This window comes from Aeromicrobium sp., assembly GCF_047606445.1.
Classification (GTDB): Bacteria; Actinomycetota; Actinomycetes; order Propionibacteriales; family Nocardioidaceae; genus Aeromicrobium.
The window spans coordinates 1-57,107 of record NZ_JASGEK010000062.1 but is presented as its reverse complement, the minus strand read 5'-3'; the positions used below and the strand labels follow the sequence as shown (position 1 = coordinate 57,107).

Here is a 57,107-nt window from a genome sequence, read left to right as displayed (position 1 = left end):
CAACATGCTCATGGCGAGCCGCCTCATCTACGGCATGGCCCGGCAGAACGTGCTGCCGAAGCAGCTCGGCCACGTGCTGCCGGGGCGGCAGACCCCGGCCGTCGCCATCGGCTTCACCACGCTGCTGGCGCTGGGGCTCATCCTCTACGTGACCGCCGACCCCGAGAGCAACGTCGTCGGCAACCTGTCGAACGTCACCGCGTTCCTGCTGCTGTGCGTGTTCGCGATCGTCAACGTCGCCTGCGTGGTGCTGCGCAACCAACGTCGCGACGACGGCCAGGTGTTCTTCACCTCGCCCGGCCAGCTGCCGCTGGTCGCGGCGGCGCTGTGCGTGTTCCTCGCCGGACCGTGGGTCGACCGCAGCGGCGAGGTCTACACGATCGCCGGCGGCCTCATGCTGATCGGCGTGGTCCTGTGGGTGGTGACCATCGCCGTCAACAAGGCCACCGGCCAGGGCACGCCGGACTTCGACGAGGTCGAGGACCTGCGCCCCTGACTGCTCCGCCTCACAAGGGAGCCCCCGCCGACCATGCGGTCGGCGGGGGCTCCCTCGCCTTAGAGAAACGCTGATTCATGGCCGCTGTGGCTCCCCAAGACGCGACTCCCTTCGAGGCTCTCCTCGTTCCTCGTCACACCTCAGGGAGCGACAATGGCCATGGAACAGCGGTCCCCTTAGTCGTGGTTCAGGCGTCGGGCAGACCCACTCGACGCCTGAGATCGACCGCCTCAGCTGAACCGACGGGAGCGAGCCAGACAAAGCAGTGCGGCTTCCATACCCCCTTCTCGTACTCCACACCTCGAACCATCTGTCGATGCTGCTCCCCGAAGAGCGCCATCTCGTAGTGCGGGATGTTCGTCGCGAGGAAGCCCTTGCCTGCCTCGACGACAGTCCCGTCGTCACGCTGCTCGCCGCCGATCAACCAGCGACCGCTCACCGTGTTCTGCGGGTTCTTCAGATCACGCTCCTCCAACGTGCCGTCAGCCCGGAACGCGACCGAGAAGGCGAAACCGTGGTCCGTGACCTTCACGAAGTCCCGACCAGCGAAATCCTCACGTGTCAACGCGCGGAGGGCCTTGTGATAACTGTTCAGAACCTCATCCCACTCCCGTCCACCCTGCCCGCCGGGGACCGAGAAGTGGCTCGGGTTGTTCCAGAAAACCGAACCTCGACCGCTCAATCAGACTCGTCGGTCACGAGCGGCTCGCCCTCGGGGGTCAGGCCGGCGCGGACGCGACGGCCGGAGACCACGAGGCTGACGACAGCGGTGATCGACAGGACGCCGATGATGACGCCGAGGCTGAGCTCGATGGGGATCTCCGGCACCTTCACATGCTCGCCGCCGTTGACGAACGGCAGCTCGTTCTCATGCAGCGCGTGCAGCACCAGCTTGACGCCGATGAAGGCCAGCAGCACCGCGAGGCCCTGCGACAGGTAGATGAGGCGCTTGAGCAGGTCGCCCAGCAGGAAGTACAGCTGACGCAGGCCCATCAGCGCGAAGACGTTCGCCGTGAAGACCAGGTACGGCTCCTTGGTCAGACCGTAGATCGCCGGGATCGAGTCGAGCGCGAACAGCAGATCGGTGGTGCCGAGCGCGATGACGACCAACAGCATCGGCGTGATGGCCTTCTTGCCGTTCTCCTTGACGACCAGCTTGAGGCCGTCCCACTTCTCCGAAACGGTGAAACGCTTGCGGGCGAAGCGCACGACCGCGTTCTCCGCGTCGTCGTCGTGGTCGTCGTCGGTGACCAGGTTGATCGCGGTGTAGATCAAGAAGGCGCCGAAGAGGTAGAAGACCCAGGAGAACTGGTTGATGGCGACCGCGCCGAGCGCGATGAAAATGCCGCGGAAGACGATGGCGATGACGATGCCGACGAGCAGCGCCTCCTGCTGGTACTTCCTCGGCACGTTGAAGCTGGCCATGATGATGAGGAAGATGAACAGGTTGTCGACCGACAGGCTGTACTCGGTGAGCCAGCCGGCGAAGAACTGCAGTCCGAAGTCGCCGCCCTCGGCGGCGACGTCGTGGTGGGTCATGACCCAGACGCCGAAGGCGACGGCCATCGACACGTAGACGCCCAGGTAGACCGAGCACTCCTTGATCGAGGGCTCGTGCGGCCTGCGGGCGACGATCACGATGTCGAAGATCAACACCGCCATCGTGACGCCGATGGTGATCGCCCATTCGAGGGTGGAGACGTTCATCGAGACGCCTCCGGCTGCGGCGCCGCCGCCAGCGGCCAGGGTGTGAAGCACTGTTCCTCCGGTTCGTGGTGGGTGGACGTACCGGAGGTCTCTTCCGCCCGCGATGCGGACCCGCAGCACCGGACGATGAGGTCGTGATGACGACGCTGCGGCGACAGGAATACTCCCCTCCGCAGACCAGTCTAAGCCTCGGCGGCGAGCATCCCGCGCAGCTCCTTCTTCAGCTCGGCGATCTCGTCGCGCAGCCGGGCGGCCACCTCGAACTGCAAGTCGGCCGCGGCGGCCCGCATCTGCTCGCTCAGCGACTCGATCAGCGCGGCGAGGTCGGCCGACGGCATGTCGGACAGATCCGCGCGCTGGGGGTACCTCCCGCTTGCGGGGGACTCCCCCAGCGGCACCGCCGCCCCCTTGCGCCGGTGATCGCCGGTGGCCGCCAGCAGACTGTCGGTGTCGGCGTCCTCGCGGGCGAGCATGTCGGTGATGTCGCCGATCTTCTTGCGCAGCGGCTGCGGGTCGATGCCGTGCTCGCGGTTGTAGGCGGTCTGCCGTTCCCGCCGCCGGTTGGTCTCGTCGATGGCCTGCGCCATGGAGTCGGTGACGCGGTCGGCGTACATGATGACCTGGCCCGACACGTTGCGCGCCGCGCGGCCGATGGTTTGGATGAGCGACCGCGTGGAGCGTAGGAAGCCCTCTTTGTCGGCGTCGAGGATGGCGACGAGGCTCACCTCGGGCAGGTCGAGGCCCTCGCGCAGCAGGTTGATGCCGACCAGCACGTCGTACTCGCCGAGGCGCAGCTCGCGCAGCAGCTCGACGCGGCGGAGCGTGTCGATCTCGCTGTGCAGGTAGCGCGTGCGGATGCCCGCCTCGATCAGGTAGTCGGTGAGGTCCTCGGACATCTTCTTGGTGAGCGTGGTGACCAGCACCCGCTCGGAGCGCTCGACCCGCTCGCGGATCTGGCCGATGAGGTCGTCGATCTGGCCCTTGGTGGGCTTGACGATGATCTCCGGGTCGACCAGGCCGGTGGGCCGGATGATCTGCTCGACCACCTCGCCGCCGGTCTGGTTCATCTCGTAGTCGCCGGGCGTGGCCGAGAGGTAGACCGTCTGGTCGGTGCGCTCCAAGAACTCGCCCCAGGTGAGCGGCCGGTTGTCCATGGCGCTCGGCAGCCGGAAGCCGTGCTCGACGAGCGTGCGCTTGCGGGACATGTCGCCCTCGTACATCGCGCCGATCTGCGGCACGGTGACGTGCGACTCGTCGAGCACGAGCACGAAGTCCTCGGGGAAGTAGTCGAGCAGACAGTTGCCGGGACTGCCCGGCGCGCGGGCGTCCATGTGCCGCGAGTAGTTCTCGACGCCGCTGCAGCTGCCGACCTGCTGCATCATCTCCAAGTCGTAGGTGGTGCGCATGCGCAGCCGTTGGGCCTCCAGCAGCTTGCCCTCGGCCTCCAACTCGGCCAGCCGCTCGTCGAGCTCGGCCTGGATGGAGACTATGGCGCGCCGCATCGTGTCCGAGCCGACCGCGTAGTGCGTGGCCGCGCCGACATAGAGCTGCTGGTCCTCGCTCAGCACCTCGCCGGTGAGCGGATGCAACGTCATCAGTCGTTCGATCTCGTCGCCGAAGAACTCCACCCGGACGGCGTGCTCCTGGTAGACGGGGAAGATGTCGACGGTGTCGCCCTTGACCCGGAAGGTGCCGCGGGTGGACGTGACGTCGTTGCGCGTGTACTGCGCCTGGATCAGCGTCTGGAGCAACTGGTCGCGCGGCATCTCCTCGCCGACGGTGAAGCCGATCATGCGCTCGAGGTACTCCTGCGCCGATCCGAGGCCGTAGATGCACGAGACGGTGGCGACCACGATGACGTCGCGGCGGGTGAGCAGCGACCAGGTGGCCGAGTGCCGCAGCCGTTCGACCTCCTCGTTGACGGAGGAGTCCTTCTCGATGTAGGTGTCGGTCTGCGGGACGTACGCCTCGGGCTGGTAGTAGTCGTAGTAGGAGACGAAGTACTCAACGGCGTTGTCGGGGAAGAACTCGCGCAGCTCGTTGGCGAACTGCGCCGCGAGCGTCTTGTTGGGCAGCATCACGAGCATCGGCCGCTGCAGCCGCTCGGCCAGCCAGGCGACCGTGGCGGTCTTGCCCGTGCCGGTGGCGCCCATGAGCACCGAGTGCCGCTCTCCGGCCTCGATGCGTCGCTCCAAGGCGTCGATCGCGGCCGGCTGGTCCCCGGCCGGCTCGAACTCGGAGACGACGCGGAACGGGGCCACCTGACGGCTGAGCTCGGAGAGTGGTCTCATGCTCGCGAGACTACGCGCCGCTCTTGTCAGACCTGCGGCCTATGCTTCCAGCATGCCTGAGACATTCATCGACCTCTTCGCCGGCGCAGGCGGACTGTCATGGGGTCTACAGCAATCGGGCATGGATTGCCTTCTGGCCTCAGACCATTGGTCCGACGCCGTGACCACGTACCGTCACAATCTCCCCGGCCACCCCGTCCTCGAGAAGGACGTCCGCGATCTCAGCGTCCGTGAAATCGAGAAACACCTGACGCGACAGCCGGACTGGATCGTCGGCGGCCCCCCGTGCCAGGGATACAGCACCGTGGGGAAACGGGACCGACACGACCCGCGCAACGTGCTCTTCTTGGAGTTCCGGCGCATCGTGGCGGGGATTCAACCCGAAGGGTTCGTCATCGAGAATGTCCTCGGCATGAAAGACATGAGCTTCGAACAAGAAGTCTGCGATAGTTTCCGTCAAATAGGCTACACCGTTCGCTTCATGGTGCTCACCGCCGCCGAGCATGGAGTCCCTCAGCTGCGCCGACGCGTCGTGTTCGTCGGACATAAGACACGCGGACTCTTCCAAGGACCCCTTGTCACCCACGATTCGGAATCTTTCGTCACAGTCGACGAAGCCATCGGCGACCTGCCCCCGCTCGGCCCCGGGGAAAGCGCTGTCAACTATTCCGCCGCCCCTTCCACCGTCTACCAAAAAGAGATGCGGAGGGACAGTCGGCTTCTTCAAGGACATCAGGTCAGCAAACATCCCTCCCACCTCGTGGAGGCCATCTCTCACGTGCCAGACGGCGGGAACCGGAGTTCGATTCCCGAGCACCTCCAGCCTCGCGGCGGTTTCCACAACTCGTACAGCCGCCTGGCATCGTGGCTTCCGGCCGTAACCATCACCCAGAATCTCGGTAAGCCGTCTGGAACTCGCTGTATCCACCCCTTCCAAGATCGCGGCCTCACCACCCGCGAAGGCGCCCGTCTGCAGTCCTTCCCCGACCGCTTCCACTTTCTAGGCGGGATCACCAGCCAACGCCTGCAAGTGGGAAATGCCGTACCCCCGCTTCTCGCCCAAGCGCTCGGCGAGTCCCTGCAGAACACGCGGCGATGGTTCTGATGTCGCCATCAGCAAAGCACACCCCTCGAGGCTCCGACCGTCCTTTAGCGGCAGTAGCGCTCGACCTTGGGTTCAGACAGAGCTTCGCCGAACGCGATGCCAGTGATTCGACGACCGTCAGGGATGCACTCGATTGGCTGAATAACCAAAGGCCCCAACAACAGAATCACTGGCCTGCCCTGTCACTGGCATTCGTCGCACAGATTGAATCATTACTTGAATCAATTCAAATCGACCGCGTCGAGAAGCTCTTATCGTCCTATCCTCCGCAGAAGCCAGAGCCAAGCAAGGCCGTCAACACTCTCAACTTGGAGACCCCCGACGGCGACTTCATACGACTTCGACCGTTCTACAATAAGGCTTTTCACGTCATCCGCAATGTCATGCTGCGCGACCATCCCAGCAACCCCGGGCACGCGACTCAGTCGTGGCCGGCCTACTCCGCGCTCATCGAGATGATCGCGGCGATGCGGCCTAAGGAACGTCGACTTTTCGCAGAGCTAGTCTGGGAGAGCGGCGTCCTCGACAAGCCGACCCGTGAGATCGCCTTAGTTCAAGAACGCATCACTCGACCCTTCGAGAAAGCCCTCATGAATATGCCGACCGCTGTCAAGGGCGTTCGAGGCGGTGCGATCCTTCAAGGCTTGACCTACGGGTACTTACGAGCCGACTCGCCCAATCTGATCCTTGAATCCCATACCGTCAACGCGGGCAGCTCTCGCACCGGAATGCTGGGCGACGTCGACGGGTTCCGAGGACGCGAGCCGGAACTGGCCGTCGAAGTCAAAGATCTGTCGCTTAATATGGACAACGTTGAAAAACAGGTTTCCGATTTCCTTGAAGACATCACGATAGCTCCTAACGTAACACCGCTGGTAGTCTGCGCCTCAATATCAGACGAGGCTCGTGAGTTCATCGAAAAGCATGGAGTGACCGTCCTTACTAGATTTCAGCTGGCCGAACGGGTCGCCGTATGGGATCTGCCCAAACAACATGAGGCACTTCGTGGCGCGGAGTACTACTTCGGCCGAATCCAAAAGGATGACAAACTCGTGGAAATATTCCGCGACTGGCTCGGCGAGCAAGGATTGAGCCACGACTTAGGCGCCGGTCACGCCCGTCCCACCGACCCTGGGCAACGACGATCGACCGTGCAGATCCACTCTGCGGACTAAGGTCGTGTCCATGGACGTCGACGAACGGCGGGCGCAGCGGCGCCGCGAGATCATCGCCGCGACCCGCGTGCTCTTCGACGAGCGGGGCGTCCGCGACGCGCAGATCGAGGACATCGCGCGCGCCGTCGGCATCAACCGGGCGATCATCTACCGGCACTTCACCGGCAAGGAAGAGCTGTTCGCCGTCACCCTCGTCGAATACCTCCGCGAGCTGGAGGCCTGCTTCGCCGAACGGGTCGACGCGGACGCCGACCCCGGCGCGCGGCTCGGCGCCGTCGTGTCGGCCTTCTTCGACTACGGGGTCGACCATCCGGCCTTCGTCGACTGCGCTCAGACGCTGCTGCGCCGTCGCGGCGCCGAGCTGGCCGAGGAGGTGGGCGACGAGGTCATGATCGAACTCGGCACGGCGATCAGCGCCTGCCTCGGCCACCTCGTCGCGGCGCTGGACGACGGCGACGCGAGCGGCGACTTCCAGGTGGACGAGCCCTCCCTCGTGGCGAATCTGCTCTACGCGCAGGGCCTCGGCGCGCTCAACCTGGCCCACCTGCAGTGGTCGGTCCGCGAACACAACACCGGCATGCCCGTCGTCGACGACGTCGCCACCGACACCCTGCGCGCGCTCCTGGTCCGCGGAGCCCTGGCCATGGCGAAGGGGGCCACACCGAAGCCGGTGTGACCCCCTCGTGGCGGAGCTGGATCAGCTCTCCATGATCGCGACGACGCCCTGGCCGCCGGCGGCGCAGATCGAGATCAGGCCGCGCTTGCCCGGGCCCGCCTCGTGCAGCAGCTTGGCGAGGTTCGCCACGATACGGCCGCCGGTCGCGGCGAACGGGTGCGCCGCGGCGAGCGAGGAGCCCTTGACGTTGAGCTTGGAGCGGTCGATCGAGCCGAGCGCGGCGTCGAGGCCGAGCTTGTCGGTGCAGAACTCCTCGGACTCCCACGCGGCGAGCGTCGAGAGCACCTGGCCGGCGAAGGCCTCGTGGATCTCGTAGAAGTCGAAGTCCTGCAGGGTCAGGCCCTGACGCGCCAGCAGACGCGGCACGGCGTAGGCCGGGGCGAGCAGCAGGCCCTCGGCCCCGCTGACGTAGTCGACGGCGGCGGTCTCGTAGTCGACGAAGTACGCCTGGACGTCCCAGCCGCGCCTGGCGGCCTCCTCCTCCGAGGCGAACAGCGCGACGGACGCGCCGTCGGACAGCGGCGTGGAGTTGCCGGCGGTCATCGTGGCCTCGTCACCGAGGTTCTTGCCGAAGACCGGACGCAGCTTGGCCAGCTTCTCGACCGTGGAGTCGGGACGCAGGTGGTTGTCCTTGTCGACGCCGTTGAACGCGGTGACGAGGTCGTCCTGCCAGCCCTCGTCCCACGACTTCGCGAGGTTCTGGTGCGATGCGGCGGCCAGCTCGTCCTGCGCCTCGCGGGTGATGCCCCACTCGTGGGTGGTGATGGCCTGGTGGTCGCCCATCGACAGGCCGGTGCGCGGCTCGGCGTTGCGCGGCTGGTCGGGGGCCAGGTAGGCCGGACGGATCTTGGTCAGCAGCCTGACGAGGCCGGCCTTGTCGCCCTTGGCCGACAGCTGGTTGGCCTCGATGAGGATCTTGCGCAGCTTGTCGTTGACGGCCAGCGGCGCGTCCGAAGTGGTGTCCGTGCCGCCGGCGATGCCGCTCTCGATCTTGCCGAGCGCGATCTTGTTGGCGACCTGGAAGGCGGCCTGGAGGCCGGTGCCGCAGGCCTGCTGGACGTCGGTGGCGGGGGTCTCGGGCGACAGCTTCGAGCCGAGGACGGTCTCGCGGGTCAGGTTGAAGTCGCGGCTGTGCTTGAGCACGGCGCCGGCGACGACCTCGCCGACCGTCTCGCCCTCCAGGCCGAAGCGCTCGACCAGGCCGTCGAGGGCCGCGGTGAGCATGTCCTGGTTCGAGACGTTCGAGTAGACCGTGTTGCTGCGCGCGAAGGGGATGCGGTTGCCGCCGATGACCGCGACGCGGCGGACGACCTGGGCCTCCGGGGTGGACGTCGGGGCGGCCTCCTCGACGGCGGGCTCCTCAGCCGGAGCCGTCTTCGCGGCCGTGGTGGTCTTCTTGGCCGTCGCCTTCTTGGCGGCTGCCTTCTTCGCGGGCGTGGCGTCTGCCATGTCGCATACTCCGTTCGGGATGGTCGATGATGGAACGCGAACGTGACGCGCACCTCGTCGTGCCGGAGTGGACCGGCACTGTCACACGAGGTTACAGTCAGAAGAAACATTCAGATACCACAGGTATTCGAGAGATGGGACACATTCCGTGAGCGATCGCTACCAGGACCTCGCGCACAACCCGATCGGCAAGTTCCTTGTCAAGAACCTCGGGCTGCCGAACCCGCCGTACCTCGAGCGTTACGAGGGCGGCGCCCTCGTCAAGGGCACGGTGCTCACCGGCAGCGCGAAGACCGGCGCGGTCGGCAAGGAGATCACCGCCGCGCTGAAGGCCGCCGGCATCGAGTCGACCGGTGTGCGCGCCGACGGCAAGAAGTACAAAGGCCTCGTCTTCGACGCCACCGGCATCGACTCGGCCGCGGGCCTCGTCGCGCTGCAGGAGTTCTTCACCCCGGTGCTGCGTCAACTCGCCTCCTGCGGCCGTGTCGTCGTCGTCGGCGCGCTGCCCGAAGAGGCCGCGACCGAGGGCGCGCGCCTCGCGCAGCGCGGCCTGGAGGGCTTCACCCGCTCGCTCGCCAAGGAGGTCGGCGGCGGCTCGGCGGTCAACCTCGTCTACGTGGGCAAGGGCGCCGAGAAGGCGCTGGGCTCCACGCTCGGCTTCCTGCTCTCCCCGAAGTCGGCCTACGTCTCCGGCCAGGTCGTCCGCATCGGCTCCTCGGAGTTGAAGAAGGCCGACAAGGTCGCCGACCTCGCCCAGCCGCTCGCCGGCAAGGTCGCCCTCGTCACCGGCGCCTCGCGCGGTCTCGGCGCGGCGGAGATCGAGGCGCTCGCCCGGGACGGCGCGACCGTCATCGGACTCGACGTCCCGCCGCTGGAGGCCGACCTCAAGGCCGTCACCGAGAAGCTGGGCGGCGGCCACATCGTCGGCGACATCACCGCCGAGGACGCGCCGAAGACCATCGCGGACTACATCGAGCAGCACCACGGCGGCGTCGACATCGTCGTGCACAACGCGGGCATCACCCGTGACAAGCGCCTCAAGAACATGAAGCCGGAGAACTGGTCGCTGGTCGTCGACATCAGCGTCGGCGCCCCGCAGCGCATCACCGACCACCTGCTCGAGCGCGGCTTGATCAACAAGGGCGGCCGGGTCGTCGGCATCTCCTCGATCGCCGGCATCGCGGGCAACAACGGCCAGACCAACTACGGCACGGCCAAGGCCGGCGTCATCGGCTGGATCACCTCGCTGTCGGAGCGTGTCGCCAGCCAGGGCATCACCGCCAACGCCATCGCCCCGGGCTTCATCGAGACCGACATGGTCAAGACCATCCCGCTCGGCATCCGCGAGGCCGGCCGCCGCATGAACTCGATGTCGCAGGGCGGTCAGCCGGTCGACGTCGCCGAGGCCATCGCCTGGTACGCCAGCCCCGGCTCGCAGGCCGTCACCGGCAACGTGGTCCGCGTCTGCGGTCAGAGCCTGCTGGGCGCCTGACATGACGACGACCCACACCTTCGCGAAGGCGCCGTCCTCGGCGCCGCTGATGCTGAAGGCGGCGCTGCCGGCCCTCCCCGGGATCGGCGGCCTGCCGGGCGTCAAGCACGTCGGCACGGACGCGCCCGACGTCGTGTTGGAGCGTCCGGGCGTGGCGGTCGACGCCGACCACCTAGCCCGCTACCACGAGGTCTGCGGCTTCGGGCCGAGCGACCGGCTGCCGATCACCTATCCGCACATGGCGGCCTTCGGCCTGCACATGGCGCTGATGACCGACGTGGCGTTCCCCTTCGCCCCGATGGGCCTGGTGCACCTGCGCAACAACATCACGCAGCACAAGCCCCTGACGGCGAAGGACGTCTTCGACGTCGCGGTGCGCGCGACGAACTTGCGCCCGCATCCGAAGGGGCGCCTGATCGACATCCTCACCGACGTCACGGTCGACGGCGAGACGGTGTGGACCGAGAACATGACCCTGTTCGCCCGCGGCAAGGGCGGCGCCCCCGAGGAGACGCCCGCGCCGCTGGAGGGTCTGGAGGCGCCGTCCGGCGTGGTCCGGTGGAAGCTGGCCGGGAACCTGGGCCGCCGCTACGGCGCGGTCTCGGGCGACCGCAACCCGATCCACCTGTACCCCGTCACCGCGAAGGCGTTCGGCTTCCCGAGCAATATCGCCCACGGCATGTGGACCAAGGCCCACGCGCTCGCGGCGATCGCGAACCGCACCCCCGACGCGGCCAGCGTCGACGTCGAGTTCAAGAAGCCGATCCTGCTGCCCGCGACCGTCGTCTTCGGCGCGCGCACCGAGGGCCGCACGACGGAGTTCGGCGTGACCGGCTCGAAGAAGCCGGTGACCCACATGGTCGGACGGGTCGGCCCGCTGGCCTGAGAAGCACAGGTGACCGACCAGTAACCTGAAGCCCTCCTGCGTCGTTGTGATCAGCGACACAGGAGGGCTCTCTTCATGCTTCGTCGCCTGCTCGCGGCCGGTCTCTCGACCGCGCTGATGGTTCTGGTCGGCTCGGTGGCGGTTCCGACGAGCGCGGCCCCTTTGCCGCAGGCTCCGGCCTCCGGCTGGGAGCCGCGCCCCGTGGACTATCCCGGCGTAGCGACCGAGTCCGACCTCGTCATCCCGATGTCGGACGGCGTGGAGCTGCTGGGCGACCTCACCCGGCCGGTCGACGCCGACGGCGACGTGGTCGAGGAGCCGCTGCCGGTCGTCATCACGATCACCGCCTACAACAAGGGTGTGCAAGGCAGCGGCGCGAGCCCGCTCGGCGGCGGGTCGAGCGGCTTCCTCGTCCAGCGCGGCTACGTGCAGCTCCTCGTCGACGCGCGCGGCACCGGCACCTCGGGCGGCACCTGGCAGGTCTTCGGCGAGCGCGAGCAGCTCGACGCCAAGGAGGTCGTCGAGTGGGCGGCCGAGCAGCCCTGGAGCAACGGCTCGGTCGGCATGACCGGCCCGTCGTACATGGGCATCACGCAGTTGTTCGCGGCCGGGCAGAACCCGAAAGGATTGAAGGCGATCTTCCCGCAGGTGCCGAGCGCCGACGTCTACCGCGACGTGGTCGCCTCCGGCGGCCAGCTCGACGTGGGCTTCATGCCGCTGTGGCTGGGCCTGGTGAGCCTGACCGGCGCGATGCCGCCGACCAGCGGCAACGTCTCGCCCGAGGTCGTGCTGCAGAACCTCCTGGAGCACGTGCTCGGCACCACCGGCACGCTCGACCTGCTGCTCAACGCCTTCGCCGGCGGCGAGCGCGCCTACGACGGCCCCTGGTACCAGGAGCGCTCGACGTTGCTGCGGTCCGTGCCGAACATCGACGTGCCCACCTTCCTCGTCGGCGGCCACTACGACCTGTTCCAGCGCGGGACGCCGATGATCTTCCAGCAGCTCCACGAGCAGGGCGTCCCGGTCAAGATGCTGCTCGGCCCCTGGGACCATCTGGAGGGGTCGACCGGACCCGGCGTCCCGGACGCCGGCTACGGCTCCCTCTCAGAGCTGCAGCTGCGCTGGTTCGACCGCTACGTCAAGGAGCTGCCCGACCCGGCGCTCGACAGCGACATCCCCGATTTCACCTACTACGAGCTGGGCTCGGGCGAGTGGAAGGGCCGTGACGCCTACCTCGACGAACAGCGCGCGCAGGTCTACCACCTGTCCGGCACGTCGACGCCGGGCTCGTCGGGCCTGCTGACCGAGGGCGAGGTCGCAGACGGCTCCTCGACGATCATCCCCCTGGCCGCGGCGGGACTGTGCTCGCGCTCGGCGACCCAGTGGACGGCAGGCATCCCCAACTCGTTCCCGATCCCCAACCCCTGCAATGACGACAACACCCTCAACGACCAGTTGGGCGTGGTCTTCGAGACCGAGCCGATGACCGACGACTTGGAGATCCTGGGCCCGATCGCCGCGAAGCTCTACACGTCGAGCACGACCGGCGACGGCCTGCTGTCGGTGCACGTCTCGCTCGTCCATCCCGACGGGACGGTCGAACGGCTGACGGGCGGCTGGCAGACCATCTCGCTCAACGCGACCGACCTGTCGAAATCCCGAACGATCGACGGCGAGATCGTCCAGCCATGGCACCCCTTCACCGAGGAGTCGAAGCGGTCGCTGGACGTAGGCGAGATCGCCCCGATCGACGTCGAGGTGTTCCCGACCGGCGCGGTGATCCCGGAGGGCTCCCGCCTGCGCATGTCGGTGCAGTCCTTCGACCTGCCGCATCTGGCCCCGACGCTGGAGAACCTCCCGGCGTCGGCGGGGGCGGCGATCACGATCCACAACGACGCCGACCATCCGTCACGGCTGGTGCTGTCGGCGCTGTCCGAGGCCGCGGCGATCCCGGTCGTCCCCGAGCAGCCCATCGACGACGGCCTCGCCGAGCAGACCCGCTCCCTCGGCGGCGGCTCGGGCGTCGCGGGAACTCCGACGGCGGGCCTCCCCCGCACCGGACTGCCGGTCCGCCTGGCCACGCTGCTCCTCGGTGTCGCCCTCGTCGCCGGCGGCTCCCTCGCCTTCACCCGTCGTGTCGGCACGACGACCGCCAGCGACCTCGTCCGGGACCGTCTCTCCCCCTGAACCGTTCTTCCCAGATTTGCGCCAAGTTCAACCGTTTCCCACCGCGGATTCGGTTGAACATGGCGCAAATCTGGGAAGAGGGTGAGCCCGAGGATGAAACTGGTGCATGCGTACAACTTTTCACTCGGAACCCATGACCTCAGTCACACTCGCGCGTTGAACCGTTCGTGACGTTCTCTCGACTCCGTAGCGCTGCCGCGACCGCCCTCGTCGTCTCGATGGTGACCTTGGTCCCCTCGTCCCCCGCGGCGGCCGACCCCGTCTCTCGCGACTTCGAGGTCGCGATGTCCGACGGAGTCGAGCTCACCGCCACTCTCACCTCCCCGGACGAGAACTGGGAGCAGCCGCGCCCGACCATCGTGGAGTTCAGCCCCTACGGCAACGACTCGCAGACCTTCGTCCCGGACGAGAACTACAACCGCGTCCTCGTCCAGATCCGCGGCACCGGCGACAGCAAGGGCTCCTTCGACGCCCTCGGCCCCGTCAACCAGGCCGACGTGCCCGAAATGCTCACCTGGATCTGCTCCCAGCCCTGGAACGACGGCAACGTCGGCATCCACGGCTTCTCCGCCAGCGCCATCATCATCTACAACTCGATGTGGCAGGAGTTCCCCGACTGCGTCAAGACGATGACGCTGCGCTCGGGCACCTTCGAACTGTACCGCGACCTCCTGGTGCCCGGCGGCGTGTTCAACTTCGCCCCCGGCGCGGCCGTGCTCGCCATGATCGGCGGGCCGGCGATGCTCCAATGGCCGGACCGTTTCGACGACCCGGCCAGCTGGCCGGACTGGTTCGCCGGCATGTTCACCTCCGGCCTCGAGGTCGGCTTCGCCCACCCGACGCTCGACGAGTTCTGGCAGCAGCGCGGCTTCCGCGGCGACGCGAACGGCCTCCCGATCATGGCCGTCAACGGCATCTTCGACGTGGAGTCGCGCGGGGCCTTCGAGGGGTATCAGGCACTGCGCGACAACGGGTCGCAACTGGTGCTGAAGGGCGGCCACGACGGCCATCCCGCCGGCACCGACGGCGGCCAGGCCGACATGCAGGCCTGGTACGACTATCACCTGCGCGGCGTCGACAACGGCATCACCGACCAGCCGCGTGTCCGCATGCAGATGTCCGACGGCGACCGGGAGTCCTTCATCCAGGACGGCGACTTCGTCTACCGCGAGTTCGAGGATTATCCGGTCCCCGGCACCGTCTGGGAGTCGCTGGCCCTCGACGCCAGCAAGGCCGACGCGGCGGATCCCGTCGCCAACGACGGCAGTCTGACCCTCGGCGAGGCCCGCGAGGCGGGCACGCAGGTCTACGAGCCGTTGGTCACCAACCCGCTCGTCACCGACGTCCCCACGGCCTCCCTGGTGAACAACGGCGGCGCCCACCTGCTCACCGGCAGTCTGCCCGGCATCGCCGACCCGGACGGCCTCGTCGTCATGCCCGGCCTGAGCTACACCACCGCGCCGCTGGCGACCGACGTCCTGGCGGCCGGCCCGCCGACCCTCGAGGTACGCCTCGGCTCGCTCAACGCCGAGACGCCGATCTGGGCGATGATCTCCGACGTCGACACCGACGGCACGGCGCACCCTCTGACCGTCGGGCGGCTGAACTCCTCCTTCCCGGACGTCGTCGAGGAGAAGTCCCTCAAGGACGCCAGCGGCCAGATCGTGCAGCCCTACGGCGACTTCGGCGAGAAGACCCTGTACGCGAGCCCGCCGACATCCCCGCTCCTGTACCAGGTGGAGCTGTGGCCCATCGCCAACCGCTTCGAGGAAGGGCACCGTATCCGGCTCGACATCCTCGGCGCGTCGGCCTTCTCCACGCTCTCGGCCACCGGCGGGCTCCTGCCGAACACGGTCGAGATCGGCGGCGGCAGCGGCTCCCGCCTGCTCTTCCCGGTGCTGCCCGAGAGCGACCTCTCCACGGCGCTCCCCACCGACGACCCGGCCGACGACGGCGACACCGGCACTGACACCGATACCAATACCGACGACACGGACCAGAGCGGGACGTCCGCCGTCCAGACGGGGACGACGGCCGAGGCGGAGGACCAGGCGGGCGACGCGAGCCTGACGCAGTCAGGAGGTCTGCCGCGCGCCGGACTCCCGGTGACGCTCTCCACACTGGTTCTCGGCGTCGCGCTGATCGCCGCAGGCGGCCTCGCCCTCACCCGCCGCCTCACCCCCGCGACGGTCGGCGACCTAGTCCGCGACCGACTGGGCCGCTAACCCACCGGGCGGATCAGGCCCTCCTGAGCGACGGTGGCGACCAAGGCGCCGGAGGCGTCGAAGACGCGGGCGGTGCTGAGGCCGCGGGCGCCCGACGCCGACGGGGTCGTCTGGTCGTAGAGCAGCCACTGGTCGGCCTTGATCGGACGGTGGAACCAGATGACGTGGTCGAGGGAGGCCGCCTGGAGCCGCGGGTCGCCGATGTAGACGTCGTGCGGCACCAGCGAGGCCCCGAGCAGGCTGAAGTCACTGATGTAGGTGAAGGCCGCGTTGTGCACCCGGCGCACCTCCGGCAGCTCGCCCGACGCCCGGAACCACAGACGCTGCACGACCAGCTGCGAGGACGCCTCCTTCTCCTGCTCGGTCCGGTTGTCGCCGACGTAGCGCAGGTCGAAGGACGACCACTCGTCGCGCCACGCCTCGTAGTGCTTCGGGCTGCGGGCCTTGACGATGTCGCCGAGCGGGATCGACTCCTCCGGCGACGGCACCGGCGGCATCGGGTCCTGGTGGTCGTAGCCGTCCTCGGCCACCTGGAACGACGCGGTCATGTAGAAGATGATCTTGCCGTGCTGGCGCGCCGCCACCCGCCGTGTCGTGAAGGAGCCGCCGTCGCGCACGTTCTCCACGTCGTAGACGATCGGGATGCTCGGGTCGCCGCCGAGGATGAAGTAGATGTGCAGCGAGTGGATGTGCCGGTCCTCCGGCACCGTGCGCTGCGCGGCGACGACGGCTTGCGCGGCGACCTGGCCGCCGAAGACGCGCGGCAGCATCGATCGCGCCGGCTGCCCGCCTCGGAAGAGGCCGACCTCCAACTGTTCGAGTTCGAGCAGGTCCAGGACTTCAGTCAATGACGCGGGCACGGGATCATGCTAGCGAGACACCGACTCAGAGGTCGCCGTCCTTGCGCTGACGCGCGAGGAACTCCTCGAACTGGTCGGCCAGCTCGTCGCCGCTCGGCAGCTCCGACTCGTCGGCCAGCAGCGACTGCGCGGCGCCGCGGGTGAAGGCGTCGTACTGCTCCTCCAAGCCGCTGACCAGGTCGTCGCCGTGCTGTTCGGCGATCTGCTCCTCGATGTCAGCCATCGCGGTGGCGTGGCGCTCCCGCAGCTCGCTCAGGTCGAGGTGCAGGCCGAGCCGGTCGGTGACGGCGTCCAGCAGCGCGATGGCCGCGCCCGGGTAGTCGATCTGCGCCAGGTAGTGCGGCACGTGCGCGACGTAGCCGACCGCGTCGTAGCCCCACGAGCCGAGCCGGTACTCCAGCATCGACTGCGCCGACGAGGGCACCGCGACCTCGGCCGACACGACATTGGTGCGGTCGATGAGCTCCGGGGCCGTTCCATGCGTCGTGATGAGCAACGGCCGGGTGTGCGGCACGCCCATCGGGACTCCGCCGAGGCTGACGGTCAGGTCGACGTCGAGGTCGTCGATGACGTCGCGCACCTCGGCGGCGAACCGCTCCCACAGGAAGTCGGGCTCCGGCCCGGCGAGCACGTAGTACGGACGTCCCGAGAGGTCGTGCTCCAGCACCACGTCGAGGCGCGGCGCCTCGTAGTCGAGGTAGTGGTCCTTGACGAAGCGGAGCATGGGACGGCGCGCCCGGTAGTCGAACATCGCGTCGATGTCGAAGGAGTGCACGACCTCGCCGTGCCCGGAGAGCAACTCCTCGGCGGCCAGACGGGGGCCGGAGCCGGCCGAGAGGAAGCCGTCGAGCGCGACGATCAGCACCTCGGAGGCGCTGTCGTCGAAGAAGTCGTCCGCCGAGTCGTCAGATGCGCTGTCGCGCCGTAGTGGCCACCTCATCGTCAACCCTCCCTCACCTGTCGGCATTCCCGGTCAGCCGCGTCCAAGCCTCGCTGGCGTCGGCGGCGACGGCCGCGGGGGTGAGGCCGAGGCGTTCCAGGAGCACGCCGCGCTTGGCGTGCGGCAGGAACTCCTGGGCGACCGCGTGGACTCGCACCGGAGCGGGCAGCCCGGCGTCGCTGACCGCTTGCAGCACCGTCGAGCCGACGCCGCCCTGTCGGCCGTTGTCCTCGACGGTGACGACGAGACGGTGGTCGGCGGCGAGGTCCAACAGGCCCTCGGGCAACGGCTTGACCCAGCGCGGGTCGACGACGGTGCAGGCGAGGCCGTCGGCGGCGAGCAGGTCGGCGGCCCCCAGCGCGGTCCCGGCCATCGATCCGACGCCGACGATGAGCACCTGGGCGTCGTCGTCGCGGCGCAGCACGTCGACGCCGCCGACCTGGTCGACTGCGACGATGTCGTCGGGCACCGGCCCCTTGGCGAAGCGGACGACCGACGGGGCGTCGTCGACGGCGACCGACTCGCGCAGCAGCTCGCGCAGCCGCGCGCCGTCGCGCGGGACGGCGAGGTGCAGACCGGGGACGAGCTGCAGCAGCGAGAGGTCCCACATGCCGTTGTGCGAGGCGCCGTCGTCGCCGGTGACCCCGGCGCGGTCGAGCACGAAGGTCACCCCGCAGCGGTGCAGCGCGACGTCGAGCAGCACTTGGTCGAAGGCGCGGTTGAGGAAGGTCGCGTAGACCGCGACGACCGGGTGGACGCCGCCCATCGCGAGGCCGGCCGCGCAGGTGACGGCGTGCTGCTCGGCGATGCCGACGTCGAAGACGCGGTCGGGGAACTTGTCGGCGAAGGCGTCGAGGCCGACCGGGTAGAGCATGGCGGCGGTGATGCCGACGACGTCGGTCCGTTCGTCGGCGATCCGCACGATCTCGTCGCGGAACACCGACGTCCAGCCGGCCGGCGCGGTGGCGAGCGCGTCGCCGGTCTCCCGGTCGAAGGGGGCCGACTGGTGCATCTGGTCGTTCTCGTTGTCGACGGCGATGTCATAGCCCTGGCCCTTGGTGGTCAGCACGTGCACGAGCACCGGCCCGCCGAACCGCTTGGCCGCCGTCAGCGCCGCCTCGACGGCGGCCTGGTCGTGCCCGTCGACCGGGCCGAGGTATTTCAGACCGAGGTCCTCGAACATGCCCTGCGGGGCGAAGGCGTCTTTGACCCCCTTCTTGACCGCGTGCAGCGCCTCGTAGGTGAGTTCGCCGACCCGATTGGAGCCTTGCAACCGCTCTCTGATGGCGCTCAGCATGGGCTCGTAGCGGGGGCTGGTGCGAATGTCGGTGAGCCGGTTGGCGAGGCCGCCGACGGTCGGCCGGTAGGAACGGCCGTTGTCGTTGACGACCACGACGAGACGGCGGTTCGGGTGCGCGGCGATGTTGTTGAGCGCCTCCCAGGCCATGCCGCCGGTGAGCGCGCCGTCGCCGATGACCGCGACGACGTGCCGGTCGCTGCCCTTCTGCTCGTTGGCTCGGGCCAGGCCGTCGGCGTAGGACAGGCTGGTGGAGGCGTGGGAGTTCTCGACCCAGTCGTGCTCGGACTCCTCGCGCGCCGGGTAGCCCGACAGGCCGCCCTCGGTGCGCAGCGAGTCGAACCGGCCCGCGCGTCCGGTGAGCAGCTTGTGCACGTAGGACTGGTGGCCGGTGTCCCAGATGATCTTGTCCTCGGGCGACTCGAAGACCCGGTGCAGCGCGACGGTCAGCTCCACGACGCCGAGGTTCGGGCCGAGGTGCCCGCCCCGCGCGGCGACGGTGGCGATCAGCCGCTCACGGATCTCGGCGGCCAGCCGACGCAGGGCGTCGGCGTCCAGCGTCCGCAGGTCGGCGGGGCCGGTGATGGTGTCCAGGAGCGCCATCGGGCCAGTCTATCGAGGACCGACGTACCGTCCGCGCACGTGCGTCAGCGCGGCGGCCTCGCCCGGCTCGACGTGCTCGACCACCGCCTCGACGAGCAGCGACCAGCCGACCTGGCGGGTGGGCACGCCGGGCAGCCGGAGACCCAGCCATCCGGCGTTCCGGTCGAGCACCGGACCCCACGCGGTCTCGCGCCAGGCGCCGACGGTGAAGGGGCCGCCCGGGGCGGGGGCGAGGCCGGCGAAAACCTCGGCGAGCTGGTCCTGTCCCCCGGTCAACACCGAGACGGCGAAGGTCTCGGTGCCGCCCGTCAATCGCTCGCCCAGGTCGGAGTCGGGGTCGATCAGACCGACGATCCGCGCGGGGTCCCCGTCGGCGATCAGCATCGAGGAGACCGTCAACCCGACGCGCTCCGGACCCGCGCCGCTCGCCCAGACCGTCACCGGAGCGGGCAGCCTCCCCCGCATCCGCCGCACCAGATCCCGCCCCGGCTCCGGCGTCGCGAAGGGATGGTCAGTGTGGATCGTCATGACCTCAGTGTCCCGTACTCGGGCTTCTCGTCGAAAGCCTCGCCCGTCTCGTCAGTACTCGTTAGTTTGAACCTATGCGCGCCGCCAAATCGACCCCGGAGGTTCCCGATGCTCAGGACCGCCTGACTGAACTGATCGCGCTAGGCCTGGCCCAAGCGGCCACCGACGTCGGCCAATGGAGGCCGAAGCACCAGCCGACGCCTCTTTCCAGACCTGTCGATGAGATTCTCGACGAGGTCCGGGGTGAGGGCGACATCTGAGAGGTCACCCGCGCCACGCTACTTGCTCCCCACTCGACTCGCCGAGAGAACAACCCTCGACCACACCACAGACGCTGAACGATCGCGTCCCCCCTATCTCCTCGGTTTCGACGTCCACGTTCCAGTGGCCGCCTGAAACCTCACCTCTCACAGACCCGTCACGAGCCGCAACGCGGCGTCGACCGCCCGCAGTTCGTCGAACGCCAGATGCCCGACCCGTTCGCCGAGCCGAGCGGGGTCGACAGCGCTCGTCTGCTCGGACAACACCCTGGTCATTCGTCCGTCGATCTTGACCTGTGGCCGGAAAGTCGCAGGTCGCGCGGACGTCGAGGTCGGCGCCACGAGCCAGGTCGACAACAAATCGAAGTCGTCGGACTGCACGACGACCGCGTAGCGGCTTCCCTGTTGCTCATGCCCGCGAGCGTCACGCGGGGCTCGGAGGCGGTACACGTCACCACGCACGCAGATGCTCCATGTCTCGGAGCACCTGAGCCGCCTCGGCTCGATCCTCGGGATCAGCCGCCAACGCCTCGACCTCGGCACGGACTCGCGCCCGCACACGACGTGCCGCCGCCTCGATCAGCGCCTCGCGCACCACCACCGAGACGGGTGTGCCGTCGGAAGTCAGCTCGTCAAGCGCCAATCGCGCGTCATCGTCAGGACGAAAGGTGATCGTTGCCGCCATGAGGCCAACGTCTCACACGATGTAAGACATTTCAAGGAGTATGGAGACGCCGACGCCCCGCTCCCAGTAGGGAACGGGGCGTCGCGTCAGCGCGTTGCTGTCAGAGCAGCGAGCGCAGGACGTACTGCATGATGCCGCCGTTGCGGTAGTAGTTCGCCTCGCCGGGGGTGTCGATGCGGACGACCGCGTCGAACTCGGTGACCGTGCCGTCGACGGCGGTCGCGGTGACCTTGACCGTCTTGGGCGTGGTCCCGGCGTTGAGCTCGGTGACGCCGCTGACCGCGAAGGTCTCCTCGCCGGTCAGACCCAGCGTCTCGGCGTTCTGGCCCGCCGGGAACTGCAGCGGGAGGACGCCCATGCCGATGAGGTTGGAGCGGTGGATGCGCTCGTAGCTCTCGGCGACGACGACCTTGACGCCGAGCAGCGCGGTGCCCTTGGCGGCCCAGTCGCGCGACGAGCCCGAGCCGTACTCCTTGCCCGCCAGGACGACCAGCGGCACGCCCGCGGCCTGGTAGTTCTGCGAGGCCTCGAAGACCGTGGTGACCTCGCCGTCGGCGGTCGTGAAGTCGCGGGTGAAGCCGCCCTCGGTGCCCGGTGCGATCTGGTTGCGCAGGCGGATGTTGGCGAAGGTGCCGCGGATCATGACCTCGTGGTTGCCGCGGCGCGAGCCGAGGGAGTTGAAGTCGCGCGGCTCGACGCCGTTCTCCATCAGGTACTTGCCGGCCGGGCTGTCCTTCTTGATCGCGCCGGCCGGGCTGATGTGGTCGGTGGTGACCGAGTCGCCGAGCTTGAGCAGCACGCGCGCGCCCTCGAAGTCGACGACCGGCGACGGCTCCAACGCCATGCCGTCGAAGTACGGGGCCTTGCGGGCGTAGGTGGACTTCTCGTCCCACTCGAAGGTGTCGCCCTCGGGGGTCGGGAGGTTCTGCCAGCGCTCGTCGCCGGCGAAGACGTCGGCGTACTCGGCGCCGAAGGTCTCGGCGGTGATCGAGCTGGCGATCACGTCCTCGACCTCGGCCGGGCTCGGCCAGATGTCCTTCATGAAGACCGGGTTGCCGTCGGCGTCCTCGCCCAGCGGGTCGTTGAACAGGTCGACGGTCATCGAGCCGGCCAGCGCGTAGGCGATGACCAGCGGCGGCGACGCCAGGTAGTTCATCTTGATGTCGGGGTTGATGCGGCCCTCGAAGTTGCGGTTGCCCGACAGCACCGAGACGACCGCGAGGTCGCCCTCGTTGACGGCCGCGGAGACCTCGGGGATCAACGGGCCGGAGTTGCCGATGCAGGTGGTGCAGCCGTAGCCGACGAGGTTGAAGCCGAGCTTGTCGAGGTACGGCGTCAGGCCCGCGCGCTCGTAGTAGTCGGTGACGACCTTCGAGCCCGGCGCCAGCGTGGTCTTGACCCACGGCTTGCGGGTCAGGCCCTTCTCGACGGCCTTCTTGGCCAGCAGCGCCGCGCCGATCATGACCGACGGGTTGGAGGTGTTGGTGCACGACGTGATCGCCGCGATGGTGACCGCGCCGTTGTCGATCTCGAAGGTCGTGCCGTCCTCCAGCGTGACCGTCTGCGGGTTGGAGCCCTGCGGCGCGTAGGTCGGCAGCTCGCCCGCGAAGGCCTCGGCGGCCTCGGCCAGGACCACGCGGTCCTGCGGGCGCTTCGGGCCGGCGATGGACGGGACGACGGTCGACAGGTCGAGCTCGAGGTACTCGCTGTACCGCGGCTCGTGGTCGGCCTCGTGCCACAGGCCCTGCGCCTTGGCGTAGGCCTCGGTGAGGGCGATCTGCTGCTCGCTGCGGCCGGTGAGGCGCATGTACTTGGTGGTCTCGTCGTCGAACGGGAAGATCGCGACGGTCGAGCCGTACTCGGGGCTCATGTTGCCGATGGTGGCGCGGTTGGCCAGCGGCACCGCGCCGACGCCCGAGCCGTAGAACTCGACGAACTTGCCGACGACGCCGTGCTGGCGCAGCATCTCGGTGATGGTGAGCACCAGGTCGGTGGCGGTGGCGCCCTCGGGCAGCTCGCCGTGCAGCTTGAAGCCGACCACGCGCGGGATGAGCATGGAGATCGGCTGGCCGAGCATGGCCGCCTCGGCCTCGATGCCGCCGACGCCCCAGGCGACGACGCCCAGGCCGTTGGCCATCGTGGTGTGCGAGTCGGTGCCGACGCAGGAGTCGGGGTAGACGACGCCCTCGGCGTTCTCGAACACGACGCGCGCGAGGTGCTCGATATTGACCTGGTGGACGATGCCGGTGCCCGGCGGGACGACCTTGAAGTTGTCGAAGGCTCCCTGGCCCCAGCGCAGGAACTTGTAGCGCTCGCCGTTGCGCTCGTACTCGATCTCGACGTTGCGCTCGAAAGCCTCCGGCGTGCCGAAGACGTCGGCGATGACGGAGTGGTCGATGACCATCTCGGCCGGGGCGAGCGGGTTGATCTTGGACGGGTCGCCGCCGAGCTCGACCATCGCCTCGCGCATCGTGGCGAGGTCGACGACGCAGGGCACGCCGGTGAAGTCCTGCATGATCACGCGGGCGGGCGTGAACTGGATCTCCTTGGAGGGCTCGGCCTGCGGATCCCAGGCGCCGAGCGCGCGGATGTCGTCGGCGGTGATGTCCGCGCCGTCCTCGGTGCGCAGTAGCGCCTCCAGGAGGATCTTGAGGCTGAACGGGAGGGAGGCGACGTCGACTCCGTCGCCGGTGACCGCGTCGAGGCGGTAGTAGTCGTAGCTGGAGTCGCCGACCTGCAGCGAATCCTTGGCCTTGAAGCTGTCGACGGACATGTGGCGCATCTCCTTGGGTGCCGGGGTGCCCCCCATCCTGCCGCGCCGCACGGTGTCGCCGCGCGCTCAGGCTCGCCTAACTGAGACAGGAGGAACGAGCTGTTATCTCTCGATGTCAAGATACATGATGTCAAGACACAGAGTGTCCTCACTCACGTCGGTCACCACAGGCTGGGCATATGTCCGATCAACGGCCAGAGGAAGCTCAGATAGACCACGAAGACCGCCAGGACCCCGAGCACGCCCACCGCGTCGATGACCCACAGCGCCGAACGGTGCCCTCGCGTGGTGGTGTCGTCGGTCTCGACCACCCGGGTGCCGGCCACCAGGTCGGCGAGCCCCCGGTTGGCGGCCATGAGGATGGGGACGGCGATCACCAGCACCGCGACGTAGGAGAAGGCCCCGATATGCCATTCGTCGGGGGTGAAACGACGCAGCACGGTCGGCAGGCCGATCGGGAGCACCGCCAAGGCCAGGTCGAGCAGCGCCACCGTGACGACGCCGCGCCACAGGCCCCGCAGCCAGCCGACCGGCTCGCCCGTCGCCTGGTCGACGACTTTGAGGCCGGTGCGGTGCTTGCCGATGCTGTGGCCGCGCACGCCCTGCCGCAGACCGTTGTTCCACAGCAGGAACGCCTCGCCGGCGACCAGACCGCTCAGGATCAGCCCGTCGGACAGCCCCACCGACCAGAACGTCTCGTCGTCCTCGATCAGCGCCGCCGCCACGACATAGACCAAGGCGCCGCCGGTGAAAGCGGTGCAGAACACCAAGGCGTCGTGGATCAGAGCGTCGCGGCGGCGTTGGCGCACGGTCAGCGGGGCGAGCTCGTCGGCGTCGCCAGCTTCCTCGGCGGAGGGGGTCATGCACCCATCATGTCGTGACTCGGGCGCGATGTCAGCGCATGGCCCGGACAAACCGAGCGGCGGCGCGTCCGTCGCGGACGCGGTCCTCCCAGGTGATGCCGGCTCCCAAGAGCAGCAGACCGGCGAGGCCGAGCAGGATCCAGCGCGGCAGCCCCCACCCGTACGGGGCGATCTCCACGATGGCCAAGATCGCCAGCACCACGCCGCCCAGGGTGAACGGAGCCTGCCACTTCAGCGCCAGACCGACGCCGACGAGGGCTGCGGCCGCGAGTCCGACCAGCAGCGCTCGCAGCGACAACGGGTCGGCGTAGGCCAGGAAAGCGCTGGGAACCGCGCCGAGCACGAGGCCCGGCCCGAGCGCCGCCCAGGTGCGCCAGCGGTCGCTGCGAGCCATCGCCACTCCCCCGGCGGCCAGCAGCGCGGCGGCGAAGGGCAGCGTGTACGCCTCGACGACCGTCGTCGTGGCGTCGGCGAGGAACACGATCCACGCCAGCACCAGGAACACCGGCCCGACATAGCGCGCCCAGGCGCGCCGTTCCACGAGCAGCCCGACCGCGACGAGCGTCGCGCCGACGGCGGCCAGCCAGGCCGACACCCAACTGCCGTCGGCCAGACCGATCCCGACGAGCAGCGCGATCGCCGTTCCGGCCGCGCCGACGACCTCCACCGCCAGACCGGGCGTCCACGAGAGCGGCGGGCCGGCCGCCATGAGTCCGGCGACCGAGAGGATCAGCGAGACCAACACCACGAGGCCGACCGCGGGGCCGGCGTCGAGGCCGATCCCGGGGTGTCCGGCGGCCAAGCCCGTCGCGACCAGCGTCCACACGGCGCTCAGCCCGGCAGGCAGGAAAGCCGCCTCGCGCCACGACGCGGCGACGGCGAGGAAGAGCAAACAGAGGGCGGTCACCAGCGCCATCACGATCATGCCGTCGCGGGTCAGGACGGCGAACACCGGGGCGGAGCCCACGATCAGGTGTCCGACGGGCTCCCAGCCACGACCGCACCAACGGACGGCGGCGACCGCCAGACCGAGGCCGCTGGCCAGCACCGCCAGGGACAGGATCACCACGGGGGTCCCGAGCGCCGACAACGACGCCACGACGGTCGCCGCGGCCACGGTCGCAGCGGTGGCGAGGAACTGTCGGTCGGGGAGCTTCTCGGCCTCCGGCCAGCGGCCGACGAGCGCGACGCTCACCGCGAGGGCGAGGCCGCCGGCGAGGGTGGCCCACCAGGACGGGCCGGCCATGTCGGCCGTGGAGGCGGTCGAGACGAGGAAGGAGGGCTCGCCCGCCCGGGCCGCCGCCTCGCCCATCGAGGCCGCCATCATGGCCAGGCCGGTGAGCCAGCCGACCGCGATGAGGAGGCCGACGACGACCGTAGCGACGAGCGTGCCGACGCCCGCGCCGAACTCCCGGACGCGTGGGGCGATCCGGGCCGCGGCGAGCGTCGGCAGGACGACCGCGATCCACAGGTGCCAGGCCTGTCCGTCCAGCGGTTCGCCCAACGGCAGGGCGATCAGCAAGGTGAAGAGCAGCAGACCCGTCGCAACCGCCGCCTCGCGAGCCGGGCGCCACACCGAGACGCCGGCCGCGATCACCACCAGGACCAGGAGCGGAAGCCCGTGGGCCTCCCCCGCGTACTCGTCGAACGAGGGGTGCGCCACCGCCTCGACGAGCGCCGCGCCGAACGCGGTGAGCGCCGCGAGACCCGTGCCCGCGGCCGAGACCGCCGCCCAGACCTTCTGCTCGACCATGTGCGCGCAGGCCGTGACGGCGGCGAGGAGGAGCCCGACGATCAACGCCGCCCAGAAGACGCGGGCGCCGACGTCGTGCAGGGCGTCGCCGAGCGCTCCGCCGAACCAGATGGCCGAGAAACCCGCCAGCACCTGGGTGGTGACGATCCGGCGGTCCAGCAGCCGGTGGGCGGCGGCTCCGACGGCCACGGTCGTCGCGGTCGTCAACAGCCACCAGACGCCGACGACGAGCCAATCCGGCAGGCCGTCCATGCCCAGCAGCCCCAGTTCGACCGCGGCGAACCAGTCGGCGGTGACGAAGCAGGCGAAGACCAGCCAGACCGCCTCGGCCGAGCCCCGCAGGCGGCGCGAGGTCACCCACGCGCCCAGCGCTCCGACGGCGAGGGTCGCTGCGGCCATGATCGCGACCCGGCCGCCGAGACCGACGACGTTCCAGGCGTAGGACAGGAAGACGACTCCGGCGACGACGAGCAGGATCGCGCCGAGGCCGAGCAGCACCGAGCCGACGGTGAGGCCGCCGCCGGACGTCGCGGCGGCCTCCGGCGGCGCGCTGCGAGGCGGCAGCTGTCCACCGGCCGGCGGGCACGTTGGCAAAGTCGGCGACTGCGGGCGAGCGGCGACGAGCGGCGGGACCGGGGGGGACGACGGCACGGGCGGCGGTGCGACCGGCTTCGGGGGCGGCAGCGCGGGAGCGGGATCAGGAACAAGGTCGGGCGCGGGAGCCGCGGGCTGCGGCGTCGGCTCCTCGCCGCGCACGATCTCCAGCAGCCGGTCGATCTCGGTGAAGTGCTCCCAGACCTCCGGGAGTTGCTCGGCGGCCAAATTCAGGCCACAGCCGAAACAGCGCGGCTGTCCGGTGAGCGAGGCCCGGCAGTTCGGGCAACGGCTGGCGTCGGCGTAACGCATGTCAGTCCCTCTCTCGTTCCGCGGGGGTCGGTCCGTCGAGCACGGCGACGCACTCGACGTGATGGGTCATCGGGAACAGCGCGAAGGCCCGCAGGCCGGCCAGTCGGTAGCCCTCGTCGGCCAGACGTCCGAGGTCGCGGGCCAGCGAGGCCGGGTCGCAGGAGACGTAGACGAGGCGCCGCGCCCCGAGCCCGACGATGGAGGGCAACGCCTTCTTCGCCCCGGCGCGCGGCGGGTCGAGGATCACCACGTCGCGTCGGCCGATCGACGCGGCCACCCGCTCGACCGGCCCCTGCCGAACCGTCGCCTGCGGCAGGTCGGCGAGGTTCTCCCGGGCGAGCGCGGAGGCGGTCTTGTCCCCCTCGACGCTCACCAGGCGGCCGCTCGGGCCGATCCGCTCGGCGGCGAAGGCCGAGAACAGGCCGACGCCTCCGTACAGGTCGGCGACCCGGTCGCCCAGACGCAGCTCGGCGGCGGCCAGCACCGCGTCGACCAGCGTCTCGGCGGCCTTCGGATGCACCTGCCAGAAGCCGTCGACGGCGACCCGGAAGCGACGATGCCGCACCTGCTCGGTCAACCTGCGCGGCCCCTCGACCCGGCGCCGGTCGGCCACGACCGCGCGCTGGCCGGTCGACGAGACGGAGGTCTCGACCCGTTCAGCCTCCCAGGAGCGGTCGGACACGTCGGGCAGCCCCGGATGGGCGAGCTGGCAGTGGTCGATGGGCACGACCTCGTGGGAGCGGTGTCCGCGCAGGCCGAGCCGACCGTCGGCGCCCCGGGCGTACTGCATGCGGGTGCGCCAGCCGAGCTCGGGCGCGACCGCCTCGACCTCGCCGTCCCAGTCGATCCCGGCCAGCCGACGCAACTGCTCGCGCACGACGTCGCCCAGCAGGCGTCGCTGCCCGGCGGGGTCGACGTGCTGGAAGTCGCAGCCGCCGCAACGGCTGGCCCACCGGCACGGCGGCGTCACCCGGTCGGGCGAGGGTTCCAACACCTCCACGGCGTCGGCGCGCAGGAATCTCGCGGTCCGGTCGGTGATCTGCAGGCGGACGCGCTCGCCCGGCAGCGCGTGCCGGACGAAGACGACCTGCCCGTCGATCCGGGCCACGCAGTGACCGCCATGGGCCACCGGCCCGACGTCGACGACCGCGCTGTCCTCAGTCACACGCTGATCGTAGACCCGACGAGGCCGCGACACCGGTCGGTCAGGTCGCGTACGTCGTGTACGACTGCGTCGGCGCGCCGATCGTCGCCAGCTCCCGCAGCGTCGCGTCGTCCGGCTCCCAGGACGCCGCCGCGACGTTGGCCGCGACCTGCTCCGGTCGCGAGACGCCGGCGATGACGCTGGCCACGGCGGGCTGCGCGGCGAGCCCGCCGATCGCGAGGGTCAGCAGGTCGACGCCGTGATCGTCGGCGAAGGCCTGGAGCGCGGCCACCCGGTCCCAGTCGGCCCCGGCGAGCCGGTGCGCCTGACGGTCCTGGGACAGGCGCGAGCCCGCCGGGGCGGCCCGGCCCAGCACGTACTTGCCGGTGAGCAGGCCGTAGGCGAGCGGGAAGTAGGGCAGCACCCCGACGTCGAGCGCCGCACACGCGGGCAGCAGCTCGACCTCGGCGCTCCGGTTGTAGAGGGAGTACTCGTTCTGCGCCGTGACGAAGCCGGGCACGCCCGCGGCCTTCGCCCGCCAGTGGGCGTCGACCACCTCCCAGGCGACCATATTGGAGCAGCCCACCGCGCGCACGAGCCCGGCCTCGACCAGCTCGCCGAGCGCGCCCAGCGTCTCCTCCAGCGGGGTCTCCCGGTCGGGCGTGTGGAACTGGTAGAGGTCGAGGTGGTCGACGCCGAGCCGGCGCAGGCTCGCCTCGGCCGCGCGCCGCACGTAGTCGGCCGACCCGCGGCGTCCGCCGTCGTCGCCGAGCCGTCCGGCCATGTCCATGCCGAACTTCGTGGCGACCACCGCCTCGTCGCGCCGGCCGGCCAGCGCCGCGCCGAGCAGCTCCTCGCTCGCGCCGAAGGAGTAGACGTCGGCGGTGTCGAAGAAGGTCACGCCGTGGTCGAGCGCGGCGTCGACGACCGCCCGGACTCCGTCGGCGTCGACGCGCTCGCCGAAGGCGTTGCACCCGACGCCGACCGTCGAGACGTCGATGCCGCTGTGTCCGAGTCGTCGGGTCGCCATGCCGGGAGATTAGCGGGCGTGGCTATGCTCACCTCGCAACCGGCTCTTGTGTCGGTCGCGTCGTTCTGCCCGATCCGACGGAAGCCCACCGATGACCAAGAGCGCCCCCTTCTGGCGCGCGATCGTGGCCCTGGCGATTCTCGCCGGCACGTTCGCGCTCGCCTACACGCAGTCCGCCCAACTCGGACTCGACTTGCGAGGCGGCACTCAGATCGTCATGGAGACCCAGGACACCGAGCGCGTGAAGGCCGACGCGGAGTCCACCGACCGCGCGCTGGAGGTGCTGCGCGGCCGCGTCGACGCCCTGGGCGTGTCCGAGCCGACCATCACCCGCTCCGGCGAGCGTCGCATCATCGTCGAACTGCCCGGCGTGCAGGACCCCGAGAAGGCCGCCGAGACCATCGGCAGCACCGCGCAGCTCACCTTCCACGACGTGCTGAGCACCGACGTCGCCCCGGAAAGCGCGGACCAGCTGACCGAGGGCCAGCAGCTCCTGCCCGACGAGACCGGCGCGAACCTGCTGCTCGGCCCCACGCTCGTCGACGGCGACGGCCTCTCCGACGCCAACGCGGTGATCGACCAGACGAACCAGTGGAACGTCAACGTCGAGTTCTCCGGCGACGGCCAGTCCGGCTGGCAGCAACTCGTCCAGCAAGCCTGCTCGGGCACCAGCACCGGCCGGATCGCCATCGTCCTCGACCAGGAGGTCATCTCCTCCCCCACCGTCCAGGCCGACCTGTGCACCTCGGGCGGCGGCGGACAGACCAGCATCACCGGCAACTTCGGCGCCGCCGAGGCCCAGGACCTCGCGGCGCTCATCAAGGGCGGCGCGCTGCCGGTCGACGTCGAGATCATCAACCAGAGCACCATCGGCCCGACCCTCGGCAAGGCCGCCATCGACGCCTCCGTCAAGGCCGCGATCATCGGCATCGCGCTCACCGGCCTGTTCATCGTCGTCGTCTACCGCCTGCTCGGCCTCATGGCGACGCTGGCCCTCGCGTCGTACGCGCTCATCTCCTACGGCTTGCTGGTCGGCATCGGCTCGACGCTGACGCTGCCGGGCCTGGCCGGCTTCGTGCTGGCCATCGGCCTGGCCATCGACGCCAACGTGCTGACCTTCGAACGAGCGCGCGAGGAGTATGTGCGGCGTCAAGGCGACGGCCGCGCCCTGCCGGTGTCGGTGAAGACCGGCTTCGAGAAGGCCTGGTCGGCGATCATCGACTCCAACGTCACCACGATCATCGCGGCCGGACTGCTGTTCTTCTTCGCCACCGGCCCGGTCAAGGGCTTCGGCGTCACCCTCGCGATCGGCACCATCGCCTCGATGGTCTCCGCGCTGGTCATCGCCCGCGTGCTGTCGGAGTGGGCGGCCAACCGCCGCTTCGTCCAGAAGCGCCCGAAGCTGAGCGGCGTGAGCTCCAGCGGCGCGGTGCGCCGCTGGCTCGAGGAGCGCCCGCCGAATCTGACCAAGCGCAGCGGCACCTGGCTGCTCGTCACCGTCGTCGTCGCCGCGGTGGCGCTCGGCGGCGTCGTCGTCCGCGGCCTCGAACTGGGCGTGGAGTTCACCGGCGGACGCCTCCTGGAGTACTCGACGGCGAAGACGGTCGACGTCGACGACGCCCGCGAGGCCCTGTCCGACGCGGGCTTCCCGCACGCGGTCGTACAGGAGTCCTCCAGCGACGGCATCGAGGAGAACCTCACGGTGCGCGTCGACAAGGTCACCGACGAGGAGGCCGACGCCATCACCGCGGCGATCAGCGAGATCGGCGGCGAGACGACCGTCGAACGCGACGAGCAGGTCACCGCGAGCCTCGGCAAGGAGTTGCGGAACAAGGCGCTGTGGGCCTTCGCCATCGCCATCGGAGCGCAGATGCTCTATCTGGCGTGGCGCTTCCGCTGGACGTTCGCGCTCGCCGCCCAGATCTCCATGGTCACCGTCGTGCTCGTCGTGCTCGGCGTCTTCGCCTGGTGGGGCAAGCAGATCGACGGCGTGTTCCTCGCCGCCGTCCTGTCGATCATCGGCCTCGAGGTCAACGACACCATCGTGGCGTTCGACCGGATCCGCGAGCATCGCGGGGAGAACCGGAAACGTCCGCTCCGCGAGGTCGTCAACGACGCGATCACCTCGACCCTGCCGCGAACGGTCAACACCGGCCTCGGCGCGATCTTCATCCTGGCCGCGCTCGCCTTCCTCGGCGGCGACTCGCTGACCGACTTCGCCATCGCGCTGCTGCTGGGCCTCAGCCTCGGCATGCTCTCGACGGTCTTCACCGCCTCGGCGCTGGCCATCGTCCTGGAGGAACGCTGGCCGGAGGACGAGGCGAAGAAGCCGAAGGCCTCCGACCCCTACGCCCACATCGACGACGGCCGCTCCCCCAAGTACCGCAAGCCTGACGACAACGGCGCGGTGGTCTGAGCGCTCGGGCGTCAGTGGCCGGCGGCGTGCCAGGTGCGGCCGACGCCGACGGAGACGTCGAGCGGGACAGACAGGTCGGCGGCGGCGGCCATCTGCTCGCGGACCAACGCCTCGACCGCGTCGCACTCCCCCGCCACGACCTCCAACACCAACTCGTCGTGGACCTGCAGCAGCAGGCGTGAGGCGAGGCCCTGGGCGTCGAGCGCGCGCTGGACGCCGAGCATGGCGACCTTGATGAGGTCGGCGGCCGAGCCCTGGATCGGCGCGTTGAGCGCCATGCGCTCGGCGATCTCCCGACGCTGGCGGTTGTCGCTGCCGAGGTCGGGCAGATAGCGGCGGCGGCCCAGCATCGTGGCCGTGTAGCCGGTGCTGCGGGCCTCCTCGACCACGCCGTGCAGATAGTCGCGCACGCCGCCGAAGGTCGCGAAGTAGTCGTCCATCAGCACCTGCGCCTCGGTCGGCGAGATGCCCAGCTGCTGGCCGAGCCCGTACGACGACAGGCCGTAGGCCAGCCCGTAGTTCATCGCCTTGATCCGGGCCCGCAGACCGCCGTCGATCTCCTCCGGCGCGCGCCCGAAGACCCGCGAGGCCATCACCGTGTGGAAGTCCTGGCCGGACTTGAACGCCTCGATCAGGCCCTCGTCCTCCGACAGGTGCGCCATGATGCGCATCTCGATCTGGCTGTAGTCGGCGGTCAGCAGCGTCTCGTAGCCGTCGCCGACGCAGAACACCTCGCGGATGCGGCGGCCCAGCTCGGTGCGGACGGGGATGTTCTGCAGGTTCGGGTCGGCCGAGCTGAGCCGACCCGTCGCCGCGATGGTCTGCGCGAAGGTCGTGTGGATCCGGCCGTCGGGGCTGACGCTCTTCTGCAGCCCCTCGACGGTCTGACGCAGCCGGATGACGTCGCGATGGGTCAACAGGTGCGCCAGGAACGGATGCTCGGACGTGGCGTAGAGGAACTGCAGGGCGTCGGCGTCGGTGGTGTAGCCGGTCTTGGTCTTCTTCGTCTTCGGCAGGTCCAACTGGTTGAACAGGACGTCCTGCAGCTGCTTGGGCGAACTGAGGTTGACCTCCCGGCCGATGGACTCGAAGGCCCGCGCGGCCGCGTCGTTCATGCGCGAGGTGAAGTCGGCGTGCAGCCCGTCCAGATGCTCGCCGTCGATGGCGATGCCGGCCTGCTCCATCGCGAACAGCACGTCGACCAGCGGCAGCTCGACGTCGTGCAGCAGGGACAGCTCCTCACGGCGCTCCAACTCCGCCGACAGGACCTCCCAGAGGTCGAGCACCGCGTGCGCCCGCTGCGCCGCGCCCTCCGATCCCGCCGAGTCGTCGTCGAAGGCCAGCTGGCCGGAGTCCTCGCCGAGCGTGATCTCCCGCTTGAGATGGCGCAGGACGAGGTCGCCGAGGTCGTAGGCGCGCTGGTCGGGGCGCAGCAGGTACGCCGCCAGCGCCGTGTCGGCGACGACGCCGCGCGTGGTCCAGCCCTGCGCGGCGAGGGCGTGCAGCTGCCCCTTGGCGTCGTGCAGCACCTTCGGCCGGTCGGCGTCGGCCAGCCAGGCCGCGAGCGCGGCGTCGTCCTCGGGGCCGAGGGCGTCGGTGGCGATCCACAGCGCCCGGCCCGCGGCCGTCGCGACGGCGACCGTGTCGACGCGCGCGCCCACGGGTCGGGCCACCCCGGTCACGTCCACGCCCGCGAGCGTCCCGGCGGGGGCGTGCTCGTCGAGCCAGGCGGCCACCCCGCCCTCGCCGGGCATGTCGACCTCCACCTCGACCGTCGTCTCGGCCTTCACGCCCTCGTCGCCCCCGCCGAGGTAGTCGAACAGGCGGGTGCGCAGCGCCGCGAACTCCAGGGCGTCGAAGACCCGGTGGATCGCCTCGCGGTTCCACTCGGTGCTGAACGCCAGCTCGGCGACGTCGGCCCCGAGGTCGAGGTCGCGCACGAGCGCGTTGATCCGACGGTTGCGCTGGACGTCCTCCAGATGGTCGCGCAGCGACTGGCCGGTCTTGCCCTTGATCTGGTCGACCTGGTTCACCAGCTCGGCGAGCGAGCCGAAGGTGTTCAGCCACTTCGCGGCGGTCTTCGGGCCGACTCCGGGCACGCCGGGCAGGTTGTCGCTCTGCTCGCCGACCAGCGCGGCGACGTCGGGGTACTGCTCGGGGCGGACCCCGTACTTCTCCTCGACGGCCTCCGGCGTCATGCGGGCGAGGTCGGAGACGCCCTTGCGCGGGTACAGCACCGTGGTGCGGTCGGTGACGAGTTGGAAGGAGTCGCGGTCGCCGGAGCAGATCAGCACCTCCATGCCGGCCTCCTCGGCCTGGCGGCTGAGCGTGCCGATGACGTCGTCGGCCTCGTAGCCGTCCTTCTCGAAGGTGCGCACGCCGAGCGCGTCGAGCACTTCTTGGATGAGCGGCACCTGGCTCTTGAACTCGTCGGGCGATTTGCTGCGGTTGGCCTTGTACTCGCTGTACTCGGCGGTGCGGAAGGTCTGCCGGGAGACGTCGAAGGCGACCGCGACGTGCGTCGGCCGCTCGTCGCGCAGCACGTTGATGAGCATCGAGGTGAAACCGAACACCGCGTTGGTGTGCTGTCCGGTCGTCGTGGCGAAGTTGTCCACGGGGAGGGCGTAAAAGGCGCGGTAGGCCACCGAGTGACCGTCGATCAGCAGCAGTCGGTCCACGGCGACCACCCTACGGCGTCGCCTCCGGCGCGTTCCCGTGACGTGGGGGCGCGGCCAGCGAGGGCGCGGCCACGGAGGTCGCAACCAAACCGTTACCTGATCGTGACGTCAGCCGACCTCCCGGCGACCCACCGCCGCACTAAGCTCGCCCACGGCGTCACTCGGCGCCCGGGTTCTCACGGCCCGACGACGACTCAGGAGATCGGTGTGCACCGGAGACTTTCTGTCGCCTTCGCCTTGGCGTTCTCCCTCCTGCTGACCCTGGCGCCGATGGCCGCGTCCGCGACCACGACGCCCAGCCCCGCGGAGGACTACTCCGACACGGGTTACGCCATCAGCGTCGCGCTGGTCGACAGCGCGAACGCCGCCGACGGCGAACCCGCGCCGGTCGAAGGCGTGACCATCTCGGTCACCGACCAGAGCGGGGCGGAGATCGGCCGCGAGGAGACCGACGAGGACGGCAAGGTCGACATCCCGCTGCCCGGCAAGGGCACCTATGTGGTGCATCTCGACGCCGAGACGCTCCCGAAGGACGCCGAGCTCAGCGGCAGCGCGACCTCCGAGCCGCAGCGCGTGATGCTCAAGACGCCCAAGTCGGTGCAGTTCCAGATCGGCGTCGGGGAGGTGGAGAAGGACTCCTTCGCCTCCCGCTTCCAGACCAGCCTCATCTCGGGCGTGAAGTTCGGGCTCATCATCGCCCTGGCGGCGCTGGGCCTGTCGCTGATCTTCGGCACCACCGGGCTGACGAACTTCTCGCACGGCGAGCTCATCACCTTCGGCGCGATCATGACCTACGTGTTCAACCAGGGCTTCGGGCTCCCGGTGATCCTCGCCGGCGTGCTGGCGGTGGTCGCGGGCGCGGCCTTCGGCTGGGCGCAGGACGCGGCCCTCTGGAGGCCGCTGCGCCGTCGCGGCACGGGCGTCATCGCGATGATGATCGTCTCGATCGGCTTGGGCCTGTTGCTGCGCAACGTCTTCCAATACGCCTTCGGCGACTCGACCCGCTCCTACAGCGAGTACACGACCCAGCAGCGCCAGGACTACGGCTTCATCTCGCTCGCGCCGAAGGAGATCGGCATCATCGTCATCTCCGTCGCGGTCATCGCGCTGGTGTGCGTCGGACTGATGAAGACCCGTCTGGGCAAGGCCACCCGCGCCGTCTCGGACAACCCGGCGCTCTCGGCGTCCTCGGGCCTGCGCGTCGACGGCGTGATCCGGTCGGTCTGGGTGCTCGGCGCCGCGCTCAGCGCGCTCGCCGGCGTGCTGCTCGGCGTCAACAGCCAGGTCAACTTCCTCAGCGGCTACAAGCTGCTGCTCCTGGTCTTCGCCGCGGTCACCCTCGGCGGACTCGGCACGATCTGGGGCGCGCTGCTCGGCTCGCTCGTCATCGGGATCATGACCGAGGTCGGGCCGCTGTTCGGCGTGCCGGGCTCCATCAAGGAGGTCGGCGCCCTCGTCGTGCTCATCGTCGTCCTGCTCGTCCGACCCCAGGGCATCCTCGGCCGCAAGCAGAGGATCGGATAGGGAGCGTCATGAACTTCGGAACCTTGATCGACGCCGCGTTCTCGGCGGCCCTCGGCCCCGAGGCGATCGTCCTCGCCCTCGCGGCCATCGGACTCAACGTGCATTTCGGCTACACCGGCCTGCTGAACTTCGGCCAGGCGGGCTTCATGGCCGTCGGCGCCTTCGGCCTGGCGGTCAGCGTCGTCACGCTCGACCTGCCGTTCTGGGTCGGCATCGCCGTCGCGCTGCTCATGCCGGTGCTGCTGGCGCTGCTGCTCGGCATGCCGACGCTGCGCCTGCGCGCCGACTACCTCGCCATCGCGACGATCGCGACGGCCGAGCTGCTGCGACTCATCTTCGGCGCGGTCGAGACCAAGGACGTCTTCGGCGGCTCCAACGGCCTGACCGGCTACGCCAAGACCTACCAGGACCTCAACCCCTACACCGGCAAACTCGACTTCGGGCTGTTCTCCTTCAGCCGGGGCGACCTCTGGTCGGTGACCGTCGGCTGGTCGCTCGTCGCGATCTGCTGCCTCCTGGTGTGGGCGCTCATGCGCAGCCCCTGGGGCCGCGTGCTGAAAGCGATCCGCGAGGACGAGGACGCCGTGCGCTCGCTCGGCAAGAACGTCTTCGCCTACAAGATGCAGGCGCTGATCCTCGGCGGCGTGTTCGGCGGTCTGGCCGGCGTCTTCCTAGCCCTCAAGCAGGCGTCGGCCGTCCCGTCGGACTACTCGACGAACATCACCTTCTACGCCTACACCGCCCTGTTGATCGGCGGCGCGGCCCGCGTCCTCGGCCCCGTGGTCGGCGCGATGATCTTCTGGTTCCTTTTAGCGGGGTTCGGCTCGTTCTTCAACCAGGCGACCGATCCCGCGACCGCCTTCCTGCCGACCTGGCTGATGGACGAGAACCAGGCCTCCGTCACCCGATTCATCATGGTCGGCGTCGGACTCATGCTGCTGATGATCTTCCGACCCCAGGGGATCTTCGGCGATCGAAGGGAGATCGCGATCGATGCCCGCTGACACCTCCTCCCCCGCCGTCCAGGCGCTCGCGGACGTGCCGTCCGACCCGGGAGCGGCCAAGCCCGACCCCATCGTGGTCGGGAGCAACATCACCCGCCAGTTCGGCGGCCTCAAAGCCGTCGACGTCGAGCACATCGAGATCCAGCGCGGCGTCATCACCGCGCTGATCGGACCGAACGGCGCGGGCAAGACCACGCTGTTCAATCTGCTCACCGGCTTCGACTCCCCCGACGAGGGCGAGTGGTCGTTCAACGACCACTCGCTCCAGGGCGTGCCCGCCTACAAGGTGGCCCGACTCGGCATGGTCCGCACCTTCCAGCTGACGAAGGTGCTCTCCAAGCTGACCGTCATCGAGAACATGCGCATGGCCGCCGTCGGCCAACGCGGCGAACGGTTCTGGTCGGCTCCCTTCAGCAGGCTGTGGAAGGCACAGGAGGACGCGAACACGGTGCGCGCCGACGAGTTGCTGGCCCGGTTCAAACTCGACGCCAAGCGCGAGGACTTCGCCGGGTCGCTGTCCGGCGGCCAACGCAAGCTGTTGGAGATGGCCCGCGCGCTCATGGTCGACCCCGAGCTGATCATGCTCGACGAGCCGATGGCCGGCGTGAACCCGGCGCTCAAGCAGTCGCTGCTCGGCCATGTGAAGTCGCTGCGCGACGAAGGCCGGTCGGTGCTGTTCGTCGAGCACGACATGGACATGGTGCGCGACATCTCCGACTGGGTCATCGTCATGGCCCAGGGGCAGATCGTCGCCGAGGGCCGACCACACGAGATCATGGCCGACCAGCGCGTCATCGACGCCTATCTCGGCGCCCATCACGACACCGACCTCAGCGACCTCGACGAGGACAAGCTCGCACGCGAGGCCGAGTCCGCACTGGAGGAGGAGACCGCCGATGAGTGAGACCACCTCGCCGGAACGCGCGGCGCATCAGGCCGCCTCGCAGGACGCGATTCTGCGGGCCGACGCGGTGATCGGCGGATATCTGCCCGGCGTCGACATCCTCAACGGGGCCGATCTGTACTGCGACCCGGGCGAGCTCGTCGGCATCATCGGCCCGAACGGCGCGGGCAAGTCGACGCTGTTGAAGTCGCTCTTCGGCCTGGTCCAGGTGCGCGAGGGGAGCATCACCCTCCAGGGCGAGGAGATCACCAACCTGCGGGCCGACCAGCTGGTCGCCAAGGGGATCGGCTTCGTCCCGCAGACGAACAACGTCTTCCCCAGCCTGACCATCGAGGAGAACCTCGAGATGGGCTGCTATCTCGACCCGAAGAAGTTCCCCGAGCGCTTCGAGTTCGTCACCGACCTCTTCCCGCGCCTCGGCGAGCGTCGCAAGCAGCGGGCCGGCTCGCTCTCCGGCGGCGAGCGTCAGATGGTGGCGATGGGCCGCGCGCTCATGATGGAGCCGACCGTGCTGCTGCTCGACGAGCCCTCGGCGGGCCTGTCGCCCGTGCTGCAGGACGAGGTGTTCGTGCAGACCCGCAACATCAACCGCGCGGGCGTCTCGGTGGTCATGGTCGAGCAGAACGCCCGTCGCTGCCTGCAGATCTGCGACCGCGGCTACGTGCTCGACCACGGCCGCACGGCCTTCTCCGGCACCGGCAAGGCGCTGGCGAACGACCCCAAGGTCATCGCCCTCTACCTCGGCACCCTGGGCCAGGAGGAGGCGGCCAGCTAGGCGTCTCCCCCGCATCTCATGACGAGGCCCGCCCCCTGATCAGGGGGCGGGCCTCGTCATGTGTCGTGTCCGAGGGGGCTTGACCCCCACATGACAGCGGGGCCCCGGAACCGATTCCAGGTCCGGGGCCCCGCCTGTCCGGATCGACGATCAGATGTCGCCCTCGATGTAGTCCACCGAGGAGATCTTGTTCTTCTCGTCGTACTGGTAGATGCCGATCGACGCGGCGGTCGGGCTGCCGGTCGGACCGAGCTCGATCGGGCCGGAGATGCCGTCATAGTCGATGTCGGAGCCCTCGGCGAGCAGGTTGGCGCACTCGGCGAACGTGGTGCACTTCTCGCCACCCTCGGTGACCGCCGGGATCTGCTTGGCGATCTCGACGCCCGCGTCGCTCTTGGCTGCGAGCGCCGCCAGGGCGGACACGACCACGGCGTCGTAGGACTCGGCCGCGTAGGCGTAGTCCTTGAGATCGTCGTCGACCGTGGCGAGGCAGTCCTTGAACCCCGCGCCCGCCTCGGCGCCGGGGATGGTTCCCTTGGTGCCCTCGAGGGTTCCGTCGGGCAGCTCGGCCGTGTCGCCCTCGCCGTAGTTCGCGGTGTTGCCGTCGACGAAGTACGTGCTCACGTCGGCCGGGCCGACGCCGGACTGGATCAGCTGCGGAATGATCGTGGTGGTCTCCTCGAAGGCCACCAGGACGATCGCGTCGGGCTTGAGCGCAGCGACCTCGCTGACCTGCGAGTCGTAGGACTGCGCCTTCTCGCCGTAGAAGACGGTGCCGGCGACGGTCGAGCCGCCCTCGGTCACGCCCTTGGCGATCTCGGCCGCGAGGGTCTCGCCGTAGGCGTCCTGACGGGCGAGGATGGCGATGTTCTGCTTGCCGTCCTCGAGCAGCAGGTTCGCCATGACCGCGCCTTGCAGGATGTCCGACGGGGCGGTGCGGAAGTACAGGTCCTCGCCGTCGTAGGGGGCGTTGTCGAAGCCGGTCGAAGTGTTGGCGGGCGAGAACTGCACGACGCCGGCCGACAAGATCTTGTCGATGACGGTCATCGAGACGCCTGACGAGGCGGCGCCGACGATGACGTCGGAGCCGGCCTTGATGAGGTTGTCGGTCTCGGCCGGCGCGATGCCGGAGTCGGTGTCGCCCGAGTCGGCCTTCTCACCGACGACGTCCTCGCCGAAGACCCCCCCGGCACGGTTGATGTCGGCGATGGCCAGGTCGACGCCGGCGTACTCCGGCGGCCCGAGGTAGGCCAGGCTGCCGGTGGCCGGCAGCAGCGAGCCGATCGTCAAGACGCCGTCGCCGCCGCCGACGGTGGGCTCGGTCGCCTCGACCTGGGTGTCGTCGACCTCGCAGTTGTCGGGGTTGGGCGTGTCTGCAGCGTCGTCCTTGCTGTCGTCGCTGCCGCCACAGGCCGAGAGCACCAAGGCGCTCGCGGCGACGACGGCGGCGACACGGAACGTGTTCCTGCGCTTCATCAATCCTCCGGTTGTCTCGTGAGTCACGTCGCCGCTCCTATGGGCACGGCGACGCGGATGACCAGAACCTAACGCGTCGGTGTGTCATTCATGTCACGGAAGCCGCAGGATTGCCCGTTGTAGCCAATTTGTAATCTTCGTCACACCATCAGGTCGGCGTCTCGGAGCCCTTGTCGATCACTTGCTCGGCCACCTGGCGCATCGACAGCCGCAGGTCCATCGCCGACTTCTGGATCCATCGGAAGGACTCGGCCTCGCTGATGCCGTAGACGCCCTGCAGCACCGACTTGGCCCGCTCGACGGCCTTGCGGGTCTCGAGGCGCTCTCCCAGGTCCTCGACCTCGGCCTCCAGCGCCGCCATCTCAGCGAACCGACTGCGGGCCATCTCGATGGCGGGCGGCAGGTCGGACTGCTGGAACGGCTTGACCAGGTACGCCATGGCTCCCGCCTCGCGCGCCCGGTCGATCAGCTCGCGCTGGCTGAAGGCGGTCAGCAGCACGACGGGCGCGAGCCGCTGCCCGGCGATCCGCGAGGTCGCCTCGATGCCGTCGAGCTTCGGCATCTTGATGTCCATCAGCACCACGTCGGGAAGATGCTCCTCGACGAGCCGCACCGCCTGCTCTCCGTCGGAGGCCTGCGCGACGACGACGTAACCCTCCTCGGCCAACATCTCGGCCAGGTCGAGGCGGATCAGCGCCTCGTCCTCGGCGATGACCACACGGGTCGCGGGGGTCGAGGGTCTGTCGTCGTGAGGCACGTGAGAAGGTTATCTGGCTCGCTTTCGAGCAGGCCGAGATGGCGGAATGGTAGACGCGATGGTCTCAAAAACCATTGTCCTCACGGGCGTGCGGGTTCGAGTCCCGCTCTCGGCACCACTTCAGCAGCGGCGCGTCACCGTGACCCGAACCGCTGCTGCGCCGCCTGTCGGCTGGTTCCGAGGGCCGCGCCGATCACGGTCCACGAGTCACCCGCCTCTCGCGCGGCCACGGCCGCGCGGAGTTCTGCCTCAGCGTCGTTTCTATTCGTCGTGGGCGCGCTCATATGGATCACCCTCCTATCGGAGGCCGCATCGATGACGCTGTGATCACGGGCTGATTCGCTGCTCTCCACACATCCACGCTCAGGCGATCTGAGGTGAGGTGTCGAGTTCCCCTGACATCTCTTCCCCTCAGCTCGGTGATTCGCGTGGGACACGTCGGCTCCCGCGCGGGGTGAGGGCGAAGACGCCCGCCGCGGCGGCGGCCAGTTCGGGCAGCCCGAGCTTCTCGGCGAAGGCGAAGGCGAAGGCGAAGGCTCCGCCCAACGACTCCTAAGCCTGTTCGGCCACCGCCGGGTCCATCGCCGCCGAGACCGGGGCGTCGGCGAGCGCGTGATGGCAGATGAGCGCCGAGACGATGCCCAGGATCGCCACGCCGAGCGTGCCTCCGAACCCGTACAACGTCTCCTCCAAAGCCCCTGCGTTGCCGGCCTTCTCCTCCGGCGAGCCGGACATGATCATCGCCGAGACGACGGCGAGCGAGCCAGCGCCGACGAGGCCGAGCGCGACCAGCACCACCGCCAGGTCGAGGTGCTCGGCCCTCCGCCCCGGAACGAGCATGCCGACTCCGGCCAGCCCCCGGCGAGCACCGAGCGGACGCCGATCAGCCGGGCCAGCGGCGGCGCGGCCACCGACGCCAACGCCCCGGCCAGCGCGGTCGGAATAAGCCGGACGCCGACATCGATCAGCGACGCGTCGTCGATCAGTTGCAGCCACTGGGCGATCAGCAGGAAGGCCGCCATCATCGCGAACATCGTGGAGAAGGCCGCGAACACGCCCGCCGAGAACAGACGGCTGCGGAACAGCCGCAGGCCGAGCAGCGGGTGGTCGCGGCTCAGGCAGCGCGCCACGAACCAGACCAGCGCCACCATGCCGACGAGCGACAGCACTGCGGCGGGCGCGTCCCGCGCGCCCGGATTCGACACGCGCGACCCCAAATCACCCGCAACTCCCGACGCCCCACCATCAATCGCACACCAAATCGTTAGCGGCCGCGCCTTAAGCGCTCAGCGACATCGGGCCGTAGACCTCGGTGTCGCCGTCGAACAGACGCACCTGCGCCACGCCCTCGTCGGCGAGGTCGGGGTAGGCCTCGCCAATCCACGACTCGGCTTCGCCGCGCGCGTCGAAGGTCTCCGAACGACCGACGGTCTGGCAGTCGGCGTCCTCATAGGTCCAGCTCCAGCTCATCGTTTCTCCTTCAGGACTCGGTGGTCGACGGGGTGACGAACGGCGGCTTCGTCACCGTGAACGGCTCGGTGCGACGGCGCACGTCGACCTGGACGGTCTGACCGTCGGGGATCTGCCGGTCGAGCAGCGCCAGGCCGATCCCCTGCTTGAGGGTCGGCGAGAAGGTCCCGGAGGTGACCTCCCCGACCACCTCGCCGCCCGAGTCGCGCACCGTCATGCCGGGTCGCGGGATGCCGCGCCCCTCGGCGACGAGGCCGCGCAGCACGCGTCCGCTCTTCTCAGCGCGCTGGTGTTCCAAGGCCTCCTTGCCCCAGAACTCCGGCTTGTCCCAGCCGACCGTCCACGACGAGCCCGCCATGACCGGGCTGATCTCGGCCGACAGGTCCTGGCCGTGCAGCGGATAACCCATCTCAGTGCGCAGGGTGTCGCGGGCGCCGAGGCCGCAGGGGGCGATGCCGTGGTCGGCGCCGGCCGCCAGCACGGCGTCCCAGACAGCGGGAGCGGCCTCGGCCGCCACGACCAGCTCATAGCCGCGCTCGCCGGTGTAGCCGGTGCGGCACACGGTCAGCTCGGTTCCGTCGAACACGCCGGTGGAGAACGACATGTAGTCGTGGTCGACGGGCAGGCCGAGCTCCGTCAGCGCCTCCTCGCTGCGCGTGCCCTGCACGGCGATCACGGCGAAGTCTCGGTGCTGGTCGAGCACCTCGACGCCCTCCGGCGCGGCGGCGCGCAACAGCTCGACGACGGTGGCGGTGTTGACGGCGTTCGGGATGAGGAAGACCTCGTCGGGGCTCCGCAGATAGGCGATGAGGTCGTCGACAACGCCGCCGTCCTCGGCGCAGCACAGCGTGTACTGCGCTTGGCCGGGAGCGATCTTGCCGAGGTCGGCGGTCAAACAGGCGTTGACGAAATCGGCCGCGCCCGGACCGCGGACCAGCGCCTTGCCGAGGTGGCTGACGTCGAAGACACCCACGCCGTCACGGACCGCCGCGTGCTCGCCGAGGACGCCCCCGTACTCCAGCGGCATCTCCCAGCCGCCGAACTCGGCGAACTTCGCGCCGAGGGCGACATGGCGATCGTGCAGGGGCGAGCGCAGCAGATCCATGCCGGTCAACCTAGCCTGGCGACCATCTCACGTACCAGGTGACGCGCTAATCCCGAGAACTCGGCGTCCGGCCCGCAGAATTCATTCAACAGGTTCGTCTCTTGCGTCCAGCGCGCTTGATCTCCTGCTGCGAACGCCTGCTCCGCAGCAGAGATCACCGGCTGGATCACCTGTCGCACACGGGCGGTCATGATGCCTGAAAGCCTGTCACGGTCCAGCGCGAGCACCTCCACGGTACGCCGACCGCGTTCGGTGGCACCGACTACGCGCCACCTGCCACCGAGATCCAGGAAGACGAAATGCGGTGACGGGTCTTCCACCGTCGGGTCCACTATCGCGGCCCGCTCCAGGACCAACCATGGGAGCTGTCGAGGCGACAACATGCTGGCTCCAGGAAGAAGCGGCCACTCACTGCGCTTCTTGTTGTTGCAGGATCGACAAGCCGCGAGCAAATTGCGTTCCTCAAACGCGAGCCACCAGTACTTCTGCTTGGATTTCGGCCGGATGTGATCGATCTCAATCGCCGCATCGTCGAGGAGTCTTTCGCACCACCCGCACTTGTCGTGCTGTTCCTTTGTCAAAACATCGCGCATGGAAATCCATGCTTTCGAAGAAGCTGAGGAACTCACTGACTCCTGTGCCTCGTCGTCAGAACGCTCGTGAAGCCCCTCCGAAGCCGCGAGTAACTGCGGGGTGGGAACTATGGCTGACCGCTCGAGACGGATCATTCCCCGACAAGTCCCTTGCGTCCGGCCCAGGCGTCCTCGAGCAGCCGAGCGATCTCAGGATCAGGCTCCCTGCGCGCAGCGACCGCCCCCGCGTACGCACGTTCCATCGCGACGTACTCGTCAGTGGCCGCCCGTGGCACACCGAAGACAGCGTCGTAGATCTCGTCCGCATCGAGCGCCTGCAGACGCTCGTCTAGCACCTCGACGGACACATCGCCGCTCTCCCTGATCTCCAACACCTGGACCTCGCCCGGCTCCGCGCTACCGACGACGAGAGGCGAGTGGGTGGTCACGATGAACTGGCACTGAGGAAACACCTCGCGGAGCAGCGGGATAACGCTACGCTGCCACCGTGGATGCAGATGCGCCTCAAGTTCGTCGACCAGCACAATGGCGCGCAACGTCTCAGGCCTAGGGACCACGTGGTTCGCCAGCGTCGCCTGGACAAGGATCTCAAGCACGATCGTCAGCAAGGCCTGATAGCCGTCGCTCAAATCCTCCACCGCCACACGCGCTTGGTAGGTCTCCCCGTACAGCAACCCGAACCGATCCTGCTCGAGAAGTTGGGCATTAGTGGTGACGCCGCCGGAGCCACGCAACTCGACCGCGTCGACCAACGGAAACATTTTCTCTCCGGAGTCCAACTGACGCACGATCACATCCCGCACGACCTTAGCGAAAGCTCTTTTCTCGGGAACGGTCTTCAAATCAGCGAACGCATCATGGGCGAGAAGAGGAAGATTCGGGTCGAACAGACCACGCACCCGTTCCACCTCCCGATTCCCACTCTCAGGAAGCTCCCCAGGTTTCGCGATGCGACGCCGTGCGGAGAAAGCGACCATCAACGGCAGATCGGGGACATGTTCCCCCACCTCGTCGATGTAAGAGCCTGCGGTGTTCGCCACCGTCTTGCCGTAAAGAGCACGAGTCGACTCCGTCTCGACTTCCACTTCGATCAAGGCCTTCGATCCATCCGGCTCCCCCTGTCGACACATCAACCACGGAGTGGAGTTGAGCGCCGTGAGCGGCCTTGGATCCATCAGGCCGAGAACAATCGCCTGAAGGAGACTCGACTTGCCTGTGCCGTTTTCACCAACAAGGACGGTCCAGCCACCACCTGGTTTTTCGGGGCACCGTAGGTCCAGGTTGATCATGTCAAAGCACCGGTATCGCTCAACATGCAGTCGTCTCAGCACAGGTTGCTCCTCGGGGCGAGTGGTTCGACTGTAACTGTTGCAAGGTCGATGGGAGGAGAACACGGATGGATAACCTTCGGCCTGTCGGGGTTCAGTCGGTCGGTTCCGGCCTCGATGGGGACTGGGTCCTGCTTCGGCTTGGACACCCTGACCCACAGACCGACAAACACATCGAACGCCCGTCTCAGAGGATCACTCATTTAGAGTGGCGCCCATGGCCGCCCCCACTCGCCCGGATCTGCCCCCTGTCACCGCGAGCGCCGCCCAGCCGCTCACCGCCCAGGCCGACACGCTCGTGCTCGGCGTCCGCAACGACGACGACGCCGAGGGGGTGCGCGACGCCCTCGACCTGCTCGGCTTCACCGGCAAGAAGGACCAGGTCGTGGTCTTCCCCGCCGGCGACCGCGCCGCCGCGAAGGTGATCGTCGCCGTCGCGCTGCCCGACGAGCCGACCAGCGCCGATCTGCGCGCCGCCGCCGCTCGGGGGGTGCGCGCCGTCCCGAAGGGCGCGACCTCGGTGGCCGTCGCCCTCCACCCGGCCAGCATCGAGGAGTCGGCGGCCGTCGCCGAGGGCGTGCGCCTCGGCGCCTACCGGTACACGGCGTACCGCTCCGGCGACCAGGACGCCGCGCCCGTCGAGCACACGGTGCTGACCTCCTTCGCCCGGCAGAGCGCCACCGCCCCGGCGATCGACGAGGCCGCTCTGGTCGCCGACGCCGTCGCGCAGGCCCGCGACTGGGTCAACACCCCGCCGGTCGACCTGCGCCCGCCCGCCTTCGCCGAGCTGATCGATGCCCACGCCGACGACGACGTCAAAGTGCAGATCTGGGACGAGAAGCGGCTCGCGAGGGAGAACTGCGGCGGCATCCTCGGCGTCGGCCGGGGCTCGGAGGCTCCGCCCCGCCTCGTCACCCTGAGTTACTCCCCCAAGAGCGCCGAGCGGCATCTGGCCCTCGTCGGCAAGGGCATCACCTTCGACTCCGGCGGCCTGTCGATCAAGACCGGCACGGGCATGGCGACGATGAAGATCGACATGGCGGGCGCGGCGGCGGTCGTCGCGGCGACGCTCGCCATCGCCCGGCTCGGTCTGCCGGTCGCGGTCACCGCCTACGCCTGCCTGGCCGAGAACATGCCGAGCGGGTCGGCCACGCGTCCGGGCGACGTGTTGCGCACGCGCAGCGGCAAGACCGTCGAGGTGCTCAACACCGACGCGGAGGGACGCCTGGTGCTCGGCGACGGCCTCACGCTGGCCACGGAGGTCGACCCCGACCTGATCGTCGACGTCGCCACGCTGACCGGGGCCTGCATGGTCGCGCTCGGCGAGCGCACCAGCGGGATCTTCGGCAGCGATGACGAGACCGTCGAACGTCTCGCCAGCGCGGCGCGCACCGCGGGCGAGCCGATGTGGCCGCTGCCGATCCCCACCGAGATCGCCGCCGAGGTGACCACCTCGAAGGTCGCCGACCTGCGCCAGCACAATCCGAAGCCGTACGGCGGCGCGCTCTACGCGGCGGCCTTCCTGCGCGAGTTCGTCGGCAAGACCCCGTGGGCGCACCTCGACATCGCGGGTCCGTCGTTCAACACCGGCTCCCCCTACGACGAGATCCCCTCCGGCGGCACCGGCGTCGCCGTCCGCACCCTCGTCCAGCTCGCCAAGGACCTCCTCGCCTGACCCTCTCCGGGTCGCCAGGAAGGCTAGGAGAGGCCGAGGGCGCGGGCGGCGGACTCGACCTTGTCCCAGGTCTCGCGGGCGCCGCCATGACGGTCGGGGTGGGCACGGGCACGGGCCTGACGCAGCAGACCGGCCAAGTCCTCCCGGCTCGGGGCGTCGGGCAGCGGGTCGGAGCCGGCGATGACCTCCAGCGTCATCACCGCGATCTTCTCCGGCCCCGACAGCGACGAGGCCGGAGGCTGGGTGACCGTCGCCCGCTGACCGCCCCCGGCGCGCTGGCGCTGGTCGTAATCGCGCATCCGCTGCGGATAGCCCACACGGTTCGTGTCGTAGACGGGGATCTCCAGCTTGCGGGCCAGGTCGGCGGCGGCCTGCGGCGAGGCGACGCGGCGGCGCGTCCACTCCCCGTCGGCGGCCACTAGCAGCAGCGTCGTCTGGGTGACCGAGGTGGCCGGCTCGACGAAGGCCTCGACGCCGGTCCGCGACCGCGCGAACTCGCGCAGATGCTCGACGTCGCGCTTGTCCGCCGCGCGGTCCGACACGGCGGCGCCGCCGTCGGTCCGTGTCGCCTTGCGCCTCTTCCACCAACCCATGGCACACAGTGTGCCCGATCCCCCTCCGATAAGTGACCGGAGAGTAGCCCGACACGGGCCAGCCCTGCCGCACACGGCGACCGGCCAGGTGCGAAGATGACCGAGGGTGCATGAGACGCATCACCCACCCCCGACGACGCTCACAACGGAGGACATCGTGGCGGACGCCCCGAACGGACCTGGCACCTACGACATCGTGATCCTCGGCGGCGGCAGCGGCGGCTACGCCTGCGCCCTGCGCGCCACCCAACTGGGCCTGTCGGTGGCCCTCATCGAGAAGGCCAAGCTCGGCGGCACATGCCTGCACCACGGATGCATCCCGACCAAGGCGCTGCTGCACGCCGCCGAAGTCGCCGACGCCGCGCGCGAGGGGGCCGCCTTCGGCATCCAGACCCAGTTCGACGGCATCGACATGCACGGCGTCAACTCCTTCAAGTCCGGCGTCATCGACCGTCTCTACAAGGGCCTGCAGGGCCTCATCAAGTCCGCCGGCATCACGGTCGTCGAGGGCGAGGGCAAGCTCGTCGCCGCCGACACCGTCGAGGTGAACGGCGAGCGCTACACCGGCCGCAACACCGTGCTGGCCACCGGCTCCTACGCCCGCACCCTGCCCGGCCTGGAGATCGGCGGCCGCGTCATCACCAGCGACGAGGCGCTGCAGCTGGCCGAGGTGCCCGAGCGCGTTGTCATCATCGGCGGCTCGGTCATCGGCGTCGAGTTCGCGAGCGTCTGGAAGTCCTTCGGAGCCGACGTCACGATCATCGAGGCGCTGCCGAGCCTAGTCCCGTTGGAGGACCCGGCGCTGAGCAAGCAGCTCGAGCGCGCCTTCCGCAAGCGCAAAATCGCCTTCAAGACCGGCGTCCGGTTCTCCGGCGTGCAGCAGACCGAGACCGGCGTCGTGGTCTCGTTGGAGAACGGCGACACCATCGACACCGACCTGGTGCTCGTGGCCGTCGGCCGCGGTCCGCGCAGCGCGGGCCTCGGCTACGAGGAGGCCGGCGTCACGGTCGACCGCGGCTGGGTGCCCACCGACGAGCGTCTGCGCACCAACCTCCCGAACGTCTACGCCGTCGGCGACCTCGTGCCGGGCCTGCAGCTCGCGCACCGCGGCTTCGCGCACGGCATCTTCGTCGCCGAGGAGATCGCCGGGCTCAGCCCGCAGCCGGTCGTCGACTCGGGCATCCCGCGCGTCACCTACTGCGAGCCGGAGCTGGCCAGCGTCGGCATCACCGAGCCGCAGGCGCGCGAGCAGTTCGGCGACGACAACGTCGAGGTCGTCGAGTACAACCTCGGCGGCAACGGCAAGAGCCAGATCCTGCAGACTGCGGGCAGCGTCAAGCTGGTCCGAGAGAAGGACGGCCCCATCGTCGGCGTCCACATGATCGGCTCGCGTTTCGGCGAGCAGGTCGGCGAGGCCTCGCTGATGGTCAACTGGGAGGCCTACCCCGAGGACGTCGCCCAGTTCATCCACGCGCACCCGACGCAGAACGAGTCGCTCGGCGAGGCCGCCCTGGCCTTGGCCGGCAAGCCCCTCCACTCCCACGCCTGAGCCACGAAGGAACAGCGATCATGGCCACCGAAGTCACCCTGCCGGCGCTCGGCGAGAGCGTCACCGAGGGCACCGTCACCCAATGGCTCAAGGCGGTCGGCGACACCGTCGCCGTCGACGAGCCGCTGTTGGAGATCTCCACCGACAAGGTCGACACCGAGATCCCCTCCCCCGTCGCCGGCGTCCTGCTGGAGATCAAGGCCGAGGAGGACGAGGAGGTCGAGGTCGGCGCGGTGCTCGCCGTGATCGGCGACGCCTCCGAGGCGGGCGGTTCTGCGGCCCCCGCGGCCGAGCCCGCCGCCGCTGAACCGGCTCCCGAGCCCGAGCCGACCCCGGTCGTCGAGCCGGTGGCGGCCGCTGCGGAGCCGGAGCCCGCTCCCGCCGCCGAGGCCCCCGCTCCGTCGGGTCCGGTCAGCGGCACCCCGGTGACCCTGCCCGCGCTGGGTGAGAGCGTCACCGAGGGCACCGTCACCCAATGGCTCAAGGCCGTCGGCGACACCGTCGCCGTCGACGAGCCGCTGCTGGAGATCTCCACCGACAAGGTCGACACCGAGATCCCCTCCCCCGTCGCCGGCACGCTCCTGGAGATCAAGGCCGAGGAGGACGAGACCGTCGAGGTCGGCGCCGAGCTGGCGATCATCGGCTCGGCCGACGCCGCCCCGGCGGCCGCTCCCGCCGAGCCAACGCCCACGCCCGAACCGGCTCCGGAGCCCGCTCCCACGCCGGAACCGGCTCCTGAGCCGACCTCGGAGCCCGTGGCGACCTCGGCCCCCGAGCCCGTCGCCCCGGCGCAGCCCGCCGCCCCGAGCGACGGCTACGTCACGCCGATCGTGCGCAAGCTGGCCAAGGAGCACGGCGTCGACCTCGCCGACGTCACCGGCTCCGGCGTCGGCGGACGCATCCGCAAGGCCGATGTCCTGGAAGTCGCCGAACGGCAGAAGCAGGCGGCGCAGGCCGCTGAGGCCGCCGCTCCGACTCCGGTCACCGAAGTCGGGGCGGCAGCTGCCGCCCCGACTCCCGCGCCCGCCGCTCCCTCGCCGCTGCGCGGCAAGACCGAGCCGCTGTCGCGTCTGCGCACCACCATCGCGCGCCGCATGGTCGAGTCGCTGCAGGTCTCGGCGCAGTTGACGCAGGTGCACGAGGTCGACGTCACCGAGGTGGCGCGTCTGCGGGCCAAGCACAAGGACGCCTTCGCCGAGCGGGAGGGCGTCAAGCTGACCTTCCTGCCGTTCTTCGCCAAGGCGGCCGTCGAGGCGCTCAAGCTGTACCCGCAGGTCAACTCGGCGCTCGACCTGGACGCCGGCACCGTCACCTATCCGGCGGGCGAGCACCTGGGCGTCGCGGTCGACACCGACCGGGGCCTGCTGGTGCCGACCATCCGCGACGCCGGCGACCTGTCGATCGCGGGCCTGGCCCGTAAGATCGCCGACATCGCCGACCGCACGCGAGCCAACAAGATCGGTCCGGACGAGATCTCCGGCGCGACCTTCTCGATCAGCAACCTCGGCAGCAACGGCGCCCTCTTCGACACGCCGATCATCAACCAGCCGCAGGTCGCGATCCTCGGCGTCGGCAAGGTCGTCAAGCGTCCGGTCGTCATCACCGACGAGCAGGGCAACGACAGCATCGCGGTGCGCCAGACGGCCTACCTCGCGCTGACCTACGACCACCGCGTCATCGACGGCGCCGACGCGGGCCGTTTCCTGACGGCCATCCGCGAGCGTCTCGAGGCCGGAGCGTTCGAGGCCGAACTCGGGTCCTGACCGATGGCCGACAGCTCCCTGCGCGTCGTCGTCGGGGGCGCCTCCGGATTCCTCGGAGGCGCCCTCGTCGACGCTCTGCGCGGCCGCGGGCACACCGTCACCCGGCTCGTGCGCGGTCCGGCCACCGGAACCGGCACGTCCACCTGGGACCCGTCGGCTGGTCGGGTCGACCAACGGCTGATCGACGAGGCCGATGTGGTGGTCAACCTGTCCGGCGCGTCGATCCAGCGGTGGCCGCGCACGAAGTCGTACCGGCGCGAGATCCTGAGTTCGCGGTTGACGGCCACCGACACGCTCTCGCGCGCGGTCGGCCGGTCCGCCCAGCCCGCCGCCCTCCTGTCCGGGTCAGGCATGTCCTTCTACGGGACCGACCGTGGCGACACGCGGCTGCCGGAGTCGTCCACCCCCGGCGAGGGCTTCCTCCCGGAGGTCTCCCAGCAGTGGGAGGCGGCCACGGCGCCTGCCGTCGAGGCGGGAGCCCGGGTCTGCTTGCTGCGCACCTCGCTGGTGTTGGAGGAGTCCGGCGGGGCGCTCAAGCTGATGGCGATCCCGTTCCGCCGGTACGGCGGCGCGGTGCTCGGGTCGGGCGAGCAGTACATGTCGTACATCTCCCGGGTCGACTGGGTGCGCGCGGTGGTCCATCTGGCCGAGGGCGACGTCTCCGGCCCGGTCAACCTCGCCACCGCCGACCCCGTCACCAACCGGCAGTTCACCGACGAGCTGGCGCGCGCCGTCGACGCCAAGGCCTTCCTCAAGGCCCCCGCGCCGATCATCAAGGCGGCCCTCGGCGGCCTCGCCGACGACCTGCTCGGCTCGCTCCGCCTGGAGCCGATGGCGCTGTCGCAGTCCGGCTTCAGCTTCGAGGCCCCCGACCTCCCCACCACCCTCCAGCTGGGCTTGCGCCGCTGAGTCACTCGACCCCGGCATAGCGCCATTCGACGTCCGTCTGGCGCAGGAGGACGTCGCGTTCGGACCAGTCGTCACGGGGCAGCGGGACGCGGTCGCCGTGCTCGTCGACGGCGGCGGTCGGGGCGAGGCGGTCGACCACGCGCAGACGCGCCTCCCCCTCCCCGCGCCCGACCACCTCGCAGGAGCCGACGATCTGCATCGCCGTCTCCAGCCGGTATCCGCGCTCGGTCCAGGCCAGCAACGCGTCGACGTCGGGCTGAGCGGCCTGCTCGTCGACGTAGACCTGCTCCAACCGCTCGACCGACGCCGCCGCGTACGCCTGACTGCGCGCGTAGTCCAACTCCACCAGTTCCACACACTCCGGCCCGCCCGCCGAGGCGCCGACGAGCGAGACGACATAGGCCGCGAGGCCGATCCCCCAGGTATCCATGAGCGAAGCCTCGCCTGCCCGCCGCGATCTGACAACGCGCTCGTCCACAGGCGTACGCTGAAGCCCATGACGGAGCTCCTCATCCGCGGGGAATGGTTCGGCGACCAGGCCGTCGACTACCTCGACGCCTGGGAGTTGCAGCGCCGGTTGCTCGGCCAGCGGGCCGAGGGCGTGATCGGCGACACCGCGCTGCTGCTGGAGCACCCGCCGACGTACACAGCGGGCAAACGCACCGAGCCGCACGAACGGCCGGCGGACGGCACGCCGGTGATCGACGTCGACCGCGGCGGCAAGATCACCTTCCACGGCCCCGGCCAGCTCGTCGGCTATCCGATCACGAAGCTGCCCGACCACGTCTTCGTCGTCGACTACGTGCGGCGCGTCGAGGAGGCCCTGATCCGCACCGTGGCCGACCTCGGCGTCGAGGCCGGCCGCGTGCCGGGACGCTCCGGCGTCTGGCTCGCCGCAGGCCGAGGCCGTCCCGAGCGCAAGATCGCGGCCATCGGCATCCGGGTCGCGCGCGGCGTGACGATGCACGGTTTCAGCCTCAACGCGAACGTCGACCTGTCCTGGTACGACCGTTTCGTGCCCTGCGGCATCGCCGACGCGGGGGTCACCTCGCTGTCGGCCGAACTCGGCCGCGACGTGACCGTCCAGGAGGCCGCCGCCGCCGTCCGCCCCCACCTGACCGAACTGCTGCGCTGGCAGCCCTACGGCCCCTCGCCCGACGTCGAGCGGGTCGAGGGGCCGTCGGTGCCGCTGCTCAGCCCTGTCGACCCCCGTCCGTCGCCGTCGGCCCGTGATCGCGGCCCGGGCGTACAGTGGACGGCGTGACGATCGCCCCGGACGGACGCAAAATGCTGCGGCTCGAGGTCCGCAACGCCGAGACCCCCATCGAGAAGAAGCCCGCGTGGATCAAAACCCGCGCGAAGATGGGCCCCGAGTACAACGAGCTGATGGGCTTGGTGAAGGGCGAGGGCCTGCACACCGTCTGCCAGGAGGCGGGCTGTCCGAACATCTTCGAGTGCTGGGAGGACCGCGAGGCGACCTTCCTCATCGGCGGCGAGCAGTGCACCCGGCGCTGCGACTTCTGCCAGATCGACACCGGCAAGCCGACCGACCTCGACCGCGACGAGCCGCGCCGCGTCGCCGAGAGCGTGCAGAAGATGCAGCTGCGCTACTCGACGATCACCGGCGTCGCGCGCGACGACCTCCCCGACGGCGGCGCCTGGCTGTACGCCGAGACGGTGCGGCAGATCCACGCCCTCAACCCCGACACGGGCGTGGAGAACCTGATCCCCGACTTCAATGGCAAGCCCGACCTGCTGACCGAGGTGTTCGAGTCGCGCCCGGAGGTGCTGGCGCACAACCTGGAGACGGTGCCGCGCATCTTCAAGCGCATCCGTCCGGCCTTCCGCTACGAGCGCTCGCTCGAGGTGCTGACGCAGGCCCGCGACTTCGGCCTCGTCACCAAGTCGAATCTGATCTTGGGCCTGGGCGAGACCCGCGAGGAGGTCTCCGAGGCGCTGCGCGACCTGCACGAGGCCGGCTGCGACCTCATCACGATCACCCAGTACCTGCGTCCCACGAAGCGCCACCACCCGGTCGAGCGGTGGGTCAAGCCCGAGGAGTTCGTGGAGTTGGCCGGCGAGGCGACCGAGATCGGCTTCGCCGGAGTGATGTCCGGGCCGTTGGTGCGCTCCTCGTACCGGGCCGGGCGTCTCTACCAACAGGCCGTCGAGGCGCGCCAGGCCGCGCCCGCCTAAACTGGGCCTTATGTCCTCAGGAGCTCCCGCCCCCGCCACCGGCCGTGTCGCGCAGATGCGTCAGGCCTACCAGATCACTAAGAAGGCCGACCCGAACATCGGTCTGATCCTGATCCTGTGGTTCCTCGTCGTGGGCGGGGCGATGGCCGCGCTCAACCTGTTGCTGTTCAGCCGCGGTTGGCTGGGCGTCACGCTGGCGGTCGTCTTCGGACTGCTGTCGGGCACGCTGGCCGCGCTGATCGTCTTCGGCCGTCGCGCCGAGCGGGCCGCCTACGCGCAGGTCGAGGGGCAGCCGGGCGCCGCCGCGAGCGCGCTGCAGATGCTGCGCCGCGGCTGGAACATCACGCCGATGGTCGCGTTCAACAAGAACCAGGACATCGTGCATCGGGCCATCGGCCGCTGTGGCGTCGTGCTGATCGGCGAGGGCAACCCGAACCGGGTCAAGAGCCTGTTGGCCGCCGAGAAGCGCAAGCACGCGCGGGTCGTCGGCGAGGAGGTGCCGGTCCACGAGATCGTCGTCGGCCGCGACGAGGGCCAGGTCCCGCTGCCCAAGCTGACCCGCACGCTCGGCCGTATGAAGAAGGACGTCAGCGCCGCCGAGCAGACGACAGCGATCAACAAGCTCAAGGCGCTCGACGCGATGCGTCCGGCCGCCCCGATGCCGCGCGGCCCGATGCCGACCAGCGCCAAGGCCGCCCGCAAGATGATGCGCGGCTGATCACGCCCGCACGACGCGGGAACCGGCCGCGAGGTCGTGCAGGCCCCGCTTGTCCTCGGTCATGACGAGGGCCGGAAGCACCAGGGTGACGATGGCCGAGCGCAGCAGCGCGCGCGGCAGGCCGATGGGCTGGCCTTCGCGGTTCTCCACGCGCAGTCCGCAGATCCGTTTGCCGATGGAGAAGCCGAGCAGTCCGGTGAGGATCGCCGCCTGGGCGATGTAGAAGGCCGTGATGACGAGGTTCTCGGTGACGTTCGCGGGCGGGAAGCTCACGCCGACGATGATGACGGCGCACATGCCGGCGACCACCCAGTCGATCATGATGGCCGCGCACCGGCGTCCGAGGGAGGGGGGTTCAGGGACGTCCACGGGGTCTGAGCCTAGCGAGACCTCCCGGCCCGGCCCGGCGCGAGGTCTGTCACGCGTGGCCCGGCTACATGTAACGTGGTCGAAACAAACCGTTGACGGTCGGGAAACTGCACGATTCTAGGTTGGACGCAGTCAAAGGCGATAGCGTCTGACCCGCGAAAACCGACAACCTGAGCCGCCCCCTGCGGCCGAGGAGGCCCCATGTTCGGCAATGCCGACGAGTTTTTCAAGTTCGTCAAGGACGAAGGCGTCGAGTACCTCGACGTCCGTTTCACCGATCTTCCCGGCATCCAGCAGCAGGTGACCCTGCCGGCCTGGACCTTCGACGCCGACGCGGCCGAGAACGGCGTCGCTTTCGACGGCTCGTCGATCCGCGGCTTCCAGAGCATCGACCAGTCCGACATGGTCCTGTTCCCCGACTTCGGCACCGCCTACGTCGACCCCTTCAAGGCGCGCAAGACCATCGCGATGGACTTCTTCGTCCACGACCCGATCACCGGCGAGGCGTACAGCCGCGACCCGCGCAACATCGCCCGCAAGGCCGAGGCGTACCTTGCGACCACCGGCATCGGCGACACGGCGTTCTTCGCTCCGGAGGCCGAGTTCTACATCTTCGATCGCGTCAACTACGGGACGAGCGCGAACAAGTCGTTCTACGAGATCACCTCGGCCGAGGCCGCCTGGTCGACCGGCGACGACCTCGCCGACAACCGCGGCTACAAGGTCCGTTACAAGGGCGGCTACTTCCCCGTCGCGCCGACCGACCAGACCGCCGACCTGCGCAACGACATGATGACGAACCTGGCCGCGTCCGGCCTGGTGCTCGAGCGCGGCCACCACGAGGTCGGCACCGCCGGCCAGGCCGAGATCAACTACAAGTTCGACACGCTGCTCAAGGCCGCCGACGACGTCATGAAGTTCAAGTACATCGTCCGCAACACCGCGTGGGCCAACGACAAGACGGTCACCTTCATGCCGAAGCCGATCTTCGGCGACAACGGCTCGGGCATGCACGTGCATCAGTCGATCTGGAACAACGGCGAGCCGCTGTTCTACGACGAGGCCGGCTACGGCGGCCTGTCGGACATCGCGCGCTACTACATCGGCGGCATCCTGAAGCACGCGCCGAGCCTGCTGGCGTTCACGAACCCGTCGGTGAACTCCTACCACCGCCTGGTGCCGGGCTTCGAGGCGCCGATCGCGCTGGTGTACTCCGCCCGTAACCGCTCGGCCTGTGTGCGCATCCCGATCACCGGCTCGAACGCGAAGGCCAAGCGCATCGAGTTCCGCTGCCCCGACCCGTCGAGCAACCCGTACCTGGCGTTCTCGGCGCTGCTGCTGGCCGGTCTGGACGGCATCAAGAACAAGATCGAGCCGGCCGCCCCGATCGACAAGAACATCTACGAGCTCCCCGCCGAGGAGTACGACGCCATCGACATGGTGCCGACCTCGCTCAACGCGGTCCTCGACAGCCTGGAGAGCGACCACGAGTTCCTGACGGCCGGCGGCGTCTTCACCCCCGACCTGATCGAGACGTGGATCGACTACAAGCGCAACGAGGAGATCCTCCCGATCCAGCTCCGCCCCCACCCGCACGAGTTCGAGCTGTACTACGACATCTGATCCGAGGGTTTTCACCCTCTGCCAGTGACTGTCAAAAACAGCCCCTGACCTGCGAAAACGTCTTTCAGCGTCTTCCAGCGTCAGGGGCTGTTTTTCGTTGGTGTGTGTAAAAAATGTGTAACAGGAGGCTTATTCAGGGAGCTGAAATAAAACCTCACGGCGTTTCACAATAAAAGACGGTCCGTTTCTTGAGGGAATTGGGTTACCAGACTCAAACTCACGAGAAACGAACCGTCGACATGAATCATACCACCGGACTGTACCGCGACGAGATCGAAGAGCTCTGCGCGATGATCCACCGGCAGACCGACCCCACGGAATGGGCATGGCCGCCGATCCTCGGGCTATTCG

General features: G+C 69.3%; 50 protein-coding genes and 1 tRNA gene (1 of these 51 running past the window's edge). 23 read left to right on the top strand and 28 right to left on the bottom strand.

Going from position 1 to position 57,107, the window contains the following annotated elements; all coding sequences use genetic code 11:
* Positions 1-496: the final stretch of an APC family permease gene (locus tag QM621_RS11530; RefSeq protein ID WP_414990526.1), read on the top strand. Its footprint begins 953 nt before the window's first position; only the last 496 of its 1,449 coding nucleotides appear in the window; its start codon lies beyond the left edge, outside the window; it ends in the stop codon at positions 494-496.
* A 187-nt stretch (positions 497-683) separates the two neighbouring features.
* Here the strand turns inward: QM621_RS11530 and QM621_RS11525 are convergent, their stop codons facing one another.
* The 3 genes from QM621_RS11525 to uvrB form a co-directional block, all read right to left on the bottom strand.
* The gene (locus QM621_RS11525) at positions 684-1,028 is read right to left on the bottom strand and encodes a hypothetical protein (RefSeq protein WP_414990525.1); all 345 of its coding nucleotides are present in this window, start codon (positions 1,026-1,028) and stop codon (positions 684-686) included.
* A 146-nt stretch (positions 1,029-1,174) separates the two neighbouring features.
* Positions 1,175-2,203, bottom strand: coding sequence for a TerC family protein (locus tag QM621_RS11520; protein WP_414990593.1), 1,029 nt, complete (start codon positions 2,201-2,203; stop codon positions 1,175-1,177).
* 182 nt (positions 2,204-2,385) lie between these two features.
* Complete coding sequence (gene uvrB, locus QM621_RS11515) at positions 2,386-4,494, bottom strand: excinuclease ABC subunit UvrB (protein WP_414990524.1); 2,109 nt, start codon at positions 4,492-4,494, stop codon at positions 2,386-2,388.
* 52 nt (positions 4,495-4,546) lie between these two features.
* On the opposite strand from uvrB, the gene QM621_RS11510 reads away from it, so the two are divergent.
* Genes QM621_RS11510 through QM621_RS11500 form a run of 3 tightly spaced genes read left to right on the top strand, consistent with a single transcriptional unit; the run spans position 4,547 to position 7,450 of the window.
* A complete protein-coding gene (locus QM621_RS11510) occupies positions 4,547-5,599 on the top strand; it encodes a DNA cytosine methyltransferase (RefSeq protein WP_414990523.1) in 1,053 nt (350 codons plus the stop codon).
* Complete coding sequence (locus QM621_RS11505) at positions 5,590-6,774, top strand: hypothetical protein (RefSeq protein ID WP_414990522.1); 1,185 nt, start codon at positions 5,590-5,592, stop codon at positions 6,772-6,774. The genes QM621_RS11510 and QM621_RS11505 overlap by 10 nt, the downstream gene beginning before the upstream one ends.
* A gap of 10 nt (positions 6,775-6,784) precedes the next feature.
* Positions 6,785-7,450, top strand: coding sequence for a TetR/AcrR family transcriptional regulator (locus QM621_RS11500; protein WP_414990521.1), 666 nt, complete (start codon positions 6,785-6,787; stop codon positions 7,448-7,450).
* A gap of 21 nt (positions 7,451-7,471) precedes the next feature.
* Here the strand turns inward: QM621_RS11500 and QM621_RS11495 are convergent, their stop codons facing one another.
* Positions 7,472-8,899: an acetyl-CoA C-acetyltransferase gene (locus QM621_RS11495; RefSeq protein ID WP_414990520.1), complete on the bottom strand. Its 1,428-nt coding sequence runs from the start codon at positions 8,897-8,899 to the stop codon at positions 7,472-7,474.
* Between the two features lie 148 nt (positions 8,900-9,047).
* On the opposite strand from QM621_RS11495, the gene QM621_RS11490 reads away from it, so the two are divergent.
* The 4 genes from QM621_RS11490 to QM621_RS11475 all read left to right on the top strand — a co-directional run bounded on the left by QM621_RS11490 (position 9,048) and on the right by QM621_RS11475 (position 15,689).
* The gene (locus QM621_RS11490; protein ID WP_414990519.1) at positions 9,048-10,391 is read left to right on the top strand and encodes a 3-oxoacyl-ACP reductase; all 1,344 of its coding nucleotides are present in this window, start codon (positions 9,048-9,050) and stop codon (positions 10,389-10,391) included.
* Between the two features lies 1 nt (position 10,392).
* Positions 10,393-11,277 carry a MaoC/PaaZ C-terminal domain-containing protein gene (locus QM621_RS11485; RefSeq protein ID WP_414990518.1) on the top strand — a complete coding sequence of 295 codons (885 nt, stop codon included), beginning with the start codon at positions 10,393-10,395 and terminating at the stop codon, positions 11,275-11,277.
* 75 nt (positions 11,278-11,352) lie between these two features.
* Positions 11,353-13,464 carry a CocE/NonD family hydrolase gene (locus tag QM621_RS11480; RefSeq protein WP_414990517.1) on the top strand — a complete coding sequence of 704 codons (2,112 nt, stop codon included), beginning with the start codon at positions 11,353-11,355 and terminating at the stop codon, positions 13,462-13,464.
* 284 nt (positions 13,465-13,748) lie between these two features.
* Positions 13,749-15,689, top strand: a complete 1,941-nt coding sequence (locus tag QM621_RS11475) for a CocE/NonD family hydrolase (RefSeq protein WP_414990516.1) — start codon at positions 13,749-13,751, stop codon at positions 15,687-15,689.
* Here QM621_RS11475 and QM621_RS11470 read toward each other — a convergent pair.
* From QM621_RS11470 to QM621_RS11455, 4 genes are read right to left on the bottom strand one after another with little or no spacing between them, the layout of a single operon-like run.
* A complete protein-coding gene (locus QM621_RS11470; protein WP_414990515.1) occupies positions 15,686-16,549 on the bottom strand; it encodes an acyl-CoA thioesterase in 864 nt (287 codons plus the stop codon). The two genes, QM621_RS11475 and QM621_RS11470, sit on opposite strands and share 4 nt — an antisense overlap.
* A gap of 25 nt (positions 16,550-16,574) precedes the next feature.
* Entirely contained in the window at positions 16,575-17,489 is a 915-nt protein-coding gene (locus QM621_RS11465; RefSeq protein WP_414990514.1) for a PAC2 family protein, read from the bottom strand.
* A gap of 13 nt (positions 17,490-17,502) precedes the next feature.
* Entirely contained in the window at positions 17,503-19,389 is a 1,887-nt protein-coding gene (dxs, locus tag QM621_RS11460; protein WP_414990513.1) for a 1-deoxy-D-xylulose-5-phosphate synthase, read from the bottom strand.
* 9 nt (positions 19,390-19,398) lie between these two features.
* Positions 19,399-19,917 (bottom strand): flavin reductase family protein, encoded by a 519-nt coding sequence (locus QM621_RS11455; RefSeq protein WP_414990512.1) that lies wholly within the window; start codon positions 19,915-19,917, stop codon positions 19,399-19,401.
* A gap of 74 nt (positions 19,918-19,991) precedes the next feature.
* Here QM621_RS11455 and QM621_RS11450 point away from each other — a divergent pair, with 74 nt between their 5' ends.
* Positions 19,992-20,177: a hypothetical protein gene (locus QM621_RS11450; protein WP_414990511.1), complete on the top strand. Its 186-nt coding sequence runs from the start codon at positions 19,992-19,994 to the stop codon at positions 20,175-20,177.
* A gap of 147 nt (positions 20,178-20,324) precedes the next feature.
* Here QM621_RS11450 and QM621_RS11445 read toward each other — a convergent pair whose 3' ends face one another.
* The 7 genes from QM621_RS11445 to QM621_RS11415 all read right to left on the bottom strand — a co-directional run bounded on the left by QM621_RS11445 (position 20,325) and on the right by QM621_RS11415 (position 29,331).
* Complete coding sequence (locus QM621_RS11445; RefSeq protein WP_414990592.1) at positions 20,325-20,627, bottom strand: type II toxin-antitoxin system PemK/MazF family toxin; 303 nt, start codon at positions 20,625-20,627, stop codon at positions 20,325-20,327.
* A 1-nt stretch (position 20,628) separates the two neighbouring features.
* Positions 20,629-20,820, bottom strand: a complete 192-nt coding sequence (locus QM621_RS11440; protein WP_414990510.1) for a hypothetical protein — start codon at positions 20,818-20,820, stop codon at positions 20,629-20,631.
* Positions 20,821-20,962: 142 nt separating this feature from the next.
* Positions 20,963-23,635 carry an aconitate hydratase AcnA gene (gene acnA / locus QM621_RS11435; RefSeq protein WP_414990509.1) on the bottom strand — a complete coding sequence of 891 codons (2,673 nt, stop codon included), beginning with the start codon at positions 23,633-23,635 and terminating at the stop codon, positions 20,963-20,965.
* 161 nt (positions 23,636-23,796) lie between these two features.
* A complete protein-coding gene (locus tag QM621_RS11430) occupies positions 23,797-24,498 on the bottom strand; it encodes an RDD family protein (protein ID WP_414990508.1) in 702 nt (233 codons plus the stop codon).
* 31 nt (positions 24,499-24,529) lie between these two features.
* Positions 24,530-27,157, bottom strand: coding sequence for an SCO7613 C-terminal domain-containing membrane protein (locus QM621_RS11425; protein ID WP_414990507.1), 2,628 nt, complete (start codon positions 27,155-27,157; stop codon positions 24,530-24,532).
* A 1-nt stretch (position 27,158) separates the two neighbouring features.
* Positions 27,159-28,322: a class I SAM-dependent RNA methyltransferase gene (locus QM621_RS11420; RefSeq protein WP_414990506.1), complete on the bottom strand. Its 1,164-nt coding sequence runs from the start codon at positions 28,320-28,322 to the stop codon at positions 27,159-27,161.
* A gap of 40 nt (positions 28,323-28,362) precedes the next feature.
* Entirely contained in the window at positions 28,363-29,331 is a 969-nt protein-coding gene (locus QM621_RS11415) for an aldo/keto reductase (RefSeq protein WP_414990505.1), read from the bottom strand.
* A 91-nt stretch (positions 29,332-29,422) separates the two neighbouring features.
* Here QM621_RS11415 and secD point away from each other — a divergent pair, with 91 nt between their 5' ends.
* Positions 29,423-31,747, top strand: coding sequence for a protein translocase subunit SecD (gene secD / locus QM621_RS11410; protein WP_414990504.1), 2,325 nt, complete (start codon positions 29,423-29,425; stop codon positions 31,745-31,747).
* 11 nt (positions 31,748-31,758) lie between these two features.
* Here secD and polA read toward each other — a convergent pair whose 3' ends face one another.
* Positions 31,759-34,434, bottom strand: coding sequence for a DNA polymerase I (gene polA, locus QM621_RS11405; protein ID WP_414990503.1), 2,676 nt, complete (start codon positions 34,432-34,434; stop codon positions 31,759-31,761).
* Positions 34,435-34,695: 261 nt separating this feature from the next.
* On the opposite strand from polA, the gene QM621_RS11400 reads away from it, so the two are divergent.
* From QM621_RS11400 to QM621_RS11385, 4 genes are read left to right on the top strand one after another with little or no spacing between them, the layout of a single operon-like run.
* On the top strand, positions 34,696-35,949 hold the full coding sequence (locus tag QM621_RS11400; protein ID WP_414990502.1) for an ABC transporter permease subunit: 1,254 nt from the start codon (positions 34,696-34,698) through the stop codon (positions 35,947-35,949).
* Between the two features lie 8 nt (positions 35,950-35,957).
* Positions 35,958-36,953 carry a branched-chain amino acid ABC transporter permease gene (locus QM621_RS11395; RefSeq protein WP_414990501.1) on the top strand — a complete coding sequence of 332 codons (996 nt, stop codon included), beginning with the start codon at positions 35,958-35,960 and terminating at the stop codon, positions 36,951-36,953.
* Positions 36,943-37,857 (top strand): ABC transporter ATP-binding protein, encoded by a 915-nt coding sequence (locus QM621_RS11390; protein ID WP_414990500.1) that lies wholly within the window; start codon positions 36,943-36,945, stop codon positions 37,855-37,857. Before QM621_RS11395 ends, QM621_RS11390 begins: the two co-directional genes overlap by 11 nt.
* Entirely contained in the window at positions 37,850-38,632 is a 783-nt protein-coding gene (locus QM621_RS11385; RefSeq protein ID WP_414990499.1) for an ABC transporter ATP-binding protein, read from the top strand. Before QM621_RS11390 ends, QM621_RS11385 begins: the two co-directional genes overlap by 8 nt.
* A 150-nt stretch (positions 38,633-38,782) precedes the next feature.
* Here QM621_RS11385 and QM621_RS11380 read toward each other — a convergent pair whose 3' ends face one another.
* Both QM621_RS11380 and QM621_RS11375 read right to left on the bottom strand, forming a co-directional pair.
* Complete coding sequence (locus QM621_RS11380; RefSeq protein ID WP_414990498.1) at positions 38,783-40,135, bottom strand: ABC transporter substrate-binding protein; 1,353 nt, start codon at positions 40,133-40,135, stop codon at positions 38,783-38,785.
* 121 nt (positions 40,136-40,256) lie between these two features.
* Complete coding sequence (locus tag QM621_RS11375) at positions 40,257-40,865, bottom strand: ANTAR domain-containing response regulator (RefSeq protein WP_414990497.1); 609 nt, start codon at positions 40,863-40,865, stop codon at positions 40,257-40,259.
* A gap of 32 nt (positions 40,866-40,897) precedes the next feature.
* Here QM621_RS11375 and QM621_RS11370 point away from each other — a divergent pair.
* Positions 40,898-40,983, top strand: a tRNA-Leu gene (locus tag QM621_RS11370).
* 293 nt (positions 40,984-41,276) lie between these two features.
* On the opposite strand, the gene QM621_RS11365 is transcribed toward QM621_RS11370, so the two are convergent.
* From QM621_RS11365 to QM621_RS11335, 7 genes are all read right to left on the bottom strand, one after another.
* Positions 41,277-41,411, bottom strand: coding sequence for a hypothetical protein (locus QM621_RS11365; RefSeq protein WP_414990496.1), 135 nt, complete (start codon positions 41,409-41,411; stop codon positions 41,277-41,279).
* Positions 41,412-41,417: 6 nt separating this feature from the next.
* Positions 41,418-41,600, bottom strand: coding sequence for a hypothetical protein (locus QM621_RS11360; protein WP_414990495.1), 183 nt, complete (start codon positions 41,598-41,600; stop codon positions 41,418-41,420).
* Between the two features lie 2 nt (positions 41,601-41,602).
* Positions 41,603-42,070: a hypothetical protein gene (locus tag QM621_RS11355; protein WP_414990494.1), complete on the bottom strand. Its 468-nt coding sequence runs from the start codon at positions 42,068-42,070 to the stop codon at positions 41,603-41,605.
* A gap of 73 nt (positions 42,071-42,143) precedes the next feature.
* Positions 42,144-42,335, bottom strand: a complete 192-nt coding sequence (locus tag QM621_RS11350; protein ID WP_414990493.1) for a hypothetical protein — start codon at positions 42,333-42,335, stop codon at positions 42,144-42,146.
* A 10-nt stretch (positions 42,336-42,345) separates the two neighbouring features.
* Positions 42,346-43,440: a glycine cleavage system aminomethyltransferase GcvT gene (gene gcvT, locus QM621_RS11345; protein WP_414990492.1), complete on the bottom strand. Its 1,095-nt coding sequence runs from the start codon at positions 43,438-43,440 to the stop codon at positions 42,346-42,348.
* 5 nt (positions 43,441-43,445) lie between these two features.
* Complete coding sequence (locus QM621_RS11340) at positions 43,446-44,033, bottom strand: HNH endonuclease (RefSeq protein WP_414990491.1); 588 nt, start codon at positions 44,031-44,033, stop codon at positions 43,446-43,448.
* A gap of 131 nt (positions 44,034-44,164) precedes the next feature.
* Positions 44,165-45,364: an AAA family ATPase gene (locus tag QM621_RS11335; RefSeq protein ID WP_414990490.1), complete on the bottom strand. Its 1,200-nt coding sequence runs from the start codon at positions 45,362-45,364 to the stop codon at positions 44,165-44,167.
* A 214-nt stretch (positions 45,365-45,578) separates the two neighbouring features.
* On the opposite strand from QM621_RS11335, the gene QM621_RS11330 reads away from it, so the two are divergent.
* Positions 45,579-47,036 (top strand): leucyl aminopeptidase, encoded by a 1,458-nt coding sequence (locus QM621_RS11330; RefSeq protein WP_414990489.1) that lies wholly within the window; start codon positions 45,579-45,581, stop codon positions 47,034-47,036.
* 23 nt (positions 47,037-47,059) lie between these two features.
* On the opposite strand, the gene QM621_RS11325 is transcribed toward QM621_RS11330, so the two are convergent.
* Complete coding sequence (locus QM621_RS11325) at positions 47,060-47,629, bottom strand: hypothetical protein (protein WP_414990488.1); 570 nt, start codon at positions 47,627-47,629, stop codon at positions 47,060-47,062.
* Between the two features lie 157 nt (positions 47,630-47,786).
* On the opposite strand from QM621_RS11325, the gene lpdA reads away from it, so the two are divergent.
* From lpdA to QM621_RS11310, 3 genes are read left to right on the top strand one after another with little or no spacing between them, the layout of a single operon-like run.
* Positions 47,787-49,178, top strand: a complete 1,392-nt coding sequence (lpdA, locus tag QM621_RS11320) for a dihydrolipoyl dehydrogenase (protein ID WP_414990487.1) — start codon at positions 47,787-47,789, stop codon at positions 49,176-49,178.
* 20 nt (positions 49,179-49,198) lie between these two features.
* On the top strand, positions 49,199-50,941 hold the full coding sequence (sucB, locus tag QM621_RS11315) for a 2-oxoglutarate dehydrogenase, E2 component, dihydrolipoamide succinyltransferase (RefSeq protein ID WP_414990486.1): 1,743 nt from the start codon (positions 49,199-49,201) through the stop codon (positions 50,939-50,941).
* Positions 50,942-50,944: 3 nt separating this feature from the next.
* Positions 50,945-51,850, top strand: a complete 906-nt coding sequence (locus QM621_RS11310; protein WP_414990485.1) for a TIGR01777 family oxidoreductase — start codon at positions 50,945-50,947, stop codon at positions 51,848-51,850.
* A 1-nt stretch (position 51,851) separates the two neighbouring features.
* On the opposite strand, the gene QM621_RS11305 is transcribed toward QM621_RS11310, so the two are convergent.
* Positions 51,852-52,280 carry a hypothetical protein gene (locus tag QM621_RS11305; RefSeq protein WP_414990484.1) on the bottom strand — a complete coding sequence of 143 codons (429 nt, stop codon included), beginning with the start codon at positions 52,278-52,280 and terminating at the stop codon, positions 51,852-51,854.
* 66 nt (positions 52,281-52,346) lie between these two features.
* Here QM621_RS11305 and lipB point away from each other — a divergent pair, with 66 nt between their 5' ends.
* The 3 genes from lipB to QM621_RS11290 are packed head-to-tail and all read left to right on the top strand — an operon-like array spanning position 52,347 to position 54,764.
* A complete protein-coding gene (gene lipB, locus QM621_RS11300) occupies positions 52,347-53,114 on the top strand; it encodes a lipoyl(octanoyl) transferase LipB (RefSeq protein ID WP_414990483.1) in 768 nt (255 codons plus the stop codon).
* A 23-nt stretch (positions 53,115-53,137) separates the two neighbouring features.
* Positions 53,138-54,046 carry a lipoyl synthase gene (lipA, locus tag QM621_RS11295; protein ID WP_414990591.1) on the top strand — a complete coding sequence of 303 codons (909 nt, stop codon included), beginning with the start codon at positions 53,138-53,140 and terminating at the stop codon, positions 54,044-54,046.
* A gap of 10 nt (positions 54,047-54,056) precedes the next feature.
* Entirely contained in the window at positions 54,057-54,764 is a 708-nt protein-coding gene (locus QM621_RS11290) for a DUF4191 domain-containing protein (protein WP_414990482.1), read from the top strand.
* Here QM621_RS11290 and QM621_RS11285 read toward each other — a convergent pair whose 3' ends face one another.
* Positions 54,765-55,133 carry an RDD family protein gene (locus tag QM621_RS11285; RefSeq protein WP_414990481.1) on the bottom strand — a complete coding sequence of 123 codons (369 nt, stop codon included), beginning with the start codon at positions 55,131-55,133 and terminating at the stop codon, positions 54,765-54,767.
* A gap of 201 nt (positions 55,134-55,334) precedes the next feature.
* Here QM621_RS11285 and glnA point away from each other — a divergent pair, with 201 nt between their 5' ends.
* Positions 55,335-56,756, top strand: a complete 1,422-nt coding sequence (gene glnA, locus QM621_RS11280; protein ID WP_414990480.1) for a type I glutamate--ammonia ligase — start codon at positions 55,335-55,337, stop codon at positions 56,754-56,756.
* Positions 56,757-57,107: the final 351 nt, after the last annotated feature.

What these genes read in the sequence shown, in the direction of transcription:
- QM621_RS11325 (WP_414990488.1), bottom strand. Translation starts at nt 47,629, where the DNA reads ATGGGTTGGTGGAAGAGGCGCAAGGCGACACGGACCGACGGCGGCGCC.
- QM621_RS11430 (WP_414990508.1), bottom strand. Translation starts at nt 24,498, where the DNA reads ATGACCCCCTCCGCCGAGGAAGCTGGCGACGCCGACGAGCTCGCCCCG.
- QM621_RS11505 (WP_414990522.1), top strand. Translation starts at nt 5,590, where the DNA reads ATGGTTCTGATGTCGCCATCAGCAAAGCACACCCCTCGAGGCTCCGAC.
- QM621_RS11330 (WP_414990489.1), top strand. Translation starts at nt 45,579, where the DNA reads ATGGCCGCCCCCACTCGCCCGGATCTGCCCCCTGTCACCGCGAGCGCC.
- uvrB (WP_414990524.1), bottom strand. Translation starts at nt 4,494, where the DNA reads ATGAGACCACTCTCCGAGCTCAGCCGTCAGGTGGCCCCGTTCCGCGTC.
- QM621_RS11520 (WP_414990593.1), bottom strand. Translation starts at nt 2,203, where the DNA reads ATGAACGTCTCCACCCTCGAATGGGCGATCACCATCGGCGTCACGATG.
- lipA (WP_414990591.1), top strand. Translation starts at nt 53,138, where the DNA reads ATGCTGCGGCTCGAGGTCCGCAACGCCGAGACCCCCATCGAGAAGAAG.
- QM621_RS11510 (WP_414990523.1), top strand. Translation starts at nt 4,547, where the DNA reads ATGCCTGAGACATTCATCGACCTCTTCGCCGGCGCAGGCGGACTGTCA.
- acnA (WP_414990509.1), bottom strand. Translation starts at nt 23,635, where the DNA reads ATGTCCGTCGACAGCTTCAAGGCCAAGGATTCGCTGCAGGTCGGCGAC.
- QM621_RS11350 (WP_414990493.1), bottom strand. Translation starts at nt 42,335, where the DNA reads ATGAGCTGGAGCTGGACCTATGAGGACGCCGACTGCCAGACCGTCGGT.
- QM621_RS11290 (WP_414990482.1), top strand. Translation starts at nt 54,057, where the DNA reads ATGTCCTCAGGAGCTCCCGCCCCCGCCACCGGCCGTGTCGCGCAGATG.
- QM621_RS11425 (WP_414990507.1), bottom strand. Translation starts at nt 27,157, where the DNA reads ATGCGTTACGCCGACGCCAGCCGTTGCCCGAACTGCCGGGCCTCGCTC.
- QM621_RS11395 (WP_414990501.1), top strand. Translation starts at nt 35,958, where the DNA reads ATGAACTTCGGAACCTTGATCGACGCCGCGTTCTCGGCGGCCCTCGGC.
- QM621_RS11400 (WP_414990502.1), top strand. Translation starts at nt 34,696, where the DNA reads ATGGCCGCGTCCGCGACCACGACGCCCAGCCCCGCGGAGGACTACTCC.
- QM621_RS11390 (WP_414990500.1), top strand. Translation starts at nt 36,943, where the DNA reads ATGCCCGCTGACACCTCCTCCCCCGCCGTCCAGGCGCTCGCGGACGTG.
- glnA (WP_414990480.1), top strand. Translation starts at nt 55,335, where the DNA reads ATGTTCGGCAATGCCGACGAGTTTTTCAAGTTCGTCAAGGACGAAGGC.
- QM621_RS11360 (WP_414990495.1), bottom strand. Translation starts at nt 41,600, where the DNA reads ATGTCCGGCTCGCCGGAGGAGAAGGCCGGCAACGCAGGGGCTTTGGAG.
- lipB (WP_414990483.1), top strand. Translation starts at nt 52,347, where the DNA reads ATGACGGAGCTCCTCATCCGCGGGGAATGGTTCGGCGACCAGGCCGTC.
- secD (WP_414990504.1), top strand. Translation starts at nt 29,423, where the DNA reads ATGACCAAGAGCGCCCCCTTCTGGCGCGCGATCGTGGCCCTGGCGATT.
- QM621_RS11485 (WP_414990518.1), top strand. Translation starts at nt 10,393, where the DNA reads ATGACGACGACCCACACCTTCGCGAAGGCGCCGTCCTCGGCGCCGCTG.
- QM621_RS11455 (WP_414990512.1), bottom strand. Translation starts at nt 19,917, where the DNA reads ATGACGATCCACACTGACCATCCCTTCGCGACGCCGGAGCCGGGGCGG.
- QM621_RS11385 (WP_414990499.1), top strand. Translation starts at nt 37,850, where the DNA reads ATGAGTGAGACCACCTCGCCGGAACGCGCGGCGCATCAGGCCGCCTCG.
- QM621_RS11480 (WP_414990517.1), top strand. Translation starts at nt 11,353, where the DNA reads ATGCTTCGTCGCCTGCTCGCGGCCGGTCTCTCGACCGCGCTGATGGTT.
- QM621_RS11500 (WP_414990521.1), top strand. Translation starts at nt 6,785, where the DNA reads ATGGACGTCGACGAACGGCGGGCGCAGCGGCGCCGCGAGATCATCGCC.
- gcvT (WP_414990492.1), bottom strand. Translation starts at nt 43,440, where the DNA reads ATGGATCTGCTGCGCTCGCCCCTGCACGATCGCCATGTCGCCCTCGGC.
- QM621_RS11450 (WP_414990511.1), top strand. Translation starts at nt 19,992, where the DNA reads ATGCGCGCCGCCAAATCGACCCCGGAGGTTCCCGATGCTCAGGACCGC.
- QM621_RS11340 (WP_414990491.1), bottom strand. Translation starts at nt 44,033, where the DNA reads ATGCGCGATGTTTTGACAAAGGAACAGCACGACAAGTGCGGGTGGTGC.
- dxs (WP_414990513.1), bottom strand. Translation starts at nt 19,389, where the DNA reads ATGGCGCTCCTGGACACCATCACCGGCCCCGCCGACCTGCGGACGCTG.
- QM621_RS11465 (WP_414990514.1), bottom strand. Translation starts at nt 17,489, where the DNA reads ATGAGGTGGCCACTACGGCGCGACAGCGCATCTGACGACTCGGCGGAC.
- QM621_RS11310 (WP_414990485.1), top strand. Translation starts at nt 50,945, where the DNA reads ATGGCCGACAGCTCCCTGCGCGTCGTCGTCGGGGGCGCCTCCGGATTC.
- QM621_RS11305 (WP_414990484.1), bottom strand. Translation starts at nt 52,280, where the DNA reads ATGGATACCTGGGGGATCGGCCTCGCGGCCTATGTCGTCTCGCTCGTC.
- QM621_RS11475 (WP_414990516.1), top strand. Translation starts at nt 13,749, where the DNA reads ATGTCCGACGGAGTCGAGCTCACCGCCACTCTCACCTCCCCGGACGAG.
- QM621_RS11415 (WP_414990505.1), bottom strand. Translation starts at nt 29,331, where the DNA reads ATGGCGACCCGACGACTCGGACACAGCGGCATCGACGTCTCGACGGTC.
- QM621_RS11495 (WP_414990520.1), bottom strand. Translation starts at nt 8,899, where the DNA reads ATGGCAGACGCCACGCCCGCGAAGAAGGCAGCCGCCAAGAAGGCGACG.
- sucB (WP_414990486.1), top strand. Translation starts at nt 49,199, where the DNA reads ATGGCCACCGAAGTCACCCTGCCGGCGCTCGGCGAGAGCGTCACCGAG.